The sequence below is a fragment of the Photobacterium kishitanii genome (assembly GCF_003026355.1).
Taxonomy (GTDB): domain Bacteria; phylum Pseudomonadota; class Gammaproteobacteria; order Enterobacterales; family Vibrionaceae; genus Photobacterium; species Photobacterium kishitanii.
The window spans coordinates 1-57,671 of record NZ_PYON01000018.1 but is presented as its reverse complement, the minus strand read 5'-3'; the positions used below and the strand labels follow the sequence as shown (position 1 = coordinate 57,671).

Annotated in this window: 52 protein-coding genes and 1 pseudogene (1 of these 53 running past the window's edge); 30 read left to right on the top strand and 23 right to left on the bottom strand. The window is 42.6% G+C overall.

Annotated features, from left to right (window positions below; genetic code table 11):
• The 3 genes from C0W29_RS17270 to C0W29_RS17260 form a co-directional block, all read left to right on the top strand.
• A protein-coding gene (locus C0W29_RS17270) for an anaerobic C4-dicarboxylate transporter (RefSeq protein ID WP_036788880.1) crosses the window boundary here: on the top strand, positions 1 to 195 show its 3' end. It extends 1,113 nt beyond the left edge of the window; the window shows 195 of its 1,308 coding nt (coding positions 1,114–1,308); the start codon falls outside the window, past its left edge; it ends in the stop codon at positions 193 to 195.
• A 137-nt stretch (positions 196 to 332) separates the two neighbouring features.
• On the top strand, positions 333 to 833 hold the full coding sequence (locus tag C0W29_RS17265) for a thioredoxin fold domain-containing protein (protein WP_052671704.1): 501 nt from the start codon (positions 333 to 335) through the stop codon (positions 831 to 833).
• A 124-nt stretch (positions 834 to 957) separates the two neighbouring features.
• Positions 958 to 1,587 (top strand): response regulator, encoded by a 630-nt coding sequence (locus tag C0W29_RS17260; RefSeq protein ID WP_045043686.1) that lies wholly within the window; start codon positions 958 to 960, stop codon positions 1,585 to 1,587.
• Positions 1,588 to 1,665: 78 nt separating this feature from the next.
• Here the strand turns inward: C0W29_RS17260 and C0W29_RS17255 are convergent.
• Together C0W29_RS17255 and C0W29_RS17250 are read right to left on the bottom strand one after the other, a co-directional pair.
• A pseudogene (locus C0W29_RS17255) lies at positions 1,666 to 3,519 on the bottom strand (hybrid sensor histidine kinase/response regulator); the annotation flags it as partial.
• 202 nt (positions 3,520 to 3,721) lie between these two features.
• Positions 3,722 to 4,894 (bottom strand): 3-phenylpropionate MFS transporter, encoded by a 1,173-nt coding sequence (locus C0W29_RS17250; RefSeq protein WP_045043685.1) that lies wholly within the window; start codon positions 4,892 to 4,894, stop codon positions 3,722 to 3,724.
• 359 nt (positions 4,895 to 5,253) lie between these two features.
• Here C0W29_RS17250 and acs point away from each other — a divergent pair, with 359 nt between their 5' ends.
• The 19 genes from acs to C0W29_RS17155 all read left to right on the top strand — a co-directional run bounded on the left by acs (position 5,254) and on the right by C0W29_RS17155 (position 25,145).
• Entirely contained in the window at positions 5,254 to 7,203 is a 1,950-nt protein-coding gene (gene acs, locus C0W29_RS17245) for an acetate--CoA ligase (protein WP_045045541.1), read from the top strand.
• A gap of 515 nt (positions 7,204 to 7,718) precedes the next feature.
• Positions 7,719 to 8,171 (top strand): type II 3-dehydroquinate dehydratase, encoded by a 453-nt coding sequence (aroQ, locus tag C0W29_RS17240; RefSeq protein ID WP_036788888.1) that lies wholly within the window; start codon positions 7,719 to 7,721, stop codon positions 8,169 to 8,171.
• A 26-nt stretch (positions 8,172 to 8,197) separates the two neighbouring features.
• Entirely contained in the window at positions 8,198 to 8,659 is a 462-nt protein-coding gene (gene accB / locus C0W29_RS17235; RefSeq protein WP_045043683.1) for an acetyl-CoA carboxylase biotin carboxyl carrier protein, read from the top strand.
• A gap of 15 nt (positions 8,660 to 8,674) precedes the next feature.
• Positions 8,675 to 10,018 (top strand): acetyl-CoA carboxylase biotin carboxylase subunit, encoded by a 1,344-nt coding sequence (gene accC, locus C0W29_RS17230; RefSeq protein WP_036788892.1) that lies wholly within the window; start codon positions 8,675 to 8,677, stop codon positions 10,016 to 10,018.
• Between the two features lie 195 nt (positions 10,019 to 10,213).
• Positions 10,214 to 10,495 carry a YhdT family protein gene (locus C0W29_RS17225; RefSeq protein WP_045043682.1) on the top strand — a complete coding sequence of 94 codons (282 nt, stop codon included), beginning with the start codon at positions 10,214 to 10,216 and terminating at the stop codon, positions 10,493 to 10,495.
• Positions 10,488 to 11,942, top strand: a complete 1,455-nt coding sequence (gene panF, locus C0W29_RS17220; RefSeq protein ID WP_045045540.1) for a sodium/pantothenate symporter — start codon at positions 10,488 to 10,490, stop codon at positions 11,940 to 11,942. Before C0W29_RS17225 ends, panF begins: the two co-directional genes overlap by 8 nt.
• A gap of 167 nt (positions 11,943 to 12,109) precedes the next feature.
• Positions 12,110 to 12,994, top strand: a complete 885-nt coding sequence (gene prmA, locus C0W29_RS17215; RefSeq protein WP_045045539.1) for a 50S ribosomal protein L11 methyltransferase — start codon at positions 12,110 to 12,112, stop codon at positions 12,992 to 12,994.
• A 176-nt stretch (positions 12,995 to 13,170) separates the two neighbouring features.
• Complete coding sequence (gene dusB / locus C0W29_RS17210) at positions 13,171 to 14,136, top strand: tRNA dihydrouridine synthase DusB (protein ID WP_036788900.1); 966 nt, start codon at positions 13,171 to 13,173, stop codon at positions 14,134 to 14,136.
• 23 nt (positions 14,137 to 14,159) lie between these two features.
• Positions 14,160 to 14,456 carry a DNA-binding transcriptional regulator Fis gene (gene fis, locus C0W29_RS17205; protein ID WP_005372656.1) on the top strand — a complete coding sequence of 99 codons (297 nt, stop codon included), beginning with the start codon at positions 14,160 to 14,162 and terminating at the stop codon, positions 14,454 to 14,456.
• Positions 14,457 to 14,591: 135 nt separating this feature from the next.
• A complete protein-coding gene (locus C0W29_RS17200; RefSeq protein ID WP_146146389.1) occupies positions 14,592 to 15,176 on the top strand; it encodes a hypothetical protein in 585 nt (194 codons plus the stop codon).
• An 87-nt stretch (positions 15,177 to 15,263) separates the two neighbouring features.
• Positions 15,264 to 15,470 (top strand): helix-turn-helix transcriptional regulator, encoded by a 207-nt coding sequence (locus C0W29_RS17195; protein ID WP_036788905.1) that lies wholly within the window; start codon positions 15,264 to 15,266, stop codon positions 15,468 to 15,470.
• Between the two features lie 2 nt (positions 15,471 to 15,472).
• The gene (locus C0W29_RS17190) at positions 15,473 to 15,883 is read left to right on the top strand and encodes a hypothetical protein (RefSeq protein ID WP_052671703.1); all 411 of its coding nucleotides are present in this window, start codon (positions 15,473 to 15,475) and stop codon (positions 15,881 to 15,883) included.
• A 467-nt stretch (positions 15,884 to 16,350) separates the two neighbouring features.
• On the top strand, positions 16,351 to 16,920 hold the full coding sequence (locus tag C0W29_RS17180; protein ID WP_045045537.1) for an HGGxSTG domain-containing protein: 570 nt from the start codon (positions 16,351 to 16,353) through the stop codon (positions 16,918 to 16,920).
• 116 nt (positions 16,921 to 17,036) lie between these two features.
• Complete coding sequence (locus C0W29_RS17175; protein WP_045045536.1) at positions 17,037 to 19,385, top strand: type I restriction-modification system subunit M; 2,349 nt, start codon at positions 17,037 to 17,039, stop codon at positions 19,383 to 19,385.
• Positions 19,385 to 20,668, top strand: a complete 1,284-nt coding sequence (locus tag C0W29_RS17170) for a restriction endonuclease subunit S (RefSeq protein WP_045045535.1) — start codon at positions 19,385 to 19,387, stop codon at positions 20,666 to 20,668. Before C0W29_RS17175 ends, C0W29_RS17170 begins: the two co-directional genes overlap by 1 nt.
• Positions 20,665 to 23,913 carry a type I restriction endonuclease subunit R gene (locus tag C0W29_RS17165; protein ID WP_045045534.1) on the top strand — a complete coding sequence of 1,083 codons (3,249 nt, stop codon included), beginning with the start codon at positions 20,665 to 20,667 and terminating at the stop codon, positions 23,911 to 23,913. Before C0W29_RS17170 ends, C0W29_RS17165 begins: the two co-directional genes overlap by 4 nt.
• 192 nt (positions 23,914 to 24,105) lie before the next feature.
• On the top strand, positions 24,106 to 24,225 hold the full coding sequence (locus tag C0W29_RS17160; RefSeq protein ID WP_036788917.1) for a hypothetical protein: 120 nt from the start codon (positions 24,106 to 24,108) through the stop codon (positions 24,223 to 24,225).
• A gap of 3 nt (positions 24,226 to 24,228) precedes the next feature.
• Positions 24,229 to 24,363, top strand: coding sequence for a hypothetical protein (locus C0W29_RS21925; RefSeq protein WP_258179316.1), 135 nt, complete (start codon positions 24,229 to 24,231; stop codon positions 24,361 to 24,363).
• A 59-nt stretch (positions 24,364 to 24,422) separates the two neighbouring features.
• Positions 24,423 to 25,145 carry a hypothetical protein gene (locus tag C0W29_RS17155; RefSeq protein ID WP_045045533.1) on the top strand — a complete coding sequence of 241 codons (723 nt, stop codon included), beginning with the start codon at positions 24,423 to 24,425 and terminating at the stop codon, positions 25,143 to 25,145.
• A gap of 286 nt (positions 25,146 to 25,431) precedes the next feature.
• Here C0W29_RS17155 and C0W29_RS17150 read toward each other — a convergent pair whose 3' ends face one another.
• From C0W29_RS17150 to malX, 4 genes are all read right to left on the bottom strand, one after another.
• Positions 25,432 to 26,655 carry a tyrosine-type recombinase/integrase gene (locus tag C0W29_RS17150; RefSeq protein WP_045045532.1) on the bottom strand — a complete coding sequence of 408 codons (1,224 nt, stop codon included), beginning with the start codon at positions 26,653 to 26,655 and terminating at the stop codon, positions 25,432 to 25,434.
• Positions 26,656 to 26,981: 326 nt separating this feature from the next.
• Positions 26,982 to 27,149: a hypothetical protein gene (locus C0W29_RS21660; RefSeq protein ID WP_155395133.1), complete on the bottom strand. Its 168-nt coding sequence runs from the start codon at positions 27,147 to 27,149 to the stop codon at positions 26,982 to 26,984.
• Between the two features lie 198 nt (positions 27,150 to 27,347).
• Positions 27,348 to 28,532, bottom strand: coding sequence for a MalY/PatB family protein (locus C0W29_RS17145; protein WP_045045531.1), 1,185 nt, complete (start codon positions 28,530 to 28,532; stop codon positions 27,348 to 27,350).
• Between the two features lie 75 nt (positions 28,533 to 28,607).
• Complete coding sequence (gene malX / locus C0W29_RS17140) at positions 28,608 to 30,197, bottom strand: maltose/glucose-specific PTS transporter subunit IIBC (protein ID WP_045045530.1); 1,590 nt, start codon at positions 30,195 to 30,197, stop codon at positions 28,608 to 28,610.
• A 282-nt stretch (positions 30,198 to 30,479) separates the two neighbouring features.
• Between malX and malI the strand changes: the two genes are divergently transcribed.
• Positions 30,480 to 31,508, top strand: coding sequence for a Mal regulon transcriptional regulator MalI (malI, locus tag C0W29_RS17135; protein WP_045043678.1), 1,029 nt, complete (start codon positions 30,480 to 30,482; stop codon positions 31,506 to 31,508).
• Positions 31,509 to 31,575: 67 nt separating this feature from the next.
• Here malI and ppnP read toward each other — a convergent pair whose 3' ends face one another.
• Positions 31,576 to 31,857, bottom strand: coding sequence for a pyrimidine/purine nucleoside phosphorylase (ppnP, locus tag C0W29_RS17130; RefSeq protein ID WP_036788928.1), 282 nt, complete (start codon positions 31,855 to 31,857; stop codon positions 31,576 to 31,578).
• 183 nt (positions 31,858 to 32,040) lie between these two features.
• On the opposite strand from ppnP, the gene C0W29_RS17125 reads away from it, so the two are divergent.
• Entirely contained in the window at positions 32,041 to 32,241 is a 201-nt protein-coding gene (locus C0W29_RS17125) for a hypothetical protein (RefSeq protein ID WP_036788930.1), read from the top strand.
• Here C0W29_RS17125 and zntR read toward each other — a convergent pair.
• On the bottom strand, positions 32,238 to 32,708 hold the full coding sequence (zntR, locus tag C0W29_RS17120; protein ID WP_045043676.1) for a Zn(2+)-responsive transcriptional regulator: 471 nt from the start codon (positions 32,706 to 32,708) through the stop codon (positions 32,238 to 32,240). The genes C0W29_RS17125 and zntR overlap by 4 nt on opposite strands.
• A 227-nt stretch (positions 32,709 to 32,935) precedes the next feature.
• Between zntR and purH the strand changes: the two genes are divergently transcribed.
• Together purH and purD are read left to right on the top strand one after the other, a co-directional pair.
• Positions 32,936 to 34,528, top strand: coding sequence for a bifunctional phosphoribosylaminoimidazolecarboxamide formyltransferase/IMP cyclohydrolase (gene purH, locus C0W29_RS17115; RefSeq protein ID WP_045045545.1), 1,593 nt, complete (start codon positions 32,936 to 32,938; stop codon positions 34,526 to 34,528).
• A gap of 137 nt (positions 34,529 to 34,665) precedes the next feature.
• Positions 34,666 to 35,952, top strand: a complete 1,287-nt coding sequence (purD, locus tag C0W29_RS17110) for a phosphoribosylamine--glycine ligase (protein ID WP_036788932.1) — start codon at positions 34,666 to 34,668, stop codon at positions 35,950 to 35,952.
• A 67-nt stretch (positions 35,953 to 36,019) separates the two neighbouring features.
• Here the strand turns inward: purD and C0W29_RS17105 are convergent, their stop codons facing one another.
• Both C0W29_RS17105 and hupA read right to left on the bottom strand, forming a co-directional pair.
• The gene (locus C0W29_RS17105) at positions 36,020 to 36,694 is read right to left on the bottom strand and encodes a DUF1481 domain-containing protein (protein WP_045045529.1); all 675 of its coding nucleotides are present in this window, start codon (positions 36,692 to 36,694) and stop codon (positions 36,020 to 36,022) included.
• Between the two features lie 42 nt (positions 36,695 to 36,736).
• The gene (gene hupA / locus C0W29_RS17100; protein ID WP_036788936.1) at positions 36,737 to 37,009 is read right to left on the bottom strand and encodes a nucleoid-associated protein HU-alpha; all 273 of its coding nucleotides are present in this window, start codon (positions 37,007 to 37,009) and stop codon (positions 36,737 to 36,739) included.
• 228 nt (positions 37,010 to 37,237) lie between these two features.
• Here hupA and C0W29_RS17095 point away from each other — a divergent pair, with 228 nt between their 5' ends.
• Entirely contained in the window at positions 37,238 to 38,296 is a 1,059-nt protein-coding gene (locus C0W29_RS17095; protein WP_036788938.1) for a CNNM domain-containing protein, read from the top strand.
• A gap of 88 nt (positions 38,297 to 38,384) precedes the next feature.
• Here C0W29_RS17095 and brnQ read toward each other — a convergent pair whose 3' ends face one another.
• Together brnQ and C0W29_RS17085 are read right to left on the bottom strand one after the other, a co-directional pair.
• Positions 38,385 to 39,689, bottom strand: coding sequence for a branched-chain amino acid transport system II carrier protein (brnQ, locus tag C0W29_RS17090; protein ID WP_045045528.1), 1,305 nt, complete (start codon positions 39,687 to 39,689; stop codon positions 38,385 to 38,387).
• 588 nt (positions 39,690 to 40,277) lie between these two features.
• Positions 40,278 to 40,865: a YjaG family protein gene (locus tag C0W29_RS17085; RefSeq protein ID WP_045043673.1), complete on the bottom strand. Its 588-nt coding sequence runs from the start codon at positions 40,863 to 40,865 to the stop codon at positions 40,278 to 40,280.
• Positions 40,866 to 40,932: 67 nt separating this feature from the next.
• Here C0W29_RS17085 and C0W29_RS17080 point away from each other — a divergent pair, with 67 nt between their 5' ends.
• Complete coding sequence (locus C0W29_RS17080; RefSeq protein ID WP_045045527.1) at positions 40,933 to 41,844, top strand: D-2-hydroxyacid dehydrogenase; 912 nt, start codon at positions 40,933 to 40,935, stop codon at positions 41,842 to 41,844.
• A 27-nt stretch (positions 41,845 to 41,871) separates the two neighbouring features.
• Positions 41,872 to 42,489, top strand: a complete 618-nt coding sequence (locus C0W29_RS17075) for a uracil-DNA glycosylase family protein (RefSeq protein ID WP_045045526.1) — start codon at positions 41,872 to 41,874, stop codon at positions 42,487 to 42,489.
• A gap of 127 nt (positions 42,490 to 42,616) precedes the next feature.
• On the opposite strand, the gene hemE is transcribed toward C0W29_RS17075, so the two are convergent.
• Both hemE and nudC read right to left on the bottom strand, forming a co-directional pair.
• Complete coding sequence (gene hemE, locus C0W29_RS17070; protein WP_036788948.1) at positions 42,617 to 43,684, bottom strand: uroporphyrinogen decarboxylase; 1,068 nt, start codon at positions 43,682 to 43,684, stop codon at positions 42,617 to 42,619.
• Between the two features lie 84 nt (positions 43,685 to 43,768).
• Positions 43,769 to 44,545 carry an NAD(+) diphosphatase gene (gene nudC, locus C0W29_RS17065; protein ID WP_045045525.1) on the bottom strand — a complete coding sequence of 259 codons (777 nt, stop codon included), beginning with the start codon at positions 44,543 to 44,545 and terminating at the stop codon, positions 43,769 to 43,771.
• Between the two features lie 148 nt (positions 44,546 to 44,693).
• Here nudC and C0W29_RS17060 point away from each other — a divergent pair, with 148 nt between their 5' ends.
• A complete protein-coding gene (locus tag C0W29_RS17060; RefSeq protein ID WP_045043669.1) occupies positions 44,694 to 45,173 on the top strand; it encodes an Rsd/AlgQ family anti-sigma factor in 480 nt (159 codons plus the stop codon).
• Between the two features lie 175 nt (positions 45,174 to 45,348).
• Here the strand turns inward: C0W29_RS17060 and rpoC are convergent, their stop codons facing one another.
• The 9 genes from rpoC to C0W29_RS17015 all read right to left on the bottom strand — a co-directional run.
• Complete coding sequence (gene rpoC / locus C0W29_RS17055) at positions 45,349 to 49,566, bottom strand: DNA-directed RNA polymerase subunit beta' (protein WP_036788954.1); 4,218 nt, start codon at positions 49,564 to 49,566, stop codon at positions 45,349 to 45,351.
• Between the two features lie 102 nt (positions 49,567 to 49,668).
• The gene (gene rpoB / locus C0W29_RS17050; protein WP_045043668.1) at positions 49,669 to 53,694 is read right to left on the bottom strand and encodes a DNA-directed RNA polymerase subunit beta; all 4,026 of its coding nucleotides are present in this window, start codon (positions 53,692 to 53,694) and stop codon (positions 49,669 to 49,671) included.
• A gap of 230 nt (positions 53,695 to 53,924) precedes the next feature.
• Complete coding sequence (gene rplL, locus C0W29_RS17045; protein WP_036788958.1) at positions 53,925 to 54,290, bottom strand: 50S ribosomal protein L7/L12; 366 nt, start codon at positions 54,288 to 54,290, stop codon at positions 53,925 to 53,927.
• Between the two features lie 59 nt (positions 54,291 to 54,349).
• On the bottom strand, positions 54,350 to 54,844 hold the full coding sequence (rplJ, locus tag C0W29_RS17040) for a 50S ribosomal protein L10 (RefSeq protein ID WP_036788959.1): 495 nt from the start codon (positions 54,842 to 54,844) through the stop codon (positions 54,350 to 54,352).
• Between the two features lie 251 nt (positions 54,845 to 55,095).
• Entirely contained in the window at positions 55,096 to 55,800 is a 705-nt protein-coding gene (gene rplA, locus C0W29_RS17035) for a 50S ribosomal protein L1 (RefSeq protein WP_036788961.1), read from the bottom strand.
• A 4-nt stretch (positions 55,801 to 55,804) separates the two neighbouring features.
• Positions 55,805 to 56,233 carry a 50S ribosomal protein L11 gene (rplK, locus tag C0W29_RS17030; RefSeq protein ID WP_036788963.1) on the bottom strand — a complete coding sequence of 143 codons (429 nt, stop codon included), beginning with the start codon at positions 56,231 to 56,233 and terminating at the stop codon, positions 55,805 to 55,807.
• A gap of 125 nt (positions 56,234 to 56,358) precedes the next feature.
• Entirely contained in the window at positions 56,359 to 56,904 is a 546-nt protein-coding gene (gene nusG, locus C0W29_RS17025) for a transcription termination/antitermination protein NusG (RefSeq protein ID WP_036788965.1), read from the bottom strand.
• 11 nt (positions 56,905 to 56,915) lie between these two features.
• On the bottom strand, positions 56,916 to 57,293 hold the full coding sequence (gene secE / locus C0W29_RS17020; RefSeq protein WP_045045524.1) for a preprotein translocase subunit SecE: 378 nt from the start codon (positions 57,291 to 57,293) through the stop codon (positions 56,916 to 56,918).
• A gap of 242 nt (positions 57,294 to 57,535) precedes the next feature.
• Positions 57,536 to 57,671 (bottom strand): EF-Tu C-terminal domain-related protein (locus tag C0W29_RS17015; protein WP_080175057.1); only part of this gene is annotated, 136 nt, incomplete at its 5' end.

Genomic DNA, 57,671 nt, shown 5'->3' with positions numbered 1-57,671 from the left:
GCTTCATTCGCCGCAGTAAGTGCTTTATTCGTCTTACCAACTTACCCAACACTATTAGCCGCAGTAGAAATGGATGACACAGGTTCAACTCGAATTGGTAAATGGGTCTTTAACCATCCATTCTTTATACCGGGTGTGGTTACCATTGCAACATCGGTGGCTTTAGGCTTTTTATTTGGTAGCTTTATTTTATAATTTACAACTAACACAGAATGATTAAAAAGCTGCTTTCGAGCAGCTTTTTTTTATTGGTGATAAATACTTGCTAAGCTGAAAAGAGGATCTTTTAGATTAACAATATCTAATACTCACTCGCACGGGGATGGCTATTTATGGTCACGATTAAGATAAAACATGCTTTTTGGGGATTAACCACCGTCATAATCATCATGGTAAGTACCTACTTACTATATGCAAAGTCGACACCTATGGCGCTGACATTTACCACTGTTAGTTCAATTTCAGAATTAAAACTCGCTCTTAAAATAGCGGCTCAACAACAACGGCCAGTAGTGCTCGATGTCTACGCTGAATGGTGCTCACCCTGCGTTGCTTTGACTCAACAGACCTTTCCCGCTGCAAATGTTATTCCTCAACTTAATAAATTCACCCGCTTAAAAGCCAATGTCACTGCCAATAACGCCACCGATATCGCATTGATGCAATATCTTAATGTTATCGGCTTTCCAAGCTTATTATTTTGGGATCCTCAAGGTAACCCCTTACCACAGGCAAAAATCAATGGCTTTATCAATGCAGATAATTTTAGTCAGCACTTACAACTACCAATATTCTCTTTACCCTCATCAACCTCACAAAATAACGTGCAATGACGCACATAATTACAAAAGTGGTACTTTCAAGCGCGATCAAGATCCAATCTCAGCCGTGACGAAATTGCACCTTAGTTACTGAAATGTTAACGTCAAAAAATCAATTACTTCAATAGGCATCACTATGGACGTTCCATACACCATTGTTATCGCCGATGATCACCCGTTATTTCGTAATGCCCTCTTGCAATCGATTCATATGGCGATCAGTGGAGCCAACCTCCTCGAGGCCGATTCACGAGATTCTTTATTTTCATTGTTACAAAAAAACGGCGATATCGACTTATTATTACTCGATCTTAAAATGCCTGGATCGAATGGTATGTCTGGACTAATTCAAGTACGTCAACAATATCCAGAGTTAGCAATTGTGGTGATTTCTGCCAGTGAAGAAGACCAGATTGTTCAGCAAGTTTATAATCATGGCGCATTTGGGTTTATTCCCAAATCCAGTGAGATGCAGACATTATTGGCCGCCTTAAAACAGATCCTCAATGGTGAACCTTATTTCCCCACCACTATCAGCCACAATGATCATCATCAGCAACTATCAGCCAAAATTGCAGCGTTAACACCACAACAATACAAAGTATCAACCATGCTAACGGAGGGGTTGCTAAACAAACAAATAGCGTATGAACTGAGTGTCTCTGAAGCGACGATCAAAGCACATATGACGGCCATTTTTCGCAAGCTCGAAGTCAAAAATCGCACCCAAGCGGTAATATTATTACAACAATTAGCAATCAATTAGCCTGATAACGTCGCTACCTTCTCTTCCATAACGACGCATATCACCATCACAGTTAAATGACGCTCTTATTTGAGCGTCTTATTGTTTTTTTGTTAATAAACAATTAGTTAATATAGAACGTAACTTAAGCGGTTTAACAGGTTTACTTAAAAAACCAAATCCTTGCTGGCGAATTATTGCTTGATTGTCTGTTAAGCGATCAGCACTAATCACCACCCCTTTAAAGTGCAAACCTAATTGTGAACGGCATAGCTGCAAAATCTCTAACCCCGTTTGCTGTTTTGCAAGGTGATAGTCACTTAAGATTACATCAGGTTGCCAACCATCGATAAGTCGTTGCATTGTTTGAGCTTTATTTTCAGCAATACGTACCTCACAGTGCCATTGCTCTAATAACGTTTTCATCGCGACTAAAATATCTGATTCATTATCAATACATAGCACCTTTAATCCAGCTAATGAAGCACCAGCAGAGTGAGATAATAATGACGTTGGTAATGACAACGTTGATGGTGAACTACGACCGACAGCTAATGAGAATACGGTTCCTTGTTGAGGCCATGAGCGCAGCCCTAAAGGATGATCTAAAACTCGGGAAATACCTCGAGCAATCGCTAACCCCAACCCTAAACCATGTTCAGCGCCAGTTTGATCCATTCGAGTAAATTCATCAAAAATATCGGCTTGCTGCTCGATGGGGATACCAGGACCATTATCCCAAACCTCAATCAACAGTTGCTCACCACGGCGGCGCACGCCTAATAGCACTCGTCCTTTAGGGTTATAGCGAAAAGCATTGGTTAAAAAGTTTTGTAATGCACGTCGAAGTAATTTGATGTCAGAAAGGATCACTGCGTTACTCATCACCACCTTAAAATCAATTTGCTGCTGCTTAGCTAACACTCCAAATTCCGCTTGTAACACACTCAATACATCACTCACTCGCACTGGCGCCATATGAGCGGCTAACTTACCAGCTTGTAAACGCGATACATCCAATAAGTCACCAATCAAATCTTCTGCCGCACCTAAAGCACTGGTTATGTGAGCAGCTAAGCGAGCACTTTGTTGACCTTCATTCATTTCAACTAATGCCGATGAAAATAACCGTGCGGCATTAAGTGGCTGCATTAAATCATGACTCACCGCAGCTAAAAACCGGCTTTTAGAGCGTGCTTGTGATTCTGCTTGTTGAGTTGCCACAACCAATTGCTGATTCAGTTGTTCCAATTGCTGAGTACGTTTTTTTACTCGTTCCTCAAGATGATCATTGGACTCTTTCAGGGCAGCTTCAGCTTGGCGAAAAACGGTAATATCGCTAAAGCTCATCACAAACCCACCACCAGGCATTGGATTACCTTGAACCTCAATAACCTGACCATCAGCGCGCACTCGAGATGAGGTATGGGCTGTTCCCTGCTGCAGATGTTGCACTCGCTTGGCAACGTGCAATTCAGGATCACCTTCACCACATAAACCTTGTTCAGCGTTATAATGGATCACTTCTGCAATCGGCCGTCCAACTTTAATTAATCCAACGGGAAAGGAAAATAATTCTAAGTAACGTTGGTTCCACGCTACCAACCGTAATTGTTTATCAACCACAGCAATCCCTTGACTAATATGCTCAATCGCTCCTTGTAATAAGCCACGACTAAAATCAAACATCGCTGATGCTTCATCAACAATAGTCGCAACATCTTCCAATTTCATATCACGATTCTGCAATGCGGATGTGAGTACCAACTTTGCAGATACCTCACCAAAAACAGAGGCTAAGACTTTTTCCGTATGCAATATTATTGCTGGTGATGCTTGTTGATCGGCTAACAGCTGACATTGTTGCTGCTGAGAGAATTGTGTAAAAGCCTGCTGAATGCGTTTACGTCCGACAAACCTTGCCGCTAATGTTTCGAGCTCCATCACTGTAATGCTTGCATTCATTATCAACGTCCCTTGATTATCCCACCTCACTGTAACGGAGTTATTGACCTTGACTCAATCGATACTGATCACAAAAGTTAGGATAACGTTAATGTTGCTATTACGCTGTACGAGTTAAATTCAAATAAAAAAAAGCGCACCCATTATTCGGTACGCTTATTCATCATCACTATTGGAATTTACCTAATAATCAATTTATTTGTGGGGTTAATACTTGAGATTTTTTATCGGGTAATGGCAACCTAATAAAGAATACCGGTATTGCCATTACAGCCATTACCCAAAATACGTCGGCGCCCCAATCCCCATAAATCCAACCACTCACTGAGGTTAAAATAGCCATCACAGCACCTAAGGGAATCGCGTTATACAACGACTGTAGTGCTACCATATGATTACTTGGTGAACGTTCAATATAACGAATAGCAGCTAAGTGAGCAGCAGCAAAGGTCACACTATGTAGTGACTGCACCGCAAACATTGCCCACTGATCAGTAATGGTCGCGGTTAATCCCCAACGAACTAACACGCCAATAGCAGCTAAACGGAACATATTATTAATTGACCAGTTGGCAAATAAGCGCTTACTAACCAGAAACATTCCAACTTCAGCCGCAACACTGAAACTCCATAAATAACCAATCATCGACTCATCAAAGCCAATTTTTTGCCAATAAATCGAACTGAAACCATAATAGGCAGCATGGCTGCCCTGCAACAATGCTGTAATCAACATCAATTTAATCACTGAGCTATCACGCAAAATATGCATTAACGCAGGACGAACCTGCTGATGACTATTAACATCCACTGGCATAACAACGGGGTTACGCGCTGCCATTATTTGTGCAAAGCCTAAGCCCGCTAACGCAACCCATGGAATAATATCTGCTCCATAACGCTGGGCACATAAACCCACTACAGTCGAGCCGGCAATAAAAGCAATTGAACCCCATAAACGGGTACGGCCATAATCTAAATGGCCTTCTTTAGCGTAATGGTTAGTAATGGCATCTGAAATTGGCACAATCGGCCCAGCAGATAAGTTAAATAAAACGGTCACCGCCGCGAGTGCCCATAAATTACCACCACAGACAATATAAATAATACATGCCACCAGCCCAAGTAATGTAAAACCACGTAGTGCCGGAATTAAATGCTCAACTTTATGGATGCGAGGAGTGATCACTAGATTAGCAATACAGCGCACTGCAAAACCTAGCCCTAATAGCAAACCGATATCAGAGTCATTGACCCCTATATGTTTAAACCAAATCGCCCAAAAGGGTAAATACACCCCGTAAGAAAAGAAAAATCCCAATAAATATTGGGATGTCCAACCATAAGGCTTACTTTTAAACATAATCGGTCTCAAAATGTGGTAGATGAAAAACTAAGCTATTATGCCGTAAATCAACCACTATTCCGTAATGATTCAGTAATCTTTACTCGAAAATAACAAATATTTGCAACCTAGTTGCGACCATTGTCACACACAATTCTAGTACACTGACAAACTTAACAGCCAAGACAGCGCACAAAACGTAATGCAACACTTATGCAACATGTTAATTATTCCCTTTCTGCCGCAATCTCATCCTAAAGTCTAATTGTCGTTAATCACAGAATCCTCCACTTTAACGATTAATACCGTCGAAACCGTTGTTTGTGAAAGATTACAAACACAACACCCAATAGGGAAATAACCCAAGGAGAACAGGGATGAGTGAGGTTCATATTTATCCGGTAGATAATGCAATTGCGAGCAATGCTCATATTAATGATGACCAATATCGTGAGATGTACCAACAATCAACAATAAACCCTCAAGGTTTTTGGCGTCAACATGGACAAATCCTTGATTGGATCACTCCTTACACTAAGGTTAAAAATACTTCATTTGATAGTGGCCATGTCAGTATTAAATGGTTTGAAGACGGTGAACTTAATGTGTCTGCTAACTGCATTGATCGCCATCTTGCAGATCGCGGCGATCAAGCAGCGATTATTTGGGAAGGTGATTATCCTAATGACGATGCGACCCTAACCTATAACGATCTTCATCAACAGGTATGTCAATTTGCCAATGCACTCAAAAGCCAAGGAGTACGTAAAGGTGACGTCGTCTGTCTTTACATGCCAATGGTAGCAGAAGCGGCCGTAGCAATGCTGGCTTGTACTCGTATCGGCGCTATACATACCATCGTATTTGGAGGCTTCTCACCGGAAGCTCTTGCTGGTCGTATTATTGATTCCAATGCCAAAGTTGTGATCACCGCTGATGAAGGGATTCGTGGTGGACGCGCGGTCCCTTTAAAACAAAACGTTGATGATGCGCTGGCTAACCCGCACGTTACCAGTGTTGAAAAAGTAGTGGTGTTTAAACGTACTGGTGGCAATATTGAATGGCATAATGAGCGCGATGTCTGGTGGCATCAAGCAACAGCAGTAGCTTCAACCCATTGCGCTCCAGAGCCAATGAATGCAGAAGATCCACTGTTTATTCTCTACACCTCAGGCTCAACGGGCAAACCTAAAGGCGTATTGCATACCACTGGCGGTTATCTTGTTTATGCTACGATGACTTTTAAATATGTCTTTGACTATCAACCTGGCGATGTTTATTGGTGTACAGCTGATGTCGGCTGGATCACCGGCCACAGTTATTTAGTTTACGGACCATTAGCTAACGGTGCGACCACGGTTCTATTTGAAGGCGTGCCTAACTATCCATCAACTAGCCGCATGAGCGAAGTAGTAGATAAGCACCAAGTCAATATCCTCTATACAGCACCAACCGCGATTCGAGCCTTAATGGCCAAAGGTGATGAAGCAATTGCGGGCACGAAACGGTCATCGTTACGTATCATGGGATCCGTTGGTGAACCCATTAATCCTGAAGCATGGGAGTGGTATCACCGTACGATTGGTGACAGTCGCTGTCCAATCGTTGATACCTGGTGGCAAACAGAAACAGGCGGTATTCTCATTACTCCCCTCCCTGGTGCAACCATACTCAAACCTGGCTCAGCCACGCGACCATTTTTCGGCGTACAACCCGCGTTAGTTGATAACATTGGCAATATTTTAGAAGGCACCACCGACGGTAACTTAGTCATGACCGACTCGTGGCCAGGACAAATGCGTACCTTATGGGGCGATCACGAGCGCTTTGAACAAACCTACTTCTCAACCTTCCCTGGCATGTATTTTTCAGGAGATGGTGCTCGTCGCGACGAGGATGGTTATTACTGGATCACCGGTCGTGTTGATGATGTGCTGAATATTTCGGGTCATCGAATGGGAACGGCTGAAATAGAATCGGCATTAGTCGCATTTGATAAAATAGCAGAAGCGGCGATTGTCGGCATACCGCACCCAATTAAGGGCCAAGCAATTTATGCTTATATCACTCTTAATGACGGTGAGTTTCCTAATGCCGAGTTACATAAAGAAGTAAAAGATTGGGTACGTAAAGAAATAGGCCCAATTGCAACCCCTGACTTTATTCACTGGACCGATGCATTACCTAAAACTCGCTCAGGTAAAATCATGCGCCGTATTCTACGCAAAATTGCTACAGGTGATACAGGCTCTCTTGGTGATACATCGACATTGGCTGATCCAAGTGTGGTCGATAAACTCATTGCAGAGAAACAGCAATTACTTTGAAGCTCATTAACAAAATAACAAATTAATTAAACTGAATCTAAAGACCGCAGCCTGCGGTCTTTTTTCAGACCGATATTAATGATAATTTAAAATCAATTCAGCTTAGGATAAGCTACTTAAGGCTAAAATATCGTGTTAACCTGCTCGGCATTGATAATATTTATTGAAATAACACCATTAAATAACTCATTAAATCGTGTTTTTTTAGCGCCATTATCACACCGTAGTAATAACTAACAAAAACACAGTTTTATTACTAAATTCTTGCACTTAGTTACGTTACATTGACGTAGGATGAACGCATTCACATCTACTAACATTCTTACAACGGCTTACACCTGTTCGCGCAAAAATGTGGTGATTAGACCAGTATTTTGCTGCGATTTGCGTTGAATTCTCTATAATTGGTTCACAATTAATGTTTAGCAGTAAAAAAACGGACACATGGAAGTCAACTTGCAGATAGCCACAAGTTGTTCGAGTTTAACCTCATAAACAAGTAATGAGACCTCAAGATGCCGACCGTTAAACGAATTTTACTTATTAATGGACCTAACCTAAATTTATTAGGTCTACGTGAGCCCGACCATTATGGTCAGCAAACACTCACGCAACTCGTGCACCAACTAACAACCAAAGCCGTTGATTTAGGTGTGACGTTAGAGCACATTCAATCGAATGCAGAACATGAGTTAATTGATGCGATTCACCAAGCTTATGCTAACGTGGATTTTATTATAATAAACCCAGCAGCCTTCACTCACACTAGCGTTGCTATTCGTGATGCCTTACTTGGAGTTGCTATTCCGTTTATTGAAGTACATCTATCTAACGTTCACGCACGTGAACCTTTTCGTCATCACTCTTACTTATCGGATAAAGCCGTAGGAGTGATTTGTGGCCTTGGCCCTGACGGTTATGAATTCGCCCTACAGGCAGCGGTTAATCGCCTGCATGCAGATAGCTAACTGAACAATATATAAAGAGAAAAATAATGGACATTCGTAAAATTAAGAAGCTAATTGAACTAGTAGAAGAATCTGGTATTGCAGAGCTAGAAATTTCTGAAGGTGAAGAGTCAGTTCGAATCAGTCGCAGTGTTCCTGCAACTGCAATGCCACAACAATATGCTGTTGCTCCTATGGCTGCACCTGTTCAAGCAGCACCTGTTGCGGAAGCACCTGCATCATTCCAAGCGCCAGAAGCACCTGTTGTTGCTCCTGGCCATAAAGTACTATCACCAATGGTAGGTACTTTCTACCGTGCTCCAAGCCCTGAAGCAAAGAACTTTGCTGAAGTGGGTCAATCAGTCAACATTGGCGATACACTATGTATCGTTGAAGCAATGAAGATGATGAACCAAATTCAAGCAGACAAAGCAGGTAAAATCGTTGCGATTCTTGCAGTCGATGGCGATGCAATTGAATTCGACCAACCGCTTGTAATCATCGAGTAATCGAGGCTCCTGGCTATGTTAGATAAATTAGTAATTGCGAACCGAGGTGAAATTGCACTTCGAATTCTTCGCGCATGTAAAGAATTAGGTATTAAGACTGTTGCTGTTCACTCAACAGCTGACCGTGACCTAAAGCACGTATTATTAGCTGATGAATCAGTGTGTATTGGTCCCGCTCGCGGTATCGATAGCTACCTTAATATTCCTCGTATTATTAGTGCCGCAGAGATCACTGGCGCAGTAGCGATTCACCCTGGTTACGGTTTCTTGTCTGAAAATGCAGATTTTGCCGAGCAAGTAGAGCGTTCTGGCTTTATTTTTGTTGGCCCTAAAGCTGAAACTATTCGTCTAATGGGCGATAAAGTATCAGCTATCAATGCCATGAAAAAAGCCGGTGTACCTTGTGTACCTGGTTCTGATGGCCCACTTGATGACGACGAAACGAAAAACAAATCTTTCGCTAAACGCATTGGTTACCCAGTTATCATTAAAGCATCTGGCGGCGGCGGCGGTCGTGGTATGCGTGTAGTACGTTCTGAAAAAGAACTGACTGAAGCGATTGCCATGACGCGTGCAGAAGCAAAATCTTGCTTTAATAATGACATGGTTTACATGGAAAAATACCTTGAAAACCCACGTCACATCGAAGTACAAGTACTCGCTGATGGCCAAGGTGGTGCAATTCATTTAGGTGAGCGTGACTGTTCAATGCAACGTCGCCACCAAAAAGTAGTTGAAGAAGCACCAGCACCAGGTATTACTGAAGAAATGCGTAAATACATCGGTGAACGTTGTACGCGTGCATGTTTAGAAATCAATTACCGCGGCGCAGGTACTTTCGAGTTCCTTTATGAAAACGGTGAGTTCTACTTCATTGAAATGAATACCCGTATTCAAGTTGAGCACCCAGTAACTGAAATGGTCACTGGCGTTGACTTAATTAAAGAGCAATTACGCATTGCTGCTGGTCAACCGTTATCATTTAGCCAAAAAGACATTCAAATTCGCGGCCATGCCGTTGAGTGTCGTATTAATGCTGAAGATCCTGAGCGCTTCCTGCCTTGTCCTGGCACGATCACCCGTTTCCACTCACCAGGTGGCATGGGTATTCGTTGGGAATCTCATATCTACACAGGCTACACCGTACCGCCTTACTATGATTCGATGATTGGTAAGTTGATTGCTTATGGTGAAAACCGTGATGTGGCGATCTCACGTATGCGTAATGCATTAAGTGAAATGATCATTGATGGTATTAAAACCAATATTCCACTTCAGCAAGATATTATGGCTGATGAAAACTTCCAAAAAGGTGGTGCTAATATTCACTACCTTGAAAAGAAGCTTGGTTTACAGTAATAACGTTATTTAACGTTAAAAAGGCTGCCTAAGGGTGGCCTTTTTTATTTTTAACGACAGCACATCCTATGTGCTACGTACTAGACATGGCATAAACCCCTATCTTTTGCCACAATAGCCCCCTTTTTTGACCGCTATCACTGATTATTTCAATTCACTGATAAGTCATTTACCAATAACAACTGGAGAAACCGCATGAAAACGCTTTCTGCCCGCTATCGCCAAGCGCATAGAGAAGCGCGCTGGGCGATAGGACTCGCGTTAGCTTATTTTCTTTGGTGGTACGTTTCCGCCTATGGGTTTGCCCCCGCTATTAATGACCTCAGTATGCCAACCCTCTATTTTGGTTTCCCATTATGGTTTTTGCTGTCATGCATTATAGGCCCGATTGTTTTTACGATACTTTGCGCCCTGATGGTCAAATTTATTTACCACGATCTCCCTCTTGAAATAACAGACGATAAACCACATGAATAGCCAACTTATCATTCCCTTAGTGCTCTATTTAGCCGCCGTTTTTGGGGTTGCACTCTATACTCGCCGTTTTCAGGGTAAAGGCAATTTCCTTACCGAATATCTCGTCGGTGGTCGTAGTATGGGTGGCTTTGTACTCGCGATGACCCTTGCGGCCACTTATGCCAGTGCTAGTACCTTTATTGGCGGCCCAGGAGCGGCTTATAAGATGGGTCTTGGATGGGTATTACTGGCCATGATTCAATTACCCGCAGCATGGCTGACATTAGGCGTACTCGGTAAAAAGTTTGCCATTGAATCTCGACGTCATAATGCATTAACTCTTAATGATATTTTATATGCTCGCTACCAACACCGAGGCGTAGTGATCTTTGCTTCCTTATCACTATTATTAGCCTTCTTTGGCACCATGGTAGTGCAATTTGTTGGTGGGGCACGGTTACTACAAACCGTCACTGGCCTGTCTTACACTCACGGCTTAATGTTGTTTGCTATCACGGTTGGACTCTATACCACCATTGGTGGCTTTCGCGCTGTAGTAATGACCGATACCATTCAAGGGATCATGATGATCATCGGTACGATCGCACTATTAGCGGGGATCATTCATACCGGAGGCAGTGTGGGTGCGTTGGTGACAAAACTGCATGATATCGATCCAGCCTTAGTATCACCTTATGGTCCCAATCACTTTTTAAGCCAACCGTTTATGCTGAGTTTTTGGATCTTAGTCTGTTTTGGGGTTATCGGTTTACCTCATGCCGCTGTACGTTGCATGTCATACAAAGACAGTCGCTCACTACACAAAGGGATGGTTATCAGTACCATTATGGTCGCCCTATTAATGTTCGGCATGCACTTAGCCGGTGCGCTCGGCCGCGCAATCGTGCCAGATATCGCTAGTCCTGATCAAATCATGCCAACTTTAATGGTGACAGTATTACCACCAGCCGTTGCAGGGATCTTCTTAGCCGGTCCAATGGCAGCAATTATGTCGACCATTGACTCTCAATTAATTCAAGCATCTGCGACCTTACTGAAAGATTTATACATTAATTACATTAACCCTAAGATAGTCGAAGGTGAAGCTGCCGAAACCAAATTGCCCAAGTTATCATTATGGGTTACCGCTATTTTTTCAGCACTGGTTTTTGTCGCTGCAATGAACCCACCCAATATGATCATTTGGCTCAATCTGCTCGCCTTTGGTAGCTTACAAGCGGTATTCCTATGGCCATTAGTATTGGGGCTATATTGGGAAAAAGCCTCAGCAACAGGCGCGTTTGCCTCGATGATTGTTGGGCTAACCACCTATTTAGGACTATCATTAGGTAAACCCGACATGGGTGGTATGCATGCGATTGTACCGACATTAATCATTGGCTTAATCGCCTTTATTATCGGCAGTTATGCACGCCCAAATAAACAGAAAATCGCCGACGTTAACTGATCTTTTACGGTTAATTTCGCCAACATAACTAAAAATAACCAAGAGCGTATCTGCCGATACGCTCTTTTTTTTATCTATTGTTTAGCATCTGCTAATGGGGATTGGTGAAATTTCATGCTAGACTGCGCCCCCTATGTTCAAGTAGTCACAAAATAAGCGAATAACCCATGCCTTGGATTCAAATTAAACTGAACGCTACTGCAGAGAACGCAGAAGCAATTGGCGACATGCTAATGGAAGAGACTGGTGCTCTATCCGCCACTTTCCTTGACGCACAAGACACGCCAGTTTTCGAGCCTATGCCAGGTGAAACCCGTTTATGGGGTGATACTGACGTAATTGGTTTGTATGATGCTGAAGCCGACATGGATTTCGTGCTGAACATGCTAAAAAACAGCCCGCTAATTGCTGATGATTTTGCTTATAAAATCGAGCAGTTAGAAGATAAAGATTGGGAACGTGAGTGGATGGATAATTTCCACCCAATGCGTTTTGGTCGCCGTTTATGGATTTGCCCAAGTTGGCGTGAAGCACCTGAACCAAATGCCGTTAATGTCTTGTTAGACCCAGGTTTAGCATTTGGTACCGGTACTCACCCAACCACATCATTGTGTCTTGAGTGGTTAGACGGCCAAGATTTAACTGGTAAAACCATTATCGATTTTGGTTGTGGTTCAGGCATTTTAGCCATTGCCGCGCTTAAATTAGGCGCAGCAAAAGTGATCGGTATTGATATCGATCCACAGGCTATTTTAGCTTCTCGTGATAATGCTGAGCGCAATGGCGTTTCAGACAATCTAGAGCTCTATCTACCCCAAGATCAACCACAAGGCATTCAAGCTGACGTGGTAGTTGCTAACATTCTAGCCGGCCCACTGCGTGAATTATCGCCAGTGATTAAGAGCTTGGTTAAAAATGGTGGTGATCTTGCAATCTCTGGTGTACTTGAGAGCCAAGCCCAAGATGTTGCGACCTATTACAGCGATGAAATCACATTAGATCCAGTAATGGCACGCGAAGAGTGGTGTCGTATCTCGGGTCATAAAGCATAAAATTTACGGTAATTGGTTGCTGCTGTTGATTATTATTAATTAATTTATCGGGTCAATTGATTGAAAATCATACGATTTTGACAAACAAAATCATCATGCTCAATTATTGGCCTTTTCAGCGGCGTAAAAAATGCGTAAAATGCGCGCCCTTACTGGCATAGTCAGGTAGAGACATTTTGCATATCGGTCCATATCAACTTAAAAACCAACTGATAGTCGCGCCAATGGCGGGTGTGACCGATCGGCCATTTCGTGAATTATGCCTTCGCTACGGTGCAGGCATGGCAGTTAGCGAGATGATGTCGTCAAATCCAGATCTCTGGAAGACGTCTAAATCGCTCAATCGCATGGTTCATGAAGGTGAATCAGGGATTCGTTCGGTTCAGATAGCAGGGGCTGATCCAAAATTGATGGCCGAAGCTGCGCAATTCAGTGTTGAAAACGGTGCGCAAATCATCGATATCAACATGGGATGCCCAGCCAAGAAAGTAAATAAACGATTAGCCGGTTCTGCGCTACTGCAGTATCCCAATCTTATTGAAGATATTCTTCGAACAGTGGTGGACGCAGTAGATGTGCCTGTTACGCTTAAAACCCGTACGGGCTGGGATCTGGACAACAGGAACTGTGTCAACATAGCTAAACTCGCCGAACAATGCGGCATACAGGCCCTCGCCCTTCATGGACGTACCAAGGCTTGCATGTACAAAGGTGAAGCGGAATATGACTACATTAGAGCGGTGAAACAAGCCATCTCAATCCCAGTTATCGCTAACGGTGATATCGATAGCCCGGAGAAGGCACGCTTTGTACTGGATTATACCGGTGCCGACGCTCTAATGATTGGCCGACCTGCACAAGGGAAGCCGTGGATTTTTAGAGAAATCCACCATTACTTAACAACCGGTGAACACCTCGCTGCACCGTCAATTGACGAAATCAGTGAAATTATGTTGGGTCATGTTAAGGAACTTCACCAATTTTATGGTGATTACCTAGGATTACGCATTGCACGTAAACACGTGTCTTGGTATTTGAAAGAGCATGCACCAGCAGGTGATTTCCGCCGGACCTTCAACGCACTCGAGGATGCTCAACAGCAAATCGATGCGCTGCAAGGCTACTTCGAAAACGTTGCATAAATACTAGAAGAGCTTACAGAATTATGTTCGAACAAAATCTGACTTCCGAAGCGTTAACAGTAACAACTGTAACTTCACAAGACCAAATCACACAGAAACCATTACGTGATTCAGTGAAGGCATCCCTTAAAAACTACCTTGCTCAATTAAATGGTCAGGAAGTCGACGATCTGTACGAGCTTGTGCTGGCAGAAGTTGAACAACCACTACTAGACACTATCATGCAGTACACTCGTGGTAACCAAACTCGCGCTGCAACCATGATGGGTATCAACCGTGGTACGCTACGTAAGAAGCTTAAGAAATACGGCATGAACTAGTCAAAAGTGACTAAAGTGTTGTAAAGAAAGCCATTTTCATTCGCATGGAAATGGCTTTTTGTTTATATGTACCCTCATATGTACCCCTGAATATTTGTTTACCCCTTATACCCATCCAAAGTAAGACGTAAAATAATGACGAATACTAGCTTTATTCATATCGACATAAGCAAAATACAAGATAGCCCCGAATTATTCAGTCATCGCGTGCTAATGTCATCAGAACTTGAGCAGATCCCAAGCCCACTCAATGCTATCACTCAAACTATTCGTGCAATTACTTATGCAACAGTAAAAGAAGAACACTTGCAGTATAGAGATGATATCTACCAGCGTGTCTTACGTCATAAAGACATCCAGCAGTATATAAGGACTTGCCACCCCATAACATCAGCATTGAAGCGAGCTATAACGAGTATTGTGCAGGTTATTTATGGTGGTCGAGTTAGCTATATGGCTAAACGCCCGTTCATCGAAAAACTTGTACAAGCAGTTATAAAGTTTGTCGAATTTACAGGTGGCCAACGTGTGAAAGTAGGTGCGCTACTCCAATACCTTGGGAATTACTTATTCGTAAGCTTACCTATTCCTTCAGTTAGCATTATCCGAAAAGCATTAACGGGTCTTGTACCTGAGTATATCTTAAGTCGAGGCCGAAGTTGCGCGGCAGCACTTCCACTGCTAGAAGCATTTTTTAAACAAAACCCAAATTTAATCTAAATCGCTAGCGGCTGTCGAGCATCAGTATTTCCCTTTATTCATAATGAATTCCATTGAATACATATGAAATCAAAAGAGGATTATCTGATGACATCAACTTTCAGCCCTAAAAATGCAACGATTACTACCGAACGTCTTATTAGAGAAGATGAGCGGCGTTTGATCACGTCTATTAGTCGTGCCCAGTGCTATCAATTAGAAAAAAAAGGCCTATTCCCTGCTCGTATTCATCTTGGTGCTAGAAGCTGCGCATGGCGGCTTAGTGAGCTTTTAGCATGGATTGAGGCTCGTTAATCATGGGAAGAAAAGCTAATAGTAAAGGTATGCTTCCAAATGGACGCCATAAAAATAGTGAGCGTTTTACTAAAGCATTGCATCAAATTTTCGACCATCCAGACTACAAAACATTAAATCATGACGCACAGGCATTACTTTGGCTTATAACGAAACAATATACGGGCTTCAATAATGGCACGCTAAAAGCAACACTTTCTATCATGCAAGAATGGGGATGGAAGAAAAAACGTTTATACAAGTGTCGTGATGAGCTAGAAAAACATGATTGGATTCGTATCAGTAGAGCACAACATTTTCATAAACAGCCAATTTTATATGCGCTGTCATGGCTAGATATTGATGAGCCACCAGCCAATATTCGTTTTGACGATGGCGTAGTCACATACAAAAAACGTTCTTTACGTTTTTGAGGCTCTCAATAGCTCCATAAATCTAATTTAAGGTCGCTGATAAACACCAAAAGGTGAACTCATCACCACTTTAAAATGATTTATGGGATGTTTTAGACGCCTTAACAAGCCGTTTTTCGATTGTTTATGGGGTCAAAATGAGCCTCATCTATATATATCTACCATGCTTTGAGTAATTAAAATGGTCACTAATAAAATATTTAATAACGCCCAATCTAATCCTATAGCCCCAATAACAGAAATGCTGGTTTTGCTCTCAACCCCTAGCTATAACAAACAAACCCCGCAATACGTACAAAAGGTTGAACAATTCAGTCAAAATCTGAAAGCCATGCTATTGAATGACACACCTTTAAAGCTAACAAGTGGTCATTAAATTAATTTTTCTTCAAACAAACCCCATGAACCGAACCAATAACTGCGCAATTAGCCCACCAGCATAATGCGCACTTATAGGAGCCAACCTAATGAACAAACGGTTTAACCTTGAATCATTACCATTGTGTGGTGCAAAAACCCGTAGTGGCGAACCTTGTAAGCGTAAAGGCAATAAGCGCAATGGAAGATGCAAACTGCATGGTGGAAAGTCAACAGGGGCAAAAACAGAACAAGGGAAGATGGCATCTCGCCTCAATGCCTTAAAACAATTCCCCTGTTGGTACTTTGATAAACTTATACCCATACATTACCAACAACGGGCATACCGATGCTTTAAACAACTACATGCGCTAATGACCACTGAACCTATCGACTGGCAACAGGTGTTTCATTTAATTGATGTAGATCGTATACCGCTTGAAATGCTCAAGTATCAAATCATGGAATTAACCTCAGCCAATGAATTATTGATGTTGCAAATAGCCTTAGACCGTTATTACCAAGAACAACACAGCTCGCACCTTAGCTTTACCGTTTACCTGCCTCAGTTAACGCCTAGTAGTTACAATGGTGAATTAAGCAAACCACAACGGGAATACCTCGATAATTGGCTTAATAAACATAACCCTCTTAAAGGTACAGCCTTAGACATAAAATAATAATTATTCGTCCACCAGCAAACCATCCAATTCGAGATGCTGGTGGATGTTCACCATGACCCCTTCTGCTACAATGCGCGCAATTATCTTATTGTCACTTTGATTAAGAAGCCCTCATGCCTAATTCTAATTTTACCCAAACCGCAGCCTTCATTTGGTCTGTTGCTGACCTACTTCGCGGTGATTTCAAACAATCTCAATACGGTCGTGTGATTCTGCCATTCACCCTGTTACGTCGCCTTGAGTGCGTACTGGAAGAAAGCAAAGATGCTGTTGTTGCTCAAGCTGACAAAGTGAAAGCCATGAGCCTGCCAGAAGAAGCGCAGGAGAAAATGATCCTACGTGCTACTAATGGCTTGTCGTTCTTCAATACCTCACCGATGAACCTCGGCAAGATGGGTCAAAGTGACATTAAAGATAACCTAGAAAACTACATTCAGTGTTTCTCTACCGATGCTCGTGAAATCTTTGAACACTTCAAGTTTGATGAATTTGTTGGTTTATTGGATGACGCAAACCTACTATTCAAAGTGGTAAAGAAATTCGCTACCACAGACCTTAGCCCAAGCAAGGTATCAAACCATGAAATGGGCTTAGTGTTTGAAGAATTAATCCGCCGCTTTGCAGAAAGCTCTAATGAAACCGCAGGTGAGCACTTTACCCCTCGTGATATCGTTCGCTTAACCACATCATTAGTATTCATGGAAGACGATGAAGCCCTAACTCAAGATGGCATTATCCGTACCATCTATGATCCAACGGCAGGTACAGGCGGTTTCCTATCATCAGGCATGGAATACGTTCACGAATTAAACCCTAAAGCGGTGATGCGTGCCTTTGGTCAGGAGCTAAACCCTGAGTCTTACGCCATCTGTAAAGCCGACATGCTGATCAAAGGGCAAGACGTTAGCCGTATCAAGCTCGGTAATACCCTATCGAACGACCAACTGCCCGCCGACCAATTTGATTACATGCTGTCTAACCCACCGTTTGGTGTCGATTGGAAGAAAATTGAAGGTGAAATCAAAGACGAACATACCCTAAAAGGTTTTGATGGTCGCTTTGGTGCAGGTTTACCCCGTGTGTCTGATGGCTCATTACTGTTCTTGATGCACCTTATCAGCAAGATGCGTGACACTCATAACGTTGATGGCAGCGTAAATGATGGCGGTCGTATTGGTATCATCCTCAACGGCTCACCACTATTCACTGGTGGTGCAGGTAGCGGTGAAAGCGAAATTCGTCGTTACATCCTTGAAGCGGATTTATTAGAAGGCATCATCGCCCTACCGACCGATATGTTCTACAACACGGGCATTGCGACCTATGTGTGGGTACTGTCCAACAAGAAAGCGGCTGAGCGTAAAGGCAAAGTTCAACTGATTGATAGCTCTAACCTGTGTGGCAAGATGCGTAAATCATTAGGCTCTAAACGTAACCTAATGAGCGAAGACGACATCAAACTCATCACCCGTACCTTTGGGAACTTTGAAGTGGTTGATGCTCGTGAGTTGGATAAACCCGTCGAGCAAAAATCCAATCGTGGTCGTCAATCGTCCACCAGCAAAACAGCAGCACCAAAGACATTCGCCAGTAAGATTTTCAACAGCACCGACTTTGGCTACCGCCGCTTAACCATTGAGCGTCCATTGCGTCTATCGGCACAAATCACCGATGCCGCGATTGAAAGCCTACGCTTTGCACCAAAACCGCTTAATGCCCCAATGGATCGTTTATATAACGAGTTTGGTACAGCGTGGAACGAAGATAACTACGGCTACCTAGCAGAAGTCGAAACCGAAGTACGTGCACTCATCAAAGCTGAGTTTAGCGAGCTGAAAGAAAAACAAATCAAAGACCTGTTAGACAGCAAGTTGTGGTTATTCCAGCGCTCGCTAATGGACAAAGCCCAACAACTACAAGCGGCAGTCGCCAACAATGCTGGTGGTCGAGATGTGGTAAGCAACGATTTCAACCAATTCGACATCACCATGAAAGGCGTATTAAAAACAACGGGTATTAAGTTTGACGCCAAAGAGAAGAAGCAATTCTTTGATGCGGTCTCGTTCAAAAATCCAGACGCCGAACCTGTGGTGAAGAAGGTACTAAAAGAAACCGCACAGCCGCTATATGGCTCATTTGAGTACAAAGGCAAGGTGGTTGAGTTCCAACAAGATGGCGATCTACGTGATAACGAAAACGTACCGCTAGATTCAAACATCACCACTACAGAGTTGATTGAGACCTACGTGAAGCGTGAAGTATTGCCACACGTTAGCGATGCGTGGATCAATGTCGATAAGCGTGATGAGAAAGATGGTGAGATTGGCATTGTAGGTTATGAAATCCCATTCAATCGCCATTTCTATGTGTATCAGCCACCTCGTGCGCTCGAAGCCATTGATGAAGATTTGGTGCTGGTCAGTGATGAGATTATGAGCCTACTTCAAGAGGTACGTTCGTAATGAGCAAGTATCAAGCGTATCCTGAATATCAAGATTCAGGGATTGAGTGGGCTAATCAAATACCACAACATTGGAATTCCGCATCTTTATCAAAATTATTTGAAATCAAAGCTGGTGGAGATCTAAAAGTAAATTACTTTTCTGAGGAAAAAGATAAAGATCATCCTTTTCCCATATATACAAATGCTAACGATGAAAAGGCTGTTTATGGTTATACCAGTAAACCTTTTTTCAAAGGTAACAGTATCACTGTATCTGGTCGTGGTGAGGTTGGGTATGCTGTATATAGAGATCATCCATTTGATGCAATTATTAGATTGCTCGTATTATCACCAACAAAAAAGCTAAATTTAAAATTTTTTACTTATTTCATAAAAGATGTAATTGATTTTCAAGTTGAAAGCTCAGCAATTGGTCAGTTGTCAACATCACAGATTTCACCATTTAAGGTTGTATTTCCAGCAGTAGAAGAACAAACCCAAATCGCAGTCTTTCTCGATTACGAAACGGCAAAAATCGACACGCTTATCGAAAAGCAGCAGCAACTTATCGAACTGCTAAAAGAAAAACGCCAAGCGGTGATTAGCCATGCGGTCACAAAAGGGCTAAACCCTGACGCAACAATGAAAGATTCGGGGGTTGAGTGGTTGGGTGAAGTGCCAGAGCATTGGGTCGTAACAAAAACCTCATATTGTTCAACCTCATTAGATGCATTTCGTATCCCTATTGAAGCGAATATAAGAGGAAATAGGCAAGGTCAATATCCTTATTACGGAGCCTCAGGCGTTATCGATTTTGTAGATGATTATTTATTTGATGATGATCTCATACTTGTATGTGAAGATGGCTGGAATCTAATGCTCAGAACACAACCTGTTGCCCGATTTGTTACTGGTAAAATTTGGGTTAATAATCATGCGCATATATTAAAACCTATTGATATTGACGCTACCTTACTCGCCGAATGTATTGAATTAACTCCTTTAAATCTATTTATTTCAGGAATGCGACAACCCAAATTAACAGCTGATTCTTTAAAAAACATCCCAGTTGCTTATTCGATCGATAAAGAAGAGCAAGATGAGTTAGTTAATTTTATATCTAAATACAAAAAACAAATTTTACAACTAACTAATAAAGCACAACATAGTATTGAATTACTTCAAGAACGTCGCACCGCACTTATCTCAGCCGCAGTCACAGGCAAAATTGATGTTCGCAACTGGATAGCCCCTACCACCAGCAGTGACACCAATGAGGCTGCACAAGAGGTGACGGCATGAGTAACGACACCACGCAAGAACGTATCTTTCAAGACGAAATGATCGCTCAAATGGTAGCTAATGGTTGGAAGCTAGGTAAACCTGACCGTTATGATCGTGAACGTGCTTTGTATTGCGAAGATGCGCTTCACTTTGTGCAAACCACCCAACCCAAAGAGTGGCAGAAGTTTACCAAGGTGTACCCCAATGACACCGAGCGTCACTTCCTTGATGCGCTGGTGGCACAACTAAAAAAAGCCGACAGTAACGCTACAGATGCCGTTTCTCGCACTTACGGCACATTGGGCGTGCTTCGTCATGGCTTGAAGATTCGCAATGCCCGTTTCTCGCTGTGTCAGTTTAAACCAGAGCACAACCTTAACCCTGAAACACTGGCACGTTATGAGCAAAACATCTGCCGTGTCGTACCTGAGTTAGTTTATAGCCCTTATGCTACCGCTGAGCACTTAGCCCTAACGGGCAAGAAAGCCAAAGCATGGCGTATTGATTTAGTGCTGTTTGTAAACGGCTTGCCTGTATCAACTCTTGAGCTGAAATCTGAGTTCAAACAAGCGGTACACAACGCCATTAAGCAATACAAGCAAACTCGTTTACCGAAAGATCCTGAAACCAAAAAACCAGAGCCATTAATGACCTTCAAACGTGGTGCATTGGTACACTTTGCTGTCAGCCAATACGAAGTATTCATGGCAACCAAGCTCGCTGGTGATGACACCTTCTTCCTGCCGTTTAACAAAGGTACGAAAGAAGGCGGTAAAGGTAACGATGTACCTGAAGATCAAAACCGCTACGCCACGGATTACCTGTGGAATGAAGTATTACTGCCAGAGAACCTATTAAAAATATTAGGTAGCTTCATTCACCTGCAAATTGAAGAAAAAGAAGATTGGGAAGGACGCAAGTACAAGAAGGAAAACCTGATATTCCCTCGTTACCATCAATGGGATGTGGTGCGTAAACTTATCGGTGCCGCCGTTGCTGAAGGTACTGGTAATAAATACCTTATTCAGCACAGTGCAGGTTCAGGCAAGTCTAACTCAATTGCATGGACAGCCCACCAGCTCTCTACCCTTTATGATGAGCAAGGTGAAAAGCAATTCCATTCAGTGATTGTGGTAACAGACCGCACCGTACTGGACGATCAGCTTCAAGATACTATCTATCAGTTTGAACATGCTGATGGTGTGGTAGGACGCATCAACAACAAAGAAGGTGATGGCTCTAAGTCTGAAAAACTGGCGGCTGCACTTGAGAACTCACAACCTATCATTATTGTGACGATTCAAACCTTCCCATACGTACTAAAAGCGATTGAGAACAGCGTTAGCTTAAAACAACGTAAGTATGCGGTGATTGCCGATGAAGCTCACTCATCACAAAGCGGCTCTACTGCTCGCAAGCTTAAAGAAGTGTTGATGACCGAAGAAGCCGATGATGATGTGATGCTATCGTCAGAAGATATTCTTGATGCAACCATGGCGGCACGTAGAAACAGTAATAATCTTAACTACTACGCATTTACTGCTACCCCTAAAGCCAAGACATTAGAGCTGTTTGGTCGCTTACCGAACCCTGATGATCCAGCGTCTAGCACTAATAAGCCATACGCCTATCATGTGTACTCTATGCGTCAGGCAATCGAAGAAGGCTTTATCTTAGACGTACTCAAAAACTACACCAGCTATAAAGTGGCATATAAGCTAGTACAGAAGATGGAAGCCTCTGATAAAGAAGTCGATAGCAAGAAAGCCAAAACCAAGCTTAATCAATGGGTGCGTCTTCATGACTACAACATTTCACAGAAAGTAAAAGTGATTGTTGAACACTACAAAAACCATGTGATGGGCTTATTAGGTGGTCAAGCTAAAGCAATGGTGGTAACTAGCTCTCGTAAAGAAGCGGTACGCTATAAACTGGCATTTGATAAATACATTACTGATAACAACTACCAACGCATTGCAGCAATGGTGGCGTTCTCTGGTGAAGTGGAATTTAACGACAACGATCCTGATAGCCTTGCGCTGCTTAATAAGAAATTCACTGAAAACAACATGAACCCTAACTTAAAGGGTCGTGATATGCGTAAAGCGTTTGATAGTGATGATTACCAAGTGATGCTGGTGGCTAATAAGTTCCAGACAGGCTTTGACCAACCTAAACTGTGTGCAATGTATGTTGATAAGCCTTTAGGTGGTGTGGAGTGCGTACAGACCCTCTCTCGCTTAAACCGTACTTATCTAGGTAAGGCTGAAAGTGGTACGTTTGTATTAGACTTCTTTAACGAGCCTGATGACATTCTCGAAGCATTCCAACCTTACTATCAAACTGCTGAACTGGTGGATGTCACCGATCCTAACCTTGTGTTTGATTTGTATGAAAAGCTACGTTCTAGCGGCATTTTCTTATGGAATGAGGTTGAACAATTCTGTGTCGCCTTCCTAACCAAGAAGAAATCTAACGCTGCGGTAAGTAATATCTGCAAACCTGCGGTTGACCGTTGGCAACATCGTTATAAATCAGCGATTGAGGCGTATATTCAGTCGAAAGATATGTTCGAGCGCACCAAGAAGACCAAAGATGCAGTATTGATTGCTAACGCTGAGAATGCCTTCAAAGAGTGTAAGCAGGAAAAAGACCGCCTAGAGATCTTCAAGAAAGACTTGGGTAGCTTTGTTCGCTTCTTTGAGTTCATGTCGCAGATTGTCGATTATGAAGATAAAGAGCTAGAGAAACTAAGCCTGTTTGCCCGTTATCTACGTCCCCTACTGCATGAGCAAAACGTACAAGAGGATGAGATTGATTTAAGCAACGTGGAAATGAGCCACTATCGTTTATCAAAGATCCGTGAACAAGACATTAAGCTCAAAGAAGAAGCAGCAGATTACAAGCTAGAGCCAAGCAATGATATCGGTACGGCTAAGCCTAAGAACAAAGAAGAAGACTTCTTATCGCAGATCCTTAACCGCTTAAACGAGTTATTTAGCACTGAGAACTTAACTGATAATGACATGATCAACTACGCCAAGACTGTACGTGACAAGTTATCAGAGAACGAAGCAGTAATGACCCAGATCACTAACAATACTCGTGATCAAGCCATGCTAGGCGACTTTCCACAAGCAATTGATGATGCGGTAATGGATAGTAATGAATCACACCAAGAAATGATGATGCAGTACTTATCAAACCCAGAACTGGCGAAAGGCTTTGCTCGGGTAGTGTTTGATATGTTGAAGGGACAGTAATAAGCCCTGACATCATAATAAAAAAGGCTATAGGCACTTACCTATAGTCTTTTTTATTGCTTACTTTTTAGTCAGTTGATTATGTATCACTGATAATCACTAAATATCACTGATTTATCACCATCTCATCACTTAATATTTATTCTTCATAGTCATATAGTTACCTCAACGAAACGAATGAGGTAACACATTATGAACAATAACAATCACAAAGCAGATCAAGCAAATAAAAACAAAGGAACAACAGGTACGAATAAAACTTATCAAAAAGTTTTAGATAACCGTAGCCGCCAATTAAAAGATAAGGAGTAAGCTGTGCCTGACTCATCAGATATGACTCAAGATGAACTAGATATTTGGTCTGATATCAACAACCCCAATAATGATGCTGATATGGATGATTGGGCTGATGCACATAATCCAAATAATGATGATTATCTAGATAATTAAGTACTTCGCTGGTGGATATAAAATCAATCCTCCAGCCATTTTCAATGGTTAGTAAGACAATGACAGAACAAAAAGAAAATACAAAAAAAACGTATCGCTATACAAAACAGTTAATCAAACTAGCTATCGAAAATGGTTATACAAATCACGACATTGCAGAAAAAGCAGGGTTGAGTCCGAAATCGACTGCATTAGTATCACGTTGGCGTAATGGGAAAGCGCTAGCAACTGAGCGCCAAATGAATTTTTTCATCAAAGAATTTGAACATCTATTGAAGCGAAAGATGGAACATCTTTTTTATGAATTAGAAGAATTCGAAAAGGATGGTAATACTTTAAATAAAGTAAACTATTTTAAAATTTCAGGTGAAATCATTCTTAAGCACCCAATAAGAAAAGAAGTTCAATTCGACAAAGGTAACAAAAAAAACGTACCGTTCTATCGTATAGTAATTATCAAAAGTAGTAACGAATGCTTTTATATTTTACATCAGAAAAATGAATATGATTTTTCATTAATGTCAGACAATCAAGAATTACACACTATACATGTAAATCTAAGTCACCCATCTGAAAATTCAGCATGGTTAACTATAGCAAAAGACAAAAAAACAAAATACGAACAAGTAATTGATTATATAGATAATTTTTCCATAAATTCATTACCAACTGATCGTCGTTTTATTACTATAAAATCTGATTTAATCACACTACCCTTTATTTTAAGGGAGAACATGTTAAAGCTTGGTCATACACCTGAAAGTATTGAAGTTTTAGAATAACAATCTAAAATATCCGAACCCGAATAAAAGTCCGAGGAGAACTTATCTCCTACGCAAAGTTGGATACGCAACTTTACTTAAATGCTAAAGCATTAGCTGCACCACCTAATTACCTAAATGGTGCTAGGTCGTGTTAAAGCATTTCCGGTACTAAGTGATTTGCCACTGGCTAGGTGAACGGTACGCCAAGTAGCTGAAACAATCCTTAGTAATATGGGATAGGGGTGGGTAAAGCCAGACCATTTGTCTTTATGACTTATCGTCTGGCTTTTTTACATTTGAAAACTTAATGTTGCTTCATTACTAATACATTATCAGCAGGATTTATCAGTAAATCTAATCTATCCAGCCATAGCTCTAACGCAGCCTTTTTCTCAGGTAAATATTGGCTTCTGTTATAAATAGCCATCACTCCGCCAAGACTATGACCTAGTAATTGTTCAACCACATGCGGTGCAACACCTAAATCATTCAGTTTAGTGGCTAGCGTTCGACGTAAATCATGTAACGTCCATTTGTCTTTATGGTCTAATCGCTTCCACATTTTACCACCTTGAACACTTACCGCTTCTGGTGACTTCAACTCACCTAATACGTACTCATTACCACTCATTGATTTTAATTCTAATAGCCAACTAACAATCTCTACAGGTATTGGACGAATAATAACGGCATCTGTTTTACTATGACTTTTAGGGACAGTCCAAAAACCTTGTTCAAAATCCCACTCATCCCATGTAGATAAACGAATCTCTTGCGTTCGAGCACCAAAAATAATTAATAATTTAATTAAATTAGGATAATAAGCCATGTAACGCGCATTGGGGGTTTGTACCATTCCCCACACATCTGCCAGTTCTTTATCGGTTAATACTCGATCTTTTTTACGCTGTTTAGAACCAACATCAGAAATCATCAAATCATCTAAGGCTCGAGTATGTGCATAATGACGAACTCGGCAGAAACGCAATGCTTGTTTTGTGTTTTGTAAAATATATCCAGCAGCAACTGGTGCTGATTTTTGCTCGCCTCTCACCCCTTTTCGAATACGATCAAAACACTCTAACCACTGCCGCGTTTCCAGCTGCTCTATAGGTAAATCACCAATATAGGAATAAATATGTCGCTTAAACTGAGCACGATGTTTCTCAACATTAGTTCGATTTCCCTCAGCATACTCAACTAACCAATACTCTAACGCCTCTTTCACCGTTACTGGATTCAATGTTTTTGTCATTTGAATTGTGCGTTGATGTTTTGGGTCTAATCCATCAGCTAACCATGAACGACACTGCATCACTACTTCTCGTGCTTTTGATAGTGAAAGTTCAGGGTAATCCCCTAAATCAAACCGCTTATTTTTATTATTTATTTTATAGCGGTATTGCCAACGAATCTTACCTGTTAATGACACCCTTGCACCTAAGCCATCCCCATCAGAGTAAGTAACTATTCCTGTCTGAGGTTTATCTAGCATTGCTTTTAAATGTTTATCAAATAACCGTGGCATTTATTTTCTCCATGGGTACGAACCATTCATGTACCCTCACGTGTACCCTTAGTTAATCATAAAAATCAAAACCTGCCAATACCAATATAGACAAAAATCAACAAAAAACCAATTACAAACAAACACTTATAACCACAAGCAAATACAACCCAATACAAACAAAAACACTAAATTAATTCATACGGCATGAACTAAACCATTCTGGTTTAATTATTGCAAAAAAGCCCATTTCATCATCACGATGAAATGGGCTTTTTCGTTTTAAACACATCATGATTAGGTAAACAAATTTCACTGGGCGACGATAAACACATCGCAACCTACCACTATAGATTTTCAGTAGAATTGGTCTTACCTAAGAAAGCATATTTAAATGTTTTTTGAATATTTCCACATTGACGGCATACGCTAATACGTCGTACCCATAATCGTTGATAAAATTTACGGTGTACTCGTTCCATATCATATGACTGGCAATTACTGCACTGGTCCATGTCTAACTCCTTTGAAACACATATAAGCAATAGAGAGCATATATGAAACCAGAGTCAAATAAAACAAGTTGCACAAAGAAGATAATACTAATTGATGTTAATCACTTTACGAGCTGATTTACGATTTAAAACCCATCCTAATTACAGCTCATCAATATAACGCCATCTCTAGATAGCGTTAATCACCGTACCGCTTAGTTAAAGATTATCGACTCTAAGTTCTTGCAATGCTGCGATTAAAGCCGCGACTCCAACCTCGACCTTGCTACGTGGACAACCAACATTTAGACGCACATAACCACTACCTTCGATCCCATACGTATCACCACGCATGATCGCGACTTGATAGTTATTAATCAATAATTGCTGCAATGCATCCATATCAATCTTAAGTGGGTTTAAATCAATCCAGGCTAAATAGGTTCCTTGCGGCACTTGATAATTGAGTATCGGAAAAGCCTGATTTAATGTATCTGCAACATATTCCAAATTAGCATGCAGATAATCTTTCAGACTCATCAGCCACGCTTCACCATCATTATAAGCAGCAATATGACCTATAACGCCTAGGATAGAGGGTGATGACAGCCCATGAGCGGCTTTGAGCTGAGTTAAATACCCTTGCCGCGTACTTGTATCAGCAATCACAGCATACGCGCCTGTCAGCGCTGGAATATTAAAAGATTTAGAAGCAGAAGAAACTAATGCCCACTGCTGATCACATGCCACTTGTGACCATGGAATATAATCACTAAAAGCAATATCCATATGAATATCATCTGAAATGACTTTAACGCTATGCTGCTGGCAAATCTTAGCCATACGCACCAATTCATCCCGCGTCCATACCCGTCCAGTTGGATTTTGAGGGCTACACAATAGCAATACCTTACATTCAGCACGCGCTGCTTGAGCTTCAAACTGTGGCCAGTCAATCTCATAACTACCAGCTTCGGTTTTCAATAACGGACTGGTTAACAACTGACGTTGATTAGCATTGAGCATATTCGCAAAAGCATCATAAGCGGGAGTGTGTACTAATACGCCATCTCCAACGTCAGTCCATAACTGCACCAATTGCGAAATGATATAAATCACTGACGGCCCGTAGACAATACTATTGCTATCGATATCACTGTGATAACGACGCTGAAACCAGCCACTAATCGCCTCTTTAAAATCAGCATGATTCCAACGGCTATAGCCAAACACCGCATGATCTAATCGTGTTGCTAATGCCTGTTGAATACACGGAGCTACGGCAAAATCCATGTCTGAAATCGTAAACGGTAATAAATCATCACTGCCAAAACGATCAGCAACATAATCCCATTGGGTGCAATAGGTACCATAACGATTAACAGGAATAGAAAAATCAAACATAACAACCTCACCAACAATGGAGCTGAAACAATAAAAATATTACAAAAAAGCGGAGCCTTAAGCTCCGCTGGTAAGTTATGCGCTAGCGGGTAACAGCCCTTGAATTTCGTTTTTCACCATATGAACTTGAGGCCCAATCACCACTTGCAAATTGTGAGCATCGAGCTTCACCACCCCAAGTGCACCATTAGCTTTTAACACTGCATCATTAACTAAACTCATGTCATTCACTGACAGACGTAAACGAGTAATGCAATTATCAAGTGACACTAAATTATTCGCGCCACCTAATGCAGCTAAAATAATATCGCCTTTATAACCCGTGGTTTTCTCACCAGTTACTGCAAATGCTAACGCTTCTTTAGTTTCAACTTCACGACCTGGCGTTTTAAGATTAAAGCGAGTGATCGCAAATCGAAACACACTATAATAAACCACAAACCAAACTGCAGCGACTAATGGCACTAGGTACCACTTAGTTGCGGTGCCTTGTAATACCCCAAAGATTAAGAAATCGATGATATTGCCATCAGTATTACCAATTGTTACCCCGAGTAAGCCCATAACCATAAAGCCAACGCCGGTTAAAATTGCATGCACAACATAGAGCGCTGGCGCAACAAAGAGGAACAAGAACTCTAGCGGCTCAGTGATACCACCGATAATACAAGCGATAACACCAGATAATAATAACGCTTTTACCTTACTGCGATTTTCAAGACGGGCGCAATGATACATAGCTAAAGCAGCACCAGGTAAGCCACCTAAGAACACTGGCATTTTACCTTGTGATAAAAAGGCTGTTGCAGAGCCAGAGAACCCTTGAGATGTTGGACAAGCTAACTCTGAGTAGAAAATATTAAGTGCGCCACTGACGGTTTTTCCACACACTTCTAAAGAGCCACCAGCCTCAGTAAAACGTACCAATGCAACTAAAACATGGTGTAAACCAAACGGTAATAATAAACGCTCACCAGTACCAAATAAGAATGGACCAAACGGACCTGCATGAGAGATCAAGTTACCAATCCCAGCGATCCCCATCGCAAAATATGGCCATACCACAGGTACAACTAGACCCACCACACCTAAGACTAAGGTTGAAATAATCGGTACAAAGCGAGCCCCACCAAAGAAAGCTAACGCATCGGGCATTTTATAGGTATAAAAACGTGCATGCAGTTTTGCAACAATAATACCGACAATTACGGCCCCTAAAATACCCGTATCGATTGATTCAACCCCAAGGATTGACTTAACTCCATAGGCTTTTTCTTCCGTTGGATTACCAATAACACCCGCAACAGTTAAATAGAAATTAATTGACAGGTTTAAGGCCGAGTAACCGACAAAACCAGCAAAAGCAGCAACCCCTTTTTCTTCACGCGCCAACCCCAATGGAATCGCAACAGCAAACATAATAGGTAGATAAATAAAGGCCACTAGACCAATTTTTGTCATCCACATAAACAACAATTGCAAAATGGTGTTATCTAAAAAGGGCATGCTTTCTTTTACTGCAACGCTCGATAATGAGCTACCGATCCCCAATAAAATCCCCGAGAACGCCAATAATGCGACCGGTAGCATGAAGGTTTTGCCTAAGCTTTGAAAAAATTCCCATAGGGTCGTTTTAGGTGCAGATTTAGGTACAGATTTATCCATAATGAGTCACTCACTAACGAGACATTCAATGTCGATAATAAAGAGGTAAATCGTTTTAGCTCTTTATTGAAAAAAAACGTCGACAAAGATGAGCTCAAGACTTCTGCCAACGCTTTTGATAAATTACGCAACAGATGATAAAACGTTTTATCAACTTTTATCGCTAGCAAGATCACGGAAATATAGCGAGTTAACACCCATTTCCAAATTTGTGATGCTGTTAGAATAATCGCTATCGATATAACGTTTAAATGTAACATTATGAATAGGATCCATTCACTTATGGCGAGTAAGACACCCAAAATCAAAATTACTGATGTCGCGGCCTATGCTGATGTATCTGTCTCTACCGTCTCATTAGTGCTCAGTAACAAAGGGCGAATCTCCCCTGCAACCATTGATAAAGTAAACCAAGCCGTTACCGCATTAGGTTATGTTCGTAATACCGCGGCGGCGAATTTACGCACCTCTCACTCCAATTTAATTGGCTTGGTCTTAACGGATATTACCGATCCTTTTTATACTGAAATTACTGCCGGTATCAGTGATGAATTAGAACAACAAGGCTATTTGTTATTTTTGGCACAATCTAATCGCTGTCCCCAAAAATTAATCCAATGTGTGCAATCAATGATTCAACAAGGTGTCGCTGGCATTGCTTTTAGCCCAGTAAGAGAAGCCACAGCCACCGTGATTACAATGGCGCAGCAAGCGGGGATCCCTGCGGTTTGTTTAGCACGAGCAACGGTTAATAATGAGGTTGATTATATTGGCCCAGATAACCACCAGGCAGCGGTAATTGCTAGTCGATATCTTATTGAACAAGGCCATCGTCATATTGCCTATGTCGGTGGCTCTGGTGAGTCTTTAACTCGAGCAGAACGGCTAGGGGGCTTTGGTAGCACCCTGATTCAATACGGATTACCGTTTAAAAATGAATGGATCCTTGAAGCTGATAATCAACAACAACATGCCGCAACGACAGTGCAGCAGTTATTAACCCAGCATCCTAAAATAACCGCAATCTTGTGTCATAGCCCCACAATTGCATTAGGGGCACTATATGGTGTTAAGCGCAGTGGTAAAAGTGTTGGTAAAGATAATTATATTGATCAACAAGTGGCCATCATTAGCTTTGATGATATGGCTGAAGCCACATTAAGCCAACCGTCGCTGACTGTCGTGAGTTCACCGATAAGAGAAATAGGCCAACACGCTGGCCGACGTTTACTTGCTCGCATGAAAAGCGACGATGGTATGATTCAACGTTTAATACTTGCACCACAACTTATCTGTCGTGATTCCGCTTAAATAACAGCCAATAAAAAAGCTTCGTCGTAACGAAGCTTTTTTAATGACAGCTCAGTACTTATGTAATTTATAAGTAATCACATAAATAGGCAGTAGTTTTAGTTACTTTAACGTGGAATGCACTATCACCAGGGACTTCAAAATCATCACCTGCACCATAGGTTTCCCAATCAACATGGCCCGGTAATTTCACGGTAAGTTCGCCTTTCACTACCGTCATACGCTCAGGGGCAGCTGTCGAAAAGGTGTATTCACCCGCAACCATCACACCAACACTTGCATGATCGCCTGCAGATTCAAAGCCAACAGATTTTACTTGGCCATCAAAATATTCATTCACTTTTAACATTGAATTTCCTTATTGCTAAACGGGTAAAGCAAATTTTCGAAGACCTGAAACTATCACAATTTTAAATGAACCACTAACGAAAAATACTCGTCAAAAATATGACAAACTAACCAGATTTTGACTTGGATCACGACTAAAAAAAGCTACACTAGACCCAATTGTTATTTGTTGGAGTCATTAACATTGAAAAAGATAACTATCGCAGCCATCATTTTAAGTATCTTCGCTGTTGCAGGTTGCTCAAGCCAAAACAAACAAGACATGAAACAAGGTTTAACCGAAGTCGGTCATGCGACTCGTGACGCAACCAAAGCCACCGGTCATTTCTTTCGTGATACCACCAAAGATGTGATTGAAAATGTCAAACAAGCGACTAGTGATTAATCATCACAATGACATTGTCCTGAACTACAAGGCTCTGGCTTTACTTCTGGGTTAGCCATATCGTCGCTGTCATTCAACGCACCAAGAATAGAGCAATGGCTGGCATCATCATTACGGTGACCACAGCAAGCATCATTGATCTTTTTTAATGCACCTCGAATCCGTTGTAGTTCAGCGATTTTACTATCAACTTCATCCAATTTAGCTTGCGTTATCGCTTTTACTTCAGCGCAACTGTGCTGACTTGCTTCAAGTCGAATATCAAGTAACTCACAAATCTCACCAAGGCTTAACCCAATCGCTTTAGCGCGTAAAATAAATTTAACGCGAGATAAATTACCTTCACTGTATAAGCGATAACCACTATCACTGCGACCCGCAGGTTCTATCAAACCATTTTTCTCATAAAAACGTAATGTATCACTACTGACATTACATAATTTTGCTAGTTGCCCAATTAAATACATTCAAACACCCTTTAGCCTAGCGCTATATTTCAGTGACCACCCTCAAATAGCAAACGTTTGCGCAATGCCAATATTCATGTAGAATAGGTACCTGATTGATACATATCGTTCACTAATTCTTGGCTTTGCTCGATTTTAGCCGAGGATATTTCCCAACGCCAATCTAATCCAACTGAGATTGGCGTTGGAAAATATCCTATTCACTGTGTATTAGAGAGATGGTAGCAATGGAAAACGTTCGTCCTATTCGCCGTGCGCTGCTCAGCGTATCAGACAAAACTGGTATTGTTGAATTCGCTCACGCCCTCGCCAACCGCGGCGTAGAGATTTTATCTACGGGTGGTACCGCGCGTTTACTTGCAGAACAGAACATTCAAGTCACTGAAGTTTCTGACTACACGGGTTTTCCTGAAATGATGGACGGCCGTGTAAAAACCCTTCACCCTAAAGTACACGGTGGCGTTTTAGGCCGTCGCGGTATTGATGATGCCATCATGGCACAACACGGCATTAATCCAATTGATATGGTGGTAGTTAACCTATATCCGTTTGCTGAAACCGTTGCTAACCCAAATTGTAGTTTAGAAGACGCAATAGAAAATATTGATATCGGCGGACCAACTATGGTGCGTTCAGCCGCTAAAAACCATAAAGATGTGACGATTGTGGTCAATGCCCATGATTATGATCGCGTCCTTACTGAAATGAGTACCAATGACGGCTCATTAACCCATGCTACGCGTTTTGATCTTGCTATCTCAGCTTTTGAACATACTGCCGCTTACGACGGTATGATTGCTAATTACTTCGGTACCATGGTGCCTTCGTATGGCGACAACAAAGAAGGTGACCAAGCATCGAAATTCCCACGCACTTTCAATCAGCAATTCGAGAAAAAACAAGACATGCGCTACGGTGAAAACAGCCACCAAGCAGCCGCATTCTATGTTGAAGCGAATCCACAAGAAGCCTCTGTGGCAACCGCGACTCAGCTGCAAGGTAAAGCGTTATCTTACAATAACATTGCTGATACTGACGCGGCACTTGAGTGTGTCAAAGAGTTCGACCTTCCTGCTTGTGTGATTGTAAAGCACGCTAACCCATGTGGCGTCGCGCTAGGTGACAACCTCCTTGAAGCTTACGATCGTGCTTATAAAACTGATCCAACCTCAGCCTTTGGCGGCATTATTGCTTTCAACCGTGAACTTGATGCTGCAACCGCGCAAACTATCGTTGATCGTCAATTTGTTGAAGTGATTATTGCCCCTAAAGTCTCACCGCAAGCAACAGCAATTATCGCTGCCAAGAAAAACCTGCGTTTACTTGAGTGTGGCGAATGGTCAACCACAACCACAGCTTTTGATGTTAAACGCGTCAATGGTGGCTTGCTAGTTCAAGATCGTGACCAAGGCATGGTATCGCTTGATGATCTAACCGTCGTCTCACAACGTCAACCAACAGCTGACGAATTACGTGATGCGTTATTTTGTTGGAAAGTGGCGAAATACGTTAAATCAAACGCGATTGTGTATGCCAAAGGTAATATGACTATCGGTGTCGGTGCTGGTCAAATGAGCCGAGTCTATTCAGCTAAAATTGCGGGTATCAAAGCCGCTGACGAAAATCTAGAAGTCGCAGGAAGTGTAATGGCCTCTGATGCATTCTTCCCATTCCGTGATGGTATTGATGCCGCAGCAGAAGCCGGCATTACTTGTGTTATTCAACCTGGCGGCTCTATGCGCGATGATGAAGTCATTGCAGCCGCTGATGAACACGGCATGGCAATGGTCTTTACTGGTATGCGTCACTTCCGTCATTAATACCTCTAATAACGGATAGAATAGATTCAGGCTCTTCATCGAGCCTGAATTGATTTACAGTAGTGAAATACCGTAGCAGTTCACTGTTACGACGGTTTTAAAATATTAATTTTAGCGCAGCGCTCAAAGGGAAAATGATGAAAGTACTAATTATTGGTAATGGCGGCCGTGAACATGCATTGGGTTGGAAAGTGGCACAAAATCCAAATGTGGAAAAAATCTTTATCGCTCCAGGTAATGCTGGCACTGCACTTGAACCAAAATTAGAGAATGTCGACATCGGCGTTGAAGACATTAATGCTTTAGTTGAATTTGCCCAACGTAATCACATTGAACTAACCATTGTCGGCCCTGAAGCGCCATTGGTAATTGGTGTGGTTGATGCGTTTCGTGCCGTAGGATTAGCTATTTTTGGCCCAACCCAAGCCGCAGCACAACTTGAAGGTTCTAAAGCCTTCACCAAAGATTTTTTAGCCCGTCATCAGATCCCTACCGCTGATTACCAAAACTTTACTGAAATCGAACCAGCACTGGCTTATCTTAAGCAAAAAGGCGCGCCAATTGTGGTTAAAGCAGATGGTTTAGCGGCTGGTAAAGGCGTGATTGTCGCCATGACGGAACAAGAAGCTGAAGCTGCAGTACGCGATATGCTCGCAGGTAATGCCTTTGGTGAAGCTGGTCACCGTGTGGTGATTGAAGAATTTCTTGATGGTGAAGAAGCGAGCTTTATCGTCATGGTTGATGGTAAGAATGTACTACCAATGGCCACCAGCCAAGATCATAAACGTGTCGGCAATGGTGATAGCGGTCCTAACACTGGCGGCATGGGCGCATACTCGCCAGCGCCAGTCGTCACTCAACAAATTCACGATCGTGTGATGCAAGAAGTTATCTATCCAACCGTTGAAGGCATGGCAGCAGAGGGGGCACCCTATACTGGTTTCCTCTATGCAGGCTTAATGATAATGGCTGACGGCACTCCAAAAGTGATCGAATATAACTGTCGTTTTGGTGATCCAGAAACTCAGCCTATTATGCTGCGCATGCAATCAGATTTAGTTGAACTTTGCTTAGCAGCCATTGACGGCAAACTTGATACCGTTGAATCAAAATGGGATCCACGTGCAGCTATCGGAGTAGTACTTGCTGCTGGCGGCTATCCTGCCGATTACCACAAAGGCGATATTATTAGCGGCTTACCTCAGCAAGAGCTAGCAGGAGAAAAAATCTTCCATGCAGGTACAACTAATAATCTTAACGCTGATGTGGTGACAAATGGTGGTCGCGTATTATGTGCCACGGCAATGGGTGATACCGTATTAGCGGCTCAACAGCGTGCTTATGCGTTAGCAAAACAAATATCATGGGATGGAATGTTCCACCGCGATGACATTGGCTACCGTGCTATTGCTCGCGAACAATAAAGCAACAATCCATAACTAAAAAACGCGCTCACATGGCGCGTTTTTTGTTTATAAATCATCGAATAAATTAATTTCCCAATAAATTCGGTGCAACCAAACACTGTTGTTGCTTACGTTGCAATAAAATATTATCAACGTTTAATTGTTGTCCTTGCAACTGACCACTTACCGCCATATAGCCTTGGCCTGATAATTTTTCTGCTGTCGCTTGAGCCACCACTTCAACCGCTTGATGCTGCTGACAGGGAATAAACTGCTGTTGTTGCCAATGTCCCTGCACCCAAGTTTGCTGGCGATGACTAAGTTGTTCAACTCTCGTCGCTAATCCAACCGCCTGCCGACGTAACTTAGTAATTTCAGCATCCGTTAATGGCAAAATAGTTTGCCCTTGTTGATAACGTTGAAATACCGCTAAACCATCGCTATCAAACCGTAATTGCAATTGAAATGGAATAAGAGAACCATCGATACGCTGCTGTCCTTGTTGATAGAGCTCAAACAGCTTTCCTGAGCGCCAACGGTAGTTAGCCTGATATTGCCCTTGATTAGGGGTAAACACACGCTCACTGAGCGTTATAGGCTGATTAGAACGGAAGGTATACCAATAAAAATGAGGACCATCAGTTGCTGCTTGAGCAACAGTGACAGTTTTAGGCGCTATTACTGCATTTTCAGCCATGTCGCTTGCCGCACAGCCTGTGAGTAAAAATGCAACCACCAGAGAAAGCGTTATACGTGTCATAAAAAAACGCCAGAAGCTAATGCGAGCTGGCGCTATTTTTAATTACTTCAATGCGTCTTTAAGTGCTTTGCCAGCTACGAACGCAGGAACGTTAGCAGCAGCAATTTGAATTTCCGCACCCGTTTGTGGGTTACGGCCAGTGCGTGCAGCACGATGATTCACTTTAAATGTACCAAAGCCAATTAGTTGAACCTGGTCACCATCTTTAAGCGCATCAGTAACGCCTTCAAGAGTAGCTTCCAATGCTAATTTTGCTTGTGCTTTAGACAAATCTGCTTTTTCTGCGATCAGGTCAATCAGTTGGGTCTTGTTCATTAGGTTTCCCTTCTAAGGTTTTGGGCTTAATACCGCCCAACTCTAATTCAAAAGAAGCCTGTGTGGCAAAGGTTTGTCGGCTTTTATCTATCTAAATGCAGACTCTTTAACCATAAACTGAGCTAAAGTTCACAAAATGTTACTAATAACATTCAAAAAAGAGTTGTTTTTATTTCCACCCGCCCCGATTAATATAGCCGAAATTCGCTGATTAATTGACAGGTTGATATGGTACTGCTTACGATTTACATCTCTGTAGCTATAGGGGTGTCGTTTATTTGTTCCGTTTTAGAAGCGGTTTTATTGAGTATTTCGCCGGGATATATCGGCACTTTACGTCAACAAAACCACCCCGCAGCAGCTAAACTTGCCGCGCTCAAAAATAATATAGACCGACCCTTAGCCTCAATCCTAACCCTAAACACCGTCGCGCATACGGTAGGTGCAGCAACAGCAGGCGCACAAGCAACAGTGGTCTTTGGTAGTGAGTGGTTAGGTGTATTCTCAGGTGCATTAACCATCGGTATTTTATTATTATCAGAAATTATTCCAAAAACAATTGGAGCAACTTACTGGCGCCAATTAGCCCCAACCAGCGCAATATTATTACGTTGGATGGTGATCTTATTAATGCCGTTAGTATGGATCTCTGAGCAAATTACTCGTCGTCTGGCTCATGGTCACGTCCAACCGAAACTACGTGATGAATTATCAGCCATGGCAATGTTAGCGCATGAATCAGGTGAGCTTGGTGCTGGAGAGTCTAAAATTCTCACAAACCTACTGCAATTTAAAGATGTGAGCGTGACTAAGATCATGACCCCACGTCCGGTATTATTCCGTGTTAATGCAGAACAAACCATCAACGAATTTTTAGCAAAACATAAAAATAGTCCATTCTCACGCCCATTAGTATTCAGTGAGCACAGCGATAATATTATCGGCTTCGTACACCGATTAGAGCTATTTGCAGAAAGCCAAGCAGGCAAAGGTGGCCAAGAGCTCGGCACGCTAATACGTCCACTACCCGTGATTATGAGCAATGTTAGCGTACCAAAAGCGTTTGAGCGTTTAATGCAAGAGCGTTCTCAGTTAATTCTAATTGTTGATGAATACGGTACAGTACAAGGCCTCGTCACCCTGGAAGATATTTTTGAAAGTTTGGTTGGCGAAGAAATTGTTGATGAAGCAGATAAGAATACCGACATGCAGCAATTAGCTTATCAACGTTGGGATAAGTGGAAGAAAAAACATAAGATGATTGAAAATAATGATGATGATATTTAACCAACGTCATTATTATTGCTAGAAACTAAAAAGGGACCTTAAGGTCCCTTTTTTATTAGCATCATTAGCCCTAACCGCAATTTAGCTGCTAACAGTTATCGACACAATAACGCTCACCCGTCATACGGCTCACAACCCAACCAATAATCAATACCACCACTGTTGGTAAAATCCAGCCTGCGTAATAATGATATAGCGGTAAATGTGCCGTTAAAGCATTATCGATTGACGCTGGCATCGCCCCCAAAATATGCACTGCATCAATACAACCAAAGGCCGTTGCGGTTGCGACGACAGCTAAGACTGCAACTTGGGATAATTGATGACGCAATGGTGCAATCAGTAACAACGCAATCGCAATCGGATGTAATGCGACCACAACGGGTAACGTTACTGCTAATAATTGTGCTAAACCGACATTGGCAACCAAGCCTGATAGCACCATAATCACCCACACACTTTTACGGTAAGTGACTTTACTGAAACTACGGCTATAAAACTCACTGCCAGCGGTTGTTACGCCAATCGCCGTTGTCAAACATGCCAAGACCAACACTGAACCCAAAATAATAATACCAAAAGCACCAAAATGCGCGTTAGTGAAAGCAGTCAGAATTTCACCACCATTGGCGAAGTTAGTCCCTAAATTCGCGCTGGTAACTCCAATGTACGCCAATGATAAATACACTAGCGCCATCGCGGTGGCATACATTAGAGCCGCAATAAATGTATATTTCGCAATCGCTTTCGGGCACTTAACCCCCATGCCTTCAATCGCTCTGAAAATCACCCAGCCAAAACCAATCGAGCCTAACGCATCCATGGTCATGTAACCCTGAGTCATACCTTCTGCCATTGCACCTGTCGCATAGGGACCAGAGGCCACTTCAACCTGACCTGACGGATATAGCACCGCAACTACGGCCATAATGGTTAAAATCGTTAATAACACCGGCGTCAACCATTTACCTAAAGTATCAACTAACTTACCTGGGTATAAAGAAAATAAAATCGCCGCTAAGCAGAACACTGCAGAAAAAGGGATTAAACCACTATCACCGATAAACGGTGCCAAACTAAATTGATAAGCAACGGTGATGGTACGTGGAATAATAAATGCTGGGCCAATCACAATAAACAACATCACCCAGAACCCGGTCGCTAACGGTTTTGGTAACGCTGCAGTTAAATTATCAGAGCCACGTACCCAAGCCACAATCACTAATGCTATTGCAGGTAAACCGACGCCAGTTAATAAAAAACCCGCCATACCACTGAGGAAATTATCTCCAGCTTGGTAACCTAGATAGGGAGGGAAGATTAAATTGCCAGCACCTAAGTACATAGCGAATGTCATGAAGCCTAAGGCGGCGATATTGCGTGCACTTAACATAGTATTCCTTGGTAATTACTTTTTAGCTTGGAGAAAGCGAGACGGGAAGTGGTGAAGTCTATCCTGCCGGCTTGCTCACAAGCTGACAGAAAAATGGTATGGCCTGTCAGCCCTGAATAAGATTCAGAGAGAGCAAGAGCTGTGAAGTAGCAATCGATGCTGTGCTATCAGCAACCATTGGTGGAATGAAGCAAGATACAATAGTGTTTACGATAGAATATTTCATATTTGCCTCCTTCAAACCAACAGACCACGAATGTCGTAGCAAACCAGCTACGCAGTGGTTATGTTATAAACGCTGCGGGGATGTAATTACAAGAGCCAAAATAAAATAAGTGGAATGGCGTAAAGTTAACTCACCAACCAGTCATATACACTGCTTTTCAAGTTTAAAATCAGAATAAACGACCATAACGAATTAAACAAACTGTTAACAAAAAACACCTAACGCCTAATTATTACATCATTAATGTCATTTATTCGTTACAGTTCAAAGCGTAATTTGGCAATATTTTGCTATAAAAATAACAACAGATATAAAAAAAGAAGCCAATTGGCTTCTTTTTTTATTTAATCATTAACGGATAATTACAATGCAATACCAATATTACTCACTGGCTCATCACGCAATTCAGCACGTAGATCTTTGATCAAATCAATATCACGGCGCTCTGCTTCTTTTAGAGCACGGAAAATTTCCCACTGAGTATCCCACTCAGCACATACTGCTTCATTTTGTTTTTGATTATCGTTAGTAATTTCAATACCTGTTTGCGCCGACTCTAAATCAGCAACGGTTTCAGCAGATAAAGCACTTAGCTTTATTACTGTTTCTAACATTAAATCACGATCCAACATCGCGTGTAGAAGATCAGCTAGAGCAACACAAGCATCAATCGCAGGACGTACCGCATACAGATCGTAGTCATTTTCACTCGGTACCATGTCTTCTAACTTTTCAAGCTGACTTTCAAAGTTGATTTTGGCACTTTTAACCGTGAGGATCTCCCAAATACTGTCTAAGATCACTCGGTAACGTTGACCGTCTGTAAACTGTGTTTCTGCACAGAAAAAGGCGTAGTTTGGATACATGCGCTCACATAACGACACCATAAATGTAAGGTGCTGCCAAGGTTCTAATTTTTCTAAACGTAACTGGACTGGATTCTTTAGCATGGGATAATCTACAGTAGTGATTTAGGTGGAAGTTTACTTGATAAACGAATGCTACAAAAGGAAAAGCATGATCAAAGTTAAGATCGTATCTCGCCAACAGCGACGTTATGTAGAATTACTCACTAACGCCAAGCTACCACAACTGGAAATCACCGAAGATCCACACCAAGCAACAGTGCTTATTGCTGATCCACCTTTGATCGCTACCAGCTTGAATAATTACCCGCATTTACAATGGTTACAATCCACTTATGCTGGTATTGATGCGTTAATTCAGCCCAATTTAAGACAAGATTATCAACTAACCAATATTCGGGGGATCTTTGGTCCATTGATCGCTGAATATATTATGGGTCAAATCCTCAACCACCAGCGCCATTTTTTTCGCTATGCTTTACAACAACAGCAGCAGCAATGGCAACCGATCCCTTATCAATCTATTGCTGGAAAAACCATGGTAATTATTGGTACGGGTACCATTGGTCAGCACCTCGCTAAGGTTGCAGCTGTATTTGGCTGCCATATCATTGGTATTAACCGTAGTGGTATCGCTGCCAGTGCTGATTTTAATCATACCTATGCAATCACGGCTATTGATACCGCTCTGGCTCAAGCCGACTATGTGGTTTCTATCTTACCTGCGACATCACAAACCAATGATCTTTTTGATCAACAACATCTGAAACACTGTAAAAATGCGCTCTTTTTCAACGTTGGCCGCGGTAATAGTGTCAATGAAAACGGTTTATTGGATGCGCTTGAACAACATTATCTACAGCATGCGTTTTTAGATGTCTTCAAACACGAGCCATTACCAGCAGATCATCTATTTTGGCATCACCCCCAGATCACTATTACCCCTCACATTGCTGCAGAAAGCTTTCCTGAACAGGTTTTTACTATCTTTAAAGACAACTATTTACGCTTCATACAACAACAAAAACTCACCTACTCTATTGATTTTAAACGTGAATATTAAACAGTTAGACTACTAAGTATTATTAATATGACAATACTACATTTAAGCAACATTCTAGATCAAGTTCACCAATGTAAGATCTGCCAAGATCTTCCATTGGGGCCAAGACCTATTATTCAAGCGCATCAACAAGCGAAATTACTTATCATCGGCCAAGCCCCTGGAATAAAAGTCCATCAAAGTGGTATTCCTTGGAATGATGCCAGTGGTGAGCGTTTACGCCGTTGGCTTGATCTCGATAGCGATACATTTTATGACCCAAGCCAAATTGCAATAATCCCGATGGGGCTCTGCTATCCTGGCAAAGGAAAATCAGGTGATCTGCCACCCCGCAAAGTCTGTGCTCCCCATTGGCACCCACAACTGTTACCGCTGTTACCAAATATAGAAATGACCTTACTCATTGGCCAATACGCCCAAAATTTTTATTTAGCAGATAAACCAGCCACATTAACTGCAACCGTGGCGGCTTGGCAGCAATGGGCACCACGATTTATTCCCTTACCTCATCCATCACCACGAAATAGTATCTGGCTCAAAAAAAATCCTTGGTTTGAAGCTGATGTGGTGCCGTATATCCGTCACTATGTCCACCAGCACCTAGGGAAAACATCTAACCAAGAAATAGCAGATAATGAAGAATAGAAATACTTCATCAAAAAGCATCACTGGTTTTATTCCAATAACAAAAAACCCACACCGAAAAGGTCTGGGTTTTATTTTTCAATACCAACTAACAACTCGTACCTTAGTACTCACTGCTAAGTGATAATTACTTATGGTATGGCTTTGAAAGCTCATGTACCGCATCCACAAACACACCGGCGTTTTCAGGCGGCACATCAAGGTGAATACCATGACCTAAGTTGAATACATGACCAGTACCGCCATCACCAAAACCTTCAAGGATAGTAGCGACTTCTTGACGAATACGTTCAGGCTGAGCATAAAGCACTGATGGATCCATATTACCTTGAAGGGCAACTTTATCACCAACACGACGTTTAGCATCGCTAATATCAATCGTCCAATCTAAGCCAATCGCATCACAACCTGTCGCTGCAATTTGCTCTAACCACATACCACCATTTTTAGTAAATAGAGTCACAGGCACTCGACGACCGTCATTCTCACGAATTAAGCCATCGACAATTTTATGCATATAGCGCAGTGAAAATTCATTGTAATCACGTGGGGTTAATACACCGCCCCAAGTATCAAATACCATCACCGCTTGAGCACCAGCTTTGATTTGAGCATTTAAATACTCAATCACACTATCGGCTAGTTTATCTAGCAATAAGTGCAATGTTTGTGGCTCGGCATACATCATCTTCTTGATTTTAGTAAATGCCTTAGAACTACCACCTTCAACCATGTAAGTGGCTAATGTCCACGGACTACCAGAAAAGCCAATCAGTGGCACTTCACCTTGAAGATCGTGGCGAATTTGGCGTACCGCATTCATCACATACTGCAACTCACCTTCAGGATCAGGAATACCAATGCGTTCTACATCAGCTTTACAAGTAATTGGATGACTAAATTTAGGGCCTTCACCGGCTTCAAAATAGAGTCCTAATCCCATTGCATCAGGAATGGTTAAAATATCAGAAAATAAAATTGCCGCATCTAATGGAAAACGCTTTAAAGGTTGTAGCGTTACTTCACTAGCTAGTTCAGCATTTTTACATAGCGACATGAAGTCACCAGCAACACCACGTGTCGCACGATACTCAGGTAGGTAACGGCCAGCCTGACGCATCATCCATACAGGTGTGCAATCTACGGGCTGCTTTAGTAATGCACGTAGATAGCGGTCATTTTTTAATTCGCTCATTTGAGACTCCACGGGTTAATTCTGCGTCATATTGTAGCACTCATTAATCTTAACAACCGAGTGCAATTGTTCGACAGGCTTTGATTAATGAGGAACATTTTCAGCATTCAATCTCAAAACAGTGTCGATAAGTCGTCGAGCAATCGTCCCCACAGGTGCAACCTCAGGTAACTGTTCTGCGGTGGCCCAAATTGCATCAGTCAATTCTTCGTAGTCAGGTTTAATCTCACCCCCCGCATAGTCGGCAATAAACCCAAGCATTAAATTAGAGGGAAATGCCCACGGCTGACTATCAAAATAACGAATATTTTTAACAGTAATACCGGTTTCTTCTAGCACCTCACGAGCAACACATTGTTCCGCAGTTTCACCGGGTTCAATAAATCCTGCAATCACGGTATACATTCCAGTTTTATGCCGAGGATGCTGCGCCAATAATAATTGCTGACCTTTACGAACCGCGACAATGACACACGGTGAAACGCGAGGATAATGAATACTATCGCAATGATTACAAGCCATAGCCAATACCTTAGTGTCTAATTGCATTCGATGACCGCAATGACAACAAAAACGCTGGCTTTGGAGCATATAGTTCAATTGAATTGCTCTGCCTGCTAACGCAAATAACGCACGATCACAGCCCAGTAACTCTCTTAAGCTAAAGAAACTAGTATCATCAAAGCCACTTTCTTCAACCAGCCAATACACAGGTAACGATCCAAAATAACCAATAATTCGTTTAGTTATAGTGCTACAAATAAGTTGTTCACTCGAACATAAAGGCAAACACCCATTTTGTAACAATAACTTGTCATTCCTAATCACACACCAATAAGCCTGATTCTCATTTTTTAACATTTTTATTACTTTCATCCTTGCAGCGGCGTAAATTTACTGGCAATCTAATCTTGAAACGGAATATTTATCCGAAACCATATCTCTTATATCAAGAGCCGGATCGCACAAGCATCCAATTAAGATGCTGATAGATCATGAGGATGTGCTCATGCTTAGTAAATTTGAACAAGTTAAGAAAGAATGGGGCGGCCATAACGATGTTATTGATCAATGGCTAATGATGCGCCAACAACTGCTAATCGATTACTGTAAGCTAATCGGTATCACTCCCAATGATGATAATCGTCATCTACCTACCGCGTCCAAACTATGTTTGTTTAGTGAAGATCTCGTCGATTACATTTCAGCGGGCCACTTCAAGATTTACGATAACGTAATGGAACGCTGGCATCAAACAGGCTTTTCGCCAACCGAAGAAATGTCTGCACTCTATGCAAAAATCACCTTAACCACTGAACCATTATTAAATTTCAATGATCGCTACGGCGCTATCAATGATAATGACCCATTAGATACCCTTGATAATGACTTATCACAGATTGGCGAACTAATGGAATCTCGCTTCGCACTAGAAGATAAATTAATTGAATTAATCAGCGATAGTCTTGCTTGTCCTCCTGGTGCATAACCACCCAGAGCAATCGCAACTCACGCATTATTGTGGCAGTTTGTGACTGCCACTTATTTATTTGCACCTCGCACCTCGCACCTCGCACCTTAGGATTATTTCTCTCACAACCTAAATAACAGCCAATAAAAAAGGCACCCCGAAGGATGCCTTTTAGAATCAGTCACGCCAAGAATTAATTCTCGTCGTTAAGACCTGCATTCAATAGTGCCGCTAAGTCTTGAGAGGCTTGCTCTGCATCAACTTGTGGTGCTACTGGCTCCAGTTCAACATTACGTTGATTCTGGCGACGTTGGTGATAAGAGAAACCTGTACCCGCTGGGATCAAACGACCCACGATTACGTTTTCTTTCAGACCACGTAGCTCATCACGCTTACCAGAAACAGCTGCTTCTGTTAGTACGCGAGTTGTTTCCTGGAACGATGCTGCTGAGATGAATGACTCAGTCGCAAGCGATGCTTTAGTGATACCTAGTAAGTCACGTGAGAAACTTACTGGTGTCTTACCTTCAGCTTCAAGCTGACGGTTAGCAATCGTTACGCGAGAGAATTCAACTTGCTCGCCTTCTAGGAAATCTGAATCACCCTTAACAGTGATAGTTACCTTACGTAGCATTTGACGAATGATAGTCTCAATGTGCTTATCATTAATCTTAACGCCTTGTAGACGGTAAACTTCCTGAACTTCGTTAACGATATATTCTGCAACTGCGTGAACACCACGTAGACGTAGAATATCGTGCGGAGTTTCTGGACCATCAGCGATTACGTCACCCTTCTCAACTTTTTCACCTTCGAAAACGTTAAGTTGGCGATGCTTCAGGATCATCTCTTCGTACGGCTGACCATCAGTTGGCGTAATAATTAAACGACGCTTACCTTTAGTCTCTTTACCGAACGATACTGCACCAGTAATTTCAGCCAAGATAGCTGGTTCTTTAGGCTTACGCGCTTCGAACAAGTCAGCTACGCGTGGTAGACCACCCGTGATATCTCGGTTACCACTAGATTTCTGTGGAATACGAGATAATGTATCACCGATACCAACCATTGCGCCGTCATCAAGCTGAACAATCGCCTTACCTGGTAAGAAGTATTGAGCTGGCATATCAGTACCAGGGATCATTACATCGTTACCATCAGCATCAACAAGTTTGATAGCTGGACGCATATCTTTACCTGCTGCTGGGCGTGCTGCTGGATCAGTTACTTCGCTTGAAGATAGACCTGTTAGATCATCTGTTTGACGAGAAACTGTTACGCCATCAATCATATCAACGAACTGGATACGACCAGCCACTTCAGTGATGATTGGCATGGTGTGTGCTTCCCAGTTTGCTACTGTTTCACCAGCAACAACCTCGGCGCCATCACCTTTAGTTAGCAACGTACCGTAAGACAGTTTGTAGTTTTCTTTCGTACGACCAAGCTTATCAATGATACTTAGCTCAGATGCACGAGAAGTAATTACAAGCTTACCAGCATTGTTAGTTACGAACTTCGCATTATGCAGCTTCATAGAACCCGTAGTTTTCACTACGATCTTATTATCTGCTGCTGCTGCTGATGCCGCACCACCGATGTGGAACGTACGCATTGTTAGCTGTGTACCAGGTTCACCGATAGACTGCGCTGCAACAACACCTACTGCTTCACCTGAGTTGATCAGGTGACCACGAGCAAGGTCACGACCGTAACAGAACTTACAACAACCGAAATCGTTTTCACACGTTACTACAGAACGTACTTTAACTTGGTCAACAGAGTTAGCTTCTAGGATCTCACACCACTTCTCATCAAGAAGTGTATTACGAGGAGCTAGAACTTCTTCTGTACCAGGAAGTAGAACGTCTTCAGCAACAACACGACCTAGAACACGATCACCTAGTTGTTCCTTAACATCACCACCCTCGATTAGAGGCATCATGGTGATACCAGCGTAAGTACCACAGTCATCTGCTGTGATTACTACGTCTTGCGCAACGTCTACTAGACGACGCGTTAGGTAACCGGAGTTCGCTGTCTTAAGTGCCGTATCCGCTAGACCCTTACGAGCACCGTGCGTAGAAATAAAGTACTGGAGTACGTTTAGACCTTCACGGAAGTTCGCAGTGATCGGCGTTTCGATGATTGAGCCATCCGGCTTAGCCATCAGACCACGCATACCCGCCAACTGACGAATCTGTGCAGCAGAACCACGCGCACCAGAATCGGCCATCATGTATACACTGTTGAACGATTTTTGCTGTTCTTCTACGCCGTCACGGTTAATAACAGTTTCAAAAGACAGGTTATCCATCATCGCTTTAGCAACTTGTTCGTTAGCTGTAGCCCAGATATCGATAACTTTGTTGTAACGTTCACCAGCAGTCACAAGACCTGACTGGAACTGTTCTTGAATTTCAGCAACTTCTGCTTCAGCTTCAGCGATCTTAGTGTACTTAGCCGCAGGTACAACCATATCGTCGATACCAACAGATACACCAGAAAGTGCCGCGTAAGCAAAACCTGTGTACATAATTTGGTCAGCAAAGACAACAGTCTCTTTCATACCAAGCTTACGGTAACAGGTGTTAAGAAGTTTAGAAATTTGCTTCTTACCAAGTGCTTCAGTGTTTACAAGGCTAAATGGCAGACCTTTAGGAACGATAGGCCATAGCATTGCGCGACCAACAGTAGTATCAACTAATTGAGTATTCTCAATAAAGTTACCCTGCTCGTCTTTCACAAATTCTGTAATACGTACTTTAACGCGAGCATGTAGCTCTGCGTTTTTAGTAAGGTATGCTTTCTCAGCTTCCGCTGGTCCAGCAAGGTACATGCCTTCACCCTTCGCGTTGATTTTCTCACGCGTCATGTAGTAAAGACCCAATACAACGTCCTGAGAAGGTACGATGATCGGATCACCTGATGCAGGTGAAAGGATGTTGTTAGTAGACATCATCAAAGCACGAGCTTCTAGCTGCGCTTCTAGAGTCAATGGCAAGTGAACCGCCATCTGGTCACCATCGAAGTCGGCGTTGTATGCCGCACACACTAGTGGGTGAAGCTGAATCGCTTTACCTTCGATAAGGATTGGTTCAAACGCCTGAATACCAAGACGGTGCAATGTTGGTGCACGGTTTAGCATTACTGGGTGTTCACGAATAACTTCGTCTAGGATATCCCAAACAATCGCTTCTTCGCGCTCAACCATCTTCTTAGCAGCTTTGATTGTAGTCGCAAGACCACGAGTCTCTAGCTTGCCATAGATGAATGGCTTAAATAGCTCAAGTGCCATCTTCTTAGGAAGACCACACTGATGCAAACGCAGGTATGGACCTACGGTGATAACAGAACGACCAGAGTAGTCAACACGCTTACCAAGCAAGTTCTGACGGAAACGACCCTGCTTACCTTTGATCATATCAGCCAAAGATTTCAGAGGACGCTTGTTAGAGCCTGTGATAGCGCGGCCACGACGACCGTTATCTAGTAATGCATCAACAGATTCCTGCAACATACGCTTTTCGTTACGTACGATGATATCAGGAGCAGCCAGGTCAAGTAGACGCTTCAGACGGTTGTTACGGTTAATTACACGACGGTAAAGATCGTTAAGATCTGAAGTCGCGAAACGGCCGCCGTCTAGTGGTACCAACGGACGAAGATCCGGCGGTAATACTGGCAGTACAGACAGGATCATCCACTCAGGGTTGTTTCCAGACTGTAGGAATGCTTCAACCAATTTAAGACGCTTGGTTAATTTTTTACGCTTAGTTTCAGAGTTAGTTTCTTCTAGCTCTTCACGCATGTTTTCGATTTCAGCATTTAGGTCCATGTTGCCTAAAAGTGCTTTAACCGCTTCTGCGCCCATCTTCGCGTCGAACTCGTCGCCCCACTCTTCAAGTGCATCCAAGTACTGCTCTTCAGAAAGCAGCTGGCTACGCTCAAGGTTGGTCATACCAGGTTCGATAACAACGTATGATTCAAAGTAAAGTACACGTTCGATATCACGTAGAGGCATGTCCATTAACAAACCGATACGAGATGGTAGTGACTTTAAGAACCAGATGTGGGCAACAGGTGAAGCAAGCTCAATGTGACCCATACGCTCACGGCGTACCTTAGTCTGAGTAACTTCAACACCACATTTTTCACAGATCACACCACGGTGCTTCAAGCGCTTGTACTTGCCACAAAGACACTCGTAGTCTTTTACTGGGCCAAAGATACGTGCACAGAAAAGACCGTCACGCTCAGGCTTGAAGGTACGATAGTTGATTGTTTCTGGCTTTTTAACTTCACCAAAAGACCATGAACGAATCATGTCAGGTGAAGCTAGACCGATTTTGATAGCATCAAATTCTTCGGTCTTATGTTGTGCTTTCAGAAACTTAAGTAAGTCTTTCACATTCGGCTCCTGTGAGGAGTTGACCCATAAAGGCGCCAGGACTACTGGCGCCTTCATATTTATACCGGAGTAACTAATAAGTATAGGTGACTAACCTAAAACTTACTCGTCTTCCAGCTCGATGTTGATACCCAACGAGCGGATTTCTTTCAACAATACGTTGAATGATTCCGGCATACCAGGTTCCATACGATGATCACCGTCAACGATGTTTTTATACATCTTCGTACGGCCGTTAACGTCATCTGACTTAACGGTTAGCATTTCTTGAAGGGTGTATGCTGCGCCATATGCTTCAAGCGCCCACACTTCCATCTCACCGAAACGCTGACCACCGAACTGAGCTTTACCACCCAGCGGCTGCTGAGTAACAAGACTGTAAGAACCGGTAGAACGGGCGTGCATCTTGTCATCAACCAAGTGGTTCAGTTTAAGCATGTACATGTAACCAACAGTTACAGGACGCTCAAACGGGTCACCAGTACGGCCATCAAACAACTTCAGCTGACCAGACGTTGGTAAACCACCTAACTGTAGCAATTCTTTAATTGATGATTCAGGTGCGCCATCAAATACAGGAGTTGCAATAGGTAGACCTTTACGAAGGTTTTGTACAAGAGTACGTACTTCGTCGTCTGATAGTTCAGCAATGTCAACCTTCTGGCGAGTATCGCCTAGATTGTAAACACGTTGTAGGAAGTTACGGAACTTGTGTAACTCCTGCTGTTCTTTCAGCATATCGTTAAGTTTGTCACCGATACCTTTCGCCGCAAGACCTAAGTGAGTCTCAAGGATCTGACCGATGTTCATACGTGACGGTACACCCAATGGGTTTAGTACGATATCAACCGTTTGACCTTTTTCATCGTATGGCATGTCTTCAACAGGGTTAATCTTAGAGATTACACCCTTGTTACCGTGACGACCTGCCATCTTATCACCAGGTTGGATACGACGACGAACAGCTAGGTATACTTTAACAATCTTAAGTACGCCAGGCGCTAGGTCATCACCCTGAGTGATTTTACGACGCTTAGTTTCAAACTTCTTATCGAACTCAGCTTTCAGTTCATCATACTGTTCTGCAAGCTGTTCCAATAGGTTTTGTTCTGATTCATCGTCAAGCGTTTGTGCGAACAATGTATCGCGGTTCATTGAAGAGATTTTCTCTTCGCCGTAACCTGCAGATAATAGAAGCGTACGAACACGAGCAAGAAGACCACCCTCAAGGATCTGGAATTCTTCTGTGATATCTTTCTTAGCTTCTTTCAGCTGCATCTCTTCAATTTCAAGAGCACGCTTGTCTTTCTCTACGCCATCACGAGTGAACACTTGTACGTCAATGATCGTACCAGTAACACTACCAGGAACACGTAAAGATGAATCTTTAACGTCAGAAGCTTTTTCACCAAAGATAGCTCGTAGAAGCTTCTCTTCAGGAGTCAGTTGCGTTTCACCCTTAGGTGTCACTTTACCAACAAGGATGTCGCCACCCTTCACTTCCGCACCGATGTAAACGATACCTGATTCGTCTAACTTAGAAAGCGCTGCTTCACCCACGTTCGGGATATCGGCAGTGATTTCTTCAGAACCCAACTTCGTATCACGAGCCACACAAGAAAGTTCTTGAATATGGATAGTTGTGAAACGATCTTCCTGAACTACACGCTCAGAAACTAAGATGGAGTCTTCGAAGTTGTAACCGTTCCAAGGCATGAATGCGATACGCATGTTTTGACCAAGCGCTAGCTCACCAAGGTCTGTTGAAGGACCATCAGCAAGTACATCACCACGTGCTACTGGCTCGCCAGGTAGTACGGTTGGACGCTGGTTAATACATGTGTTCTGGTTAGAACGGGTGTACTTAGTTAAGTTGTAGATATCGATACCTGCTTCACCAGGGATCAACTCGTCTTCGTTAACTTTGATAACGATACGAGAAGCATCTACAGACTGAACTTGGCCGCCACGTTTAGCAACAGCAGTTACACCTGAATCAACACCGATTTGACGTTCAATACCAGTACCAACTAACGGCTTATCAGCACGAATAGTAGGAACTGCCTGACGTTGCATGTTCGCACCCATAAGGGCACGGTTAGCATCATCGTGTTCTAGGAACGGGATTAGCGATGCCGCCACAGATACAACCTGGTTGGTTGCAACGTCCATGTATTGAACATGGTCGCGTGGGTGCAAACCTGAATCGCCTTTCTGACGCGCAGTGATCAATTCGTCAGCAAAAGAACCATCTTCGTTAAGCGCGGCGTTTGCCTGTGCAATAACGTATAGACCTTCTTCAATTGCTGATAGGTATTCGATTTCGTCCGAAACTTTTCCGTCAACAACTTTACGGTAAGGTGTTTCCAAGAAACCGTAAGGGTTACAACGCGCAAATACAGATAGCGAGTTGATTAGACCGATGTTTGGACCTTCAGGAGTTTCGATAGGACATAGACGACCGTAGTGAGTCGCGTGTACGTCTCGAACCTCAAAACCAGCACGTTCACGAGTCAGACCACCTGGACCAAGCGCCGAGATACGACGTTTGTGAGTAACTTCTGACAACGGGTTGTTCTGGTCCATAAACTGTGACAACTGAGAAGAGCCAAAGAACTCTTTCACTGCCGCAGAAATAGGCTTCGCATTAATCAGGTCTTGAGGCATGATTGCATCAAGATCGCCTAAGCTTAGACGCTCTTTAACAGCACGCTCAACACGAACTAGACCTACACGGAATTGGTTTTCAGCCATTTCGCCCACAGAGCGAATACGACGGTTACCAAGGTGGTCGATATCATCAACCTCGCCTTTACCGTTACGGATATCGATCAACTTCTTCATCACATCAATGATGTCGTTGTTGCTCAGAATACCAGGACCAGTTGTTTCTTCACGAAGAAGAGAACTGTTGAACTTCATACGACCAACAGCAGAAAGATCGTAACGATCTTCTGAGAAGAACAAGCTTTCAAATAATTGATCAGCTGCTTCACGTGTTGGTGGCTCGCCAGGGCGCATCATACGGTAGATTTCTACCAATGCACTTAGGCGGTCAGTACTGTTATCCACACGTAGTGTGTCTGACATGTACGGGCCATGATCTAAATCATTCGTAAATAGAACTTGAATAGATTTATGACCAGCCTGAGATAGAAGTGCTAGTGCTTCCAAGCTTAATTCTTGGTTAGCCGTAACAATCAGTTCGCCAGTTTCTTCGTTGATGTAATCACGAGATGCAATTTTGCCAACGATATATTCAACAGGTACTTCGATACTATCAATGCCATCTTTCGCCAATTGACGAATATGACGAGCAGTGATACGACGACCTTGCTCTACGTAAACTGTACCGTTTGCTTCGATATCAAAGCTTGCAGTTTCACCACGTAGACGATCAGGTACCAACTCCATAACTAAAGACTTACCACGAACTTCGAAATTAATCTTATCGAAGAACATGTCAAGAATCTGTTCAGTTGTGTAGTTAAGTGCGCGAAGGATAATAGACGCAGGTAGTTTACGACGACGGTCGATACGTACGAAAACATTATCCTTAGGATCGAACTCGAAATCCAACCATGAACCACGGTAAGGAATAACACGAGCGTTATATAACACTTTACCTGAGGAGTGGGTTTTACCCTTATCGCTGTCAAAGAATACACCAGGACTACGGTGCAGCTGAGATACGATAACCCTCTCGGTACCGTTAATAACGAATGTACCGTTATCTGTCATGAGCGGAATTTCGCCCATGTAAACTTCTTGTTCTTTAATGTCTTTTACGGTGCCAGCCGGCGCGTCACGGTCATACATGACCAGACGTAGCTTCACGCGTAGTGGAGCAGAATAAGTTACGCCACGAATTTGACATTCTTTGACATCGAAGACCGGCTCACCGAGACGATAGCTAACGTATTGCAGCTCGGAATTGCCATTATAGCTCTGGATTGGAAAAACAGAGCGAAAGGCAGCTTCTAGACCGTAATGCCCTTCTGGATCCTGCTCGATAAATTTTTGGAAAGAATCAAGCTGGATCGATAGCAAGTATGGTGCATCCAACACTTGTGGACGCTTACCAAAATCCTTACGGATACGCTTTTTCTCGGTATAAGAGTAAACCATAGGTTCCTCAGATCGCTGATAAGTGATCCAAACTACCCCATATCACATGCGGGGGTAGTGACTAATCGTTGTTTTTTGTAGTAGGAATATTCCAATGAAACTAGAATATTGTTCACGCATACAGTGGATACAAAACAAGGTAAAAATACCACTGGTTTATAGCGCAAAAAGGCCGGTGGCATTTTTGCCACCAGCCAATAGCCATAAATGGCTATGAAATCAAATAATTATTATTTAACTTCAACAGAAGCACCAGCTTCTTCTAATTGAGCTTTAAGAGCTTCAGCTTCAGCTTTATCTACGCCTTCTTTAACAGCAGCAGGTGCGCCGTCAACTACAGCTTTAGCTTCTTTAAGACCAAGACCAGTTGCGCCACGTACAGCTTTGATAACTTGTACTTTGTTAGGGCCAGCAGCTGTTAGGATTACGTCAAATTCAGTTTGCTCTTCAGCTGCTTCTGCAGCTGCGCCGCCTGCAACTACTGCAGCAGCAGCAGAAACACCGAATTTCTCTTCCATAGCTTCGATAAGCTCAACAACTTGCATTACAGACATTTCTGCAACTGCGTCTAGGATTTGCTCGTTAGTGATAGACATAACAATTCTCTTTTAAAGTCAACAATAAGTTTAAATAGTGTTCAGATAAAGTGCGGCAATTAAGCAGCAGCTTCTTCTTTCTGATCACGTACAGCCGCGATAGTACGTACAAGTTTACCAGCAGACGCTTCTTTCATGCACATCATTAGGCGTGCGATAGCTTCGTCGTAAGTTGGTAGAGTTGCTAGTACATCAGCGTTGGCAATAGCGCCTTCGAATGCAGCAGCTTTGATCTCGAAGCTTTTATTCTCTTTAGCGAAGTCTTTGAAAAGACGCGCTGCAGCACCTGGGTGCTCATTAGAGAAGCCGATTAGTGAAGGACCAACGAAAACGTCTTGTAGACATTCAAAGTTAGTACCTTCAACTGCACGACGTGCTAATGTGTTACGAACAACTCGTAGGTAAACGCCAGCTTCACGAGCTTGTTTACGTAGAGTTGTCATTGCACACACACTAACACCGCGAGAGTCAGCAACAACTGCAGACAGGGCACCATTGGCAGCTTCGTTGACTTCAGCAACAATTGCTTTTTTGTCTTGAAGATTTAATGCCATTGGATTTGCTCCTGGATAATTTCTGGGTCACCCCAGCATTTACACCACTCACTGCCGGTTGACAGGAGAGTTTTACGGCGCAGATCCAAAAAAGACTTACATCAATCATGTTCTGGCACCGTCTACGTAGGTAAATTAAGTTCCGAAAAACACCTACGGTCTTTGACGGAGGTCAATTGAAACCAATCAACCTCAGCCACGAATTCGGAAGCGACAAATTATACACTAACTTATCGCTTCTGCAAATTAGTTTACGCTACGTTAGCTTTCAGAGAGTTCTGATCTAACGCTACACCTGCACCCATAGTGGTAGAGATGCTTACTTTCTTAATGAAAGTACCTTTCGCTGAAGACGGCTTAGCACGCTTCAGTGCAACTAGAAGAGACTCAAGGTTCTCTTGTAGTTGAGCGGCATCAAAGTTCACCTTACCGATAGTAGTGTGAATGATACCATTTTTGTCGTTACGGTAACGAACCTGACCAGCTTTAGCATTTTTAACTGCTTCAGCAACGTTAGGAGTTACAGTACCAACTTTAGGGTTTGGCATAAGACCACGTGGACCAAGAATGGTACCAAGTTGACCTACAACGCGCATTGCATCTGGAGATGCGATAACTACGTCAAAGTTCATTTCGCCTTTCTTAACAAGAGCAGCTAGATCTTCCATACCTACAAGCTCAGCGCCAGCTTCTTTAGCAGCTTCAGCGTTTGCGCCTTGTGTAAATACAGCAACACGAATGTCACGACCAGTACCGTTAGGTAGTACAGTTGCACCACGAACGTTTTGGTCTGATTTACGTGCATCGATACCAAGGTTAACGGCAACGTCAACACTTTCTACGAATTTAGCAGTAGCTAGTTCTTTTAGAAGAGCAACAGCTTCATTGATATCGTACTCACGAGTAGAATCAACTTTGTCACGGATAACGCGCATACGCTTAGTCAGTTTAGCCATTATCTTAACCCTCTACCACTAGGCCCATTGAACGAGCAGTACCAGCAATTGAACGCTTCATAGCTTCAATGTCAGCACCAGTCATGTCTGCAGCTTTAGTCTCAGCGATCTCTAGGATCTGAGCGTCAGTTACAGTACCCACTTTGTCAGTGTTCGGACGGCCAGAACCAGACTTAAGACCAGCTGCTTTAAGCAGAAGAACTGCTGCAGGTGGTGTCTTAGTGATGAACGTGAAAGAACGGTCACTGTAAACAGTGATAACAACTGGAGTCGGAAGACCTTTCTCGATTGAGTCAGTCTTAGCGTTAAACGCCTTACAGAATTCCATGATGTTTACACCATGTTGACCAAGAGCTGGACCAACTGGTGGACTTGGATTCGCTGCACCAGCTGCAACTTGCAGCTTGATGTAAGCTTCTACTTTTTTAGCCATTGCTATATACCTAAATTTTGGGTTCAAACGTCTATTTTAAACAAACAGACTCCCCGTCTAACGAAAGGGCGCGAAATTATAGCCTAATTCCACGCCCCTGACAATACGAGTTGAACAGAATTTGATCAGTTCTTTTCGATTTGACCGAATTCAAGCTCTACTGGTGTTGCACGACCGAAGATTGATACAGAAACCTTAACACGGCTCTTATCATAATCTACAGATTCAATCGTACCATTAAAGTCAGCAAACGGACCATCAGTCACGCGTACCACTTCACCAGGTTCAAATACTGTTTTATGTACAGGGGATTCACTAGCTTGTTGTAGACGGTTTAAGATCGCATCCGCTTCTTTATCAGAAATCGGAGCTGGACGATCAGATGTACCGCCAATGAACCCCATTACACGAGGGATACTACGTACAAGGTGCCATGTTTCATCGTTCATCACCATTTGCACAAGTACATAGCCAGGGAAGAACTTACGCTCACTCTTACGGCGTTGACCAGCACGCATTTCTACCACTTCTTCCGTCGGTACTAAAACCTCGTCAAAGTGCTCTTCCATACCATGAATTTTGATATGTTCACGTAGTGATTGTGCTACACGGCCTTCAAAACCTGAAAAAGCCTGTACTACATACCAACGTTTTTTTGGAGCTTCGCTCATGAATTCTTACCTCACGCGCCAGTAACTAGGCGCACTAAACGGACCATAATGCCATCAATACCCCAAAGGGCTAATGCCATCACGACAGTGACTGCTAGAACGATAAAGGTTGTCTGCGTAGCTTCCTGACGAGTAGGCCACACTACTTTGCGGACTTCCATGCGCGATTCACGTGCGAACGTAACCACGGCTTTACCTTTTGCTGTCAATGCAGCAAAAATACCAGCAATAACCACAAGGGCAACTACGGCAGAAGAGCGCAGAACAACAGAAACATCACTGTATAGGTAATTACCAACCACAGCAGCAGCTAGCAAAGCAAAAACCACGACCCATTTCAGGCCATCCATTTTGCTTTCGCTTTCTTGGTTTTCGGCATTCGCTTTCATACAACCAACCTGTAACTAGTGTTAATCATCTAGACGAAAATAACCCCGCTTAAGCGAGGTCTAGGATGAAGGAAAAGGCTAAACCTTTAATAACATTACAAAAACTTCATCTTTACGAAATTTCACTTCCACACTTTGAACAAAAAACATTCAATTTAAAGTTAAAGTGTAGAAAAAGGGCATCAAATGATGCCCTTTTTAGTGCTCTATCGTCAAATTTAATTCAACGACATTAGCGTAACTTATGCAACGATAGTTGCAACAACACCAGCACCAACTGTACGGCCACCTTCACGGATAGCAAAACGTAGACCTTCATCCATCGCGATAGGTGCGATTAGAGTAACAGTCATAGAGATGTTATCACCAGGCATTACC

Coding starts and splice junctions, on each gene's coding strand:
- nusG (WP_036788965.1), bottom strand. CDS start 56,904: ATGAGCGAAGCTCCAAAAAAACGTTGGTATGTAGTACAGGCTTTTTCA.
- zntR (WP_045043676.1), bottom strand. CDS start 32,708: ATGTATTTAATTGGGCAACTAGCAAAATTATGTAATGTCAGTAGTGAT.
- C0W29_RS17075 (WP_045045526.1), top strand. CDS start 41,872: ATGACAATACTACATTTAAGCAACATTCTAGATCAAGTTCACCAATGT.
- C0W29_RS17250 (WP_045043685.1), bottom strand. CDS start 4,894: ATGTTTAAAAGTAAGCCTTATGGTTGGACATCCCAATATTTATTGGGA.
- accB (WP_045043683.1), top strand. CDS start 8,198: ATGGACATTCGTAAAATTAAGAAGCTAATTGAACTAGTAGAAGAATCT.
- C0W29_RS17085 (WP_045043673.1), bottom strand. CDS start 40,865: ATGCTAAAGAATCCAGTCCAGTTACGTTTAGAAAAATTAGAACCTTGG.
- malI (WP_045043678.1), top strand. CDS start 30,480: ATGGCGAGTAAGACACCCAAAATCAAAATTACTGATGTCGCGGCCTAT.
- C0W29_RS21660 (WP_155395133.1), bottom strand. CDS start 27,149: ATGGACCAGTGCAGTAATTGCCAGTCATATGATATGGAACGAGTACAC.
- C0W29_RS17080 (WP_045045527.1), top strand. CDS start 40,933: ATGATCAAAGTTAAGATCGTATCTCGCCAACAGCGACGTTATGTAGAA.
- C0W29_RS17260 (WP_045043686.1), top strand. CDS start 958: ATGGACGTTCCATACACCATTGTTATCGCCGATGATCACCCGTTATTT.
- purD (WP_036788932.1), top strand. CDS start 34,666: ATGAAAGTACTAATTATTGGTAATGGCGGCCGTGAACATGCATTGGGT.
- nudC (WP_045045525.1), bottom strand. CDS start 44,545: ATGTTAAAAAATGAGAATCAGGCTTATTGGTGTGTGATTAGGAATGAC.
- prmA (WP_045045539.1), top strand. CDS start 12,110: ATGCCTTGGATTCAAATTAAACTGAACGCTACTGCAGAGAACGCAGAA.
- purH (WP_045045545.1), top strand. CDS start 32,936: ATGGAAAACGTTCGTCCTATTCGCCGTGCGCTGCTCAGCGTATCAGAC.
- fis (WP_005372656.1), top strand. CDS start 14,160: ATGTTCGAACAAAATCTGACTTCCGAAGCGTTAACAGTAACAACTGTA.
- secE (WP_045045524.1), bottom strand. CDS start 57,293: ATGAAAGCGAATGCCGAAAACCAAGAAAGCGAAAGCAAAATGGATGGC.
- acs (WP_045045541.1), top strand. CDS start 5,254: ATGAGTGAGGTTCATATTTATCCGGTAGATAATGCAATTGCGAGCAAT.
- C0W29_RS17095 (WP_036788938.1), top strand. CDS start 37,238: ATGGTACTGCTTACGATTTACATCTCTGTAGCTATAGGGGTGTCGTTT.
- malX (WP_045045530.1), bottom strand. CDS start 30,197: ATGGATAAATCTGTACCTAAATCTGCACCTAAAACGACCCTATGGGAA.
- hemE (WP_036788948.1), bottom strand. CDS start 43,684: ATGAGCGAATTAAAAAATGACCGCTATCTACGTGCATTACTAAAGCAG.
- rplL (WP_036788958.1), bottom strand. CDS start 54,290: ATGTCTATCACTAACGAGCAAATCCTAGACGCAGTTGCAGAAATGTCT.
- rplA (WP_036788961.1), bottom strand. CDS start 55,800: ATGGCTAAACTGACTAAGCGTATGCGCGTTATCCGTGACAAAGTTGAT.
- C0W29_RS17170 (WP_045045535.1), top strand. CDS start 19,385: ATGAGCAAGTATCAAGCGTATCCTGAATATCAAGATTCAGGGATTGAG.
- rpoB (WP_045043668.1), bottom strand. CDS start 53,694: ATGGTTTACTCTTATACCGAGAAAAAGCGTATCCGTAAGGATTTTGGT.
- rplK (WP_036788963.1), bottom strand. CDS start 56,233: ATGGCTAAAAAAGTAGAAGCTTACATCAAGCTGCAAGTTGCAGCTGGT.
- C0W29_RS17155 (WP_045045533.1), top strand. CDS start 24,423: ATGACAGAACAAAAAGAAAATACAAAAAAAACGTATCGCTATACAAAA.
- C0W29_RS17200 (WP_146146389.1), top strand. CDS start 14,592: ATGACGAATACTAGCTTTATTCATATCGACATAAGCAAAATACAAGAT.
- panF (WP_045045540.1), top strand. CDS start 10,488: ATGAATAGCCAACTTATCATTCCCTTAGTGCTCTATTTAGCCGCCGTT.
- C0W29_RS17180 (WP_045045537.1), top strand. CDS start 16,351: ATGAACAAACGGTTTAACCTTGAATCATTACCATTGTGTGGTGCAAAA.
- brnQ (WP_045045528.1), bottom strand. CDS start 39,689: ATGTTAAGTGCACGCAATATCGCCGCCTTAGGCTTCATGACATTCGCT.
- C0W29_RS17165 (WP_045045534.1), top strand. CDS start 20,665: ATGAGTAACGACACCACGCAAGAACGTATCTTTCAAGACGAAATGATC.
- C0W29_RS17175 (WP_045045536.1), top strand. CDS start 17,037: ATGCCTAATTCTAATTTTACCCAAACCGCAGCCTTCATTTGGTCTGTT.
- C0W29_RS17150 (WP_045045532.1), bottom strand. CDS start 26,655: ATGCCACGGTTATTTGATAAACATTTAAAAGCAATGCTAGATAAACCT.
- accC (WP_036788892.1), top strand. CDS start 8,675: ATGTTAGATAAATTAGTAATTGCGAACCGAGGTGAAATTGCACTTCGA.
- rplJ (WP_036788959.1), bottom strand. CDS start 54,844: ATGGCATTAAATCTTCAAGACAAAAAAGCAATTGTTGCTGAAGTCAAC.
- C0W29_RS17160 (WP_036788917.1), top strand. CDS start 24,106: ATGAACAATAACAATCACAAAGCAGATCAAGCAAATAAAAACAAAGGA.
- C0W29_RS17145 (WP_045045531.1), bottom strand. CDS start 28,532: ATGTTTGATTTTTCTATTCCTGTTAATCGTTATGGTACCTATTGCACC.
- C0W29_RS17195 (WP_036788905.1), top strand. CDS start 15,264: ATGACATCAACTTTCAGCCCTAAAAATGCAACGATTACTACCGAACGT.
- ppnP (WP_036788928.1), bottom strand. CDS start 31,857: ATGTTAAAAGTGAATGAATATTTTGATGGCCAAGTAAAATCTGTTGGC.
- C0W29_RS17190 (WP_052671703.1), top strand. CDS start 15,473: ATGGGAAGAAAAGCTAATAGTAAAGGTATGCTTCCAAATGGACGCCAT.
- aroQ (WP_036788888.1), top strand. CDS start 7,719: ATGCCGACCGTTAAACGAATTTTACTTATTAATGGACCTAACCTAAAT.
- C0W29_RS17105 (WP_045045529.1), bottom strand. CDS start 36,694: ATGACACGTATAACGCTTTCTCTGGTGGTTGCATTTTTACTCACAGGC.
- C0W29_RS17225 (WP_045043682.1), top strand. CDS start 10,214: ATGAAAACGCTTTCTGCCCGCTATCGCCAAGCGCATAGAGAAGCGCGC.
- C0W29_RS17265 (WP_052671704.1), top strand. CDS start 333: ATGGTCACGATTAAGATAAAACATGCTTTTTGGGGATTAACCACCGTC.
- hupA (WP_036788936.1), bottom strand. CDS start 37,009: ATGAACAAGACCCAACTGATTGACCTGATCGCAGAAAAAGCAGATTTG.
- C0W29_RS17060 (WP_045043669.1), top strand. CDS start 44,694: ATGCTTAGTAAATTTGAACAAGTTAAGAAAGAATGGGGCGGCCATAAC.